General features: G+C 63.0%; 43 protein-coding genes and 1 tRNA gene (2 of these 44 cut by a window edge). 14 read left to right on the top strand and 30 right to left on the bottom strand.

The genetic code is table 11. The features are described 5' to 3' along the window. Positions 1-112, bottom strand: the 5' portion of a protein-coding gene (locus HPY64_04570; protein NPV66402.1) for a helix-turn-helix domain-containing protein. Its footprint begins 110 nt before the window's first position; 112 of the gene's 222 nt are visible here — the first part of the coding sequence; its start codon is at positions 110-112; its stop codon lies beyond the left edge, outside the window. Between the two features lie 368 nt (positions 113-480). On the opposite strand from HPY64_04570, the gene HPY64_04575 reads away from it, so the two are divergent. Next, positions 481-4,593, top strand: a complete 4,113-nt coding sequence (locus tag HPY64_04575; protein ID NPV66403.1) for a GAF domain-containing protein — start codon at positions 481-483, stop codon at positions 4,591-4,593. Positions 4,594-4,736: 143 nt separating this feature from the next. Here the strand turns inward: HPY64_04575 and HPY64_04580 are convergent, their stop codons facing one another. The 4 genes from HPY64_04580 to pdhA form a co-directional block, all read right to left on the bottom strand. Beyond that, entirely contained in the window at positions 4,737-6,119 is a 1,383-nt protein-coding gene (locus HPY64_04580) for a TrpB-like pyridoxal phosphate-dependent enzyme (GenBank protein NPV66404.1), read from the bottom strand. A gap of 552 nt (positions 6,120-6,671) precedes the next feature. Beyond that, the gene (locus HPY64_04585; GenBank protein NPV66405.1) at positions 6,672-8,000 is read right to left on the bottom strand and encodes a 2-oxo acid dehydrogenase subunit E2; all 1,329 of its coding nucleotides are present in this window, start codon (positions 7,998-8,000) and stop codon (positions 6,672-6,674) included. Continuing rightward, a complete protein-coding gene (locus HPY64_04590; protein NPV66406.1) occupies positions 8,000-8,983 on the bottom strand; it encodes an alpha-ketoacid dehydrogenase subunit beta in 984 nt (327 codons plus the stop codon). The genes HPY64_04585 and HPY64_04590 overlap by 1 nt, the downstream gene beginning before the upstream one ends. Positions 8,984-8,998: 15 nt before the next feature. Continuing rightward, positions 8,999-9,961 (bottom strand): pyruvate dehydrogenase (acetyl-transferring) E1 component subunit alpha, encoded by a 963-nt coding sequence (gene pdhA / locus HPY64_04595; protein NPV66407.1) that lies wholly within the window; start codon positions 9,959-9,961, stop codon positions 8,999-9,001. Positions 9,962-10,283: 322 nt separating this feature from the next. On the opposite strand from pdhA, the gene HPY64_04600 reads away from it, so the two are divergent. Next, positions 10,284-10,751 carry a hypothetical protein gene (locus HPY64_04600; GenBank protein NPV66408.1) on the top strand — a complete coding sequence of 156 codons (468 nt, stop codon included), beginning with the start codon at positions 10,284-10,286 and terminating at the stop codon, positions 10,749-10,751. A 3-nt stretch (positions 10,752-10,754) separates the two neighbouring features. On the opposite strand, the gene HPY64_04605 is transcribed toward HPY64_04600, so the two are convergent. After that, complete coding sequence (locus HPY64_04605; GenBank protein NPV66409.1) at positions 10,755-11,780, bottom strand: MerR family transcriptional regulator; 1,026 nt, start codon at positions 11,778-11,780, stop codon at positions 10,755-10,757. A 294-nt stretch (positions 11,781-12,074) separates the two neighbouring features. On the opposite strand from HPY64_04605, the gene HPY64_04610 reads away from it, so the two are divergent. The 5 genes from HPY64_04610 to HPY64_04630 are packed head-to-tail and all read left to right on the top strand — an operon-like array spanning position 12,075 to position 17,497. Continuing rightward, on the top strand, positions 12,075-13,001 hold the full coding sequence (locus tag HPY64_04610) for a TIGR01777 family protein (GenBank protein ID NPV66410.1): 927 nt from the start codon (positions 12,075-12,077) through the stop codon (positions 12,999-13,001). Then, positions 12,998-13,444, top strand: a complete 447-nt coding sequence (locus HPY64_04615; protein NPV66411.1) for a hypothetical protein — start codon at positions 12,998-13,000, stop codon at positions 13,442-13,444. The genes HPY64_04610 and HPY64_04615 overlap by 4 nt, the downstream gene beginning before the upstream one ends. A gap of 43 nt (positions 13,445-13,487) precedes the next feature. Further along, positions 13,488-15,026 carry an FAD-dependent oxidoreductase gene (locus HPY64_04620; protein NPV66412.1) on the top strand — a complete coding sequence of 513 codons (1,539 nt, stop codon included), beginning with the start codon at positions 13,488-13,490 and terminating at the stop codon, positions 15,024-15,026. Positions 15,027-15,053: 27 nt separating this feature from the next. Beyond that, positions 15,054-16,046: an L-lactate dehydrogenase gene (locus HPY64_04625; GenBank protein NPV66413.1), complete on the top strand. Its 993-nt coding sequence runs from the start codon at positions 15,054-15,056 to the stop codon at positions 16,044-16,046. A 29-nt stretch (positions 16,047-16,075) separates the two neighbouring features. Then, positions 16,076-17,497: a deoxyribodipyrimidine photo-lyase gene (locus HPY64_04630; GenBank protein ID NPV66414.1), complete on the top strand. Its 1,422-nt coding sequence runs from the start codon at positions 16,076-16,078 to the stop codon at positions 17,495-17,497. A 38-nt stretch (positions 17,498-17,535) separates the two neighbouring features. On the opposite strand, the gene HPY64_04635 is transcribed toward HPY64_04630, so the two are convergent. Further along, the gene (locus HPY64_04635) at positions 17,536-18,495 is read right to left on the bottom strand and encodes an alpha/beta hydrolase (GenBank protein NPV66415.1); all 960 of its coding nucleotides are present in this window, start codon (positions 18,493-18,495) and stop codon (positions 17,536-17,538) included. A 330-nt stretch (positions 18,496-18,825) separates the two neighbouring features. Between HPY64_04635 and HPY64_04640 the strand changes: the two genes are divergently transcribed. From HPY64_04640 to HPY64_04655, 4 genes are all read left to right on the top strand, one after another. Further along, positions 18,826-19,038 (top strand): cold shock domain-containing protein, encoded by a 213-nt coding sequence (locus HPY64_04640; GenBank protein NPV66416.1) that lies wholly within the window; start codon positions 18,826-18,828, stop codon positions 19,036-19,038. Positions 19,039-19,368: 330 nt separating this feature from the next. Continuing rightward, entirely contained in the window at positions 19,369-20,730 is a 1,362-nt protein-coding gene (locus HPY64_04645) for a sugar ABC transporter substrate-binding protein (protein ID NPV66417.1), read from the top strand. 85 nt (positions 20,731-20,815) lie between these two features. Continuing rightward, on the top strand, positions 20,816-21,739 hold the full coding sequence (locus HPY64_04650; protein NPV66418.1) for a sugar ABC transporter permease: 924 nt from the start codon (positions 20,816-20,818) through the stop codon (positions 21,737-21,739). Between the two features lies 1 nt (position 21,740). Next, positions 21,741-23,693 (top strand): ABC transporter permease subunit, encoded by a 1,953-nt coding sequence (locus HPY64_04655; protein NPV66419.1) that lies wholly within the window; start codon positions 21,741-21,743, stop codon positions 23,691-23,693. A 143-nt stretch (positions 23,694-23,836) separates the two neighbouring features. Here HPY64_04655 and HPY64_04660 read toward each other — a convergent pair. The 6 genes from HPY64_04660 to HPY64_04685 all read right to left on the bottom strand — a co-directional run bounded on the left by HPY64_04660 (position 23,837) and on the right by HPY64_04685 (position 29,744). Then, a tRNA-Glu gene (locus HPY64_04660) sits at positions 23,837-23,909 on the bottom strand. Positions 23,910-24,025: 116 nt separating this feature from the next. Further along, complete coding sequence (locus HPY64_04665) at positions 24,026-24,400, bottom strand: response regulator (GenBank protein NPV66420.1); 375 nt, start codon at positions 24,398-24,400, stop codon at positions 24,026-24,028. Positions 24,401-24,525: 125 nt separating this feature from the next. Beyond that, a complete protein-coding gene (locus HPY64_04670; protein ID NPV66421.1) occupies positions 24,526-26,892 on the bottom strand; it encodes a response regulator in 2,367 nt (788 codons plus the stop codon). A gap of 30 nt (positions 26,893-26,922) precedes the next feature. Then, positions 26,923-28,686 (bottom strand): GAF domain-containing protein, encoded by a 1,764-nt coding sequence (locus HPY64_04675; protein ID NPV66422.1) that lies wholly within the window; start codon positions 28,684-28,686, stop codon positions 26,923-26,925. Positions 28,687-28,779: 93 nt separating this feature from the next. Beyond that, positions 28,780-29,328: an inorganic diphosphatase gene (locus HPY64_04680; GenBank protein ID NPV66423.1), complete on the bottom strand. Its 549-nt coding sequence runs from the start codon at positions 29,326-29,328 to the stop codon at positions 28,780-28,782. A 143-nt stretch (positions 29,329-29,471) separates the two neighbouring features. After that, entirely contained in the window at positions 29,472-29,744 is a 273-nt protein-coding gene (locus tag HPY64_04685; GenBank protein NPV66424.1) for a YgiT-type zinc finger protein, read from the bottom strand. 412 nt (positions 29,745-30,156) lie between these two features. Here HPY64_04685 and HPY64_04690 point away from each other — a divergent pair, with 412 nt between their 5' ends. Continuing rightward, complete coding sequence (locus HPY64_04690) at positions 30,157-31,737, top strand: response regulator (protein NPV66425.1); 1,581 nt, start codon at positions 30,157-30,159, stop codon at positions 31,735-31,737. Positions 31,738-31,750: 13 nt separating this feature from the next. Here the strand turns inward: HPY64_04690 and HPY64_04695 are convergent, their stop codons facing one another. The 15 genes from HPY64_04695 to HPY64_04765 all read right to left on the bottom strand — a co-directional run bounded on the left by HPY64_04695 (position 31,751) and on the right by HPY64_04765 (position 52,210). Beyond that, positions 31,751-33,346: a hypothetical protein gene (locus HPY64_04695; protein NPV66426.1), complete on the bottom strand. Its 1,596-nt coding sequence runs from the start codon at positions 33,344-33,346 to the stop codon at positions 31,751-31,753. A 99-nt stretch (positions 33,347-33,445) separates the two neighbouring features. Continuing rightward, positions 33,446-33,976 (bottom strand): ISAs1 family transposase, encoded by a 531-nt coding sequence (locus tag HPY64_04700; protein NPV66427.1) that lies wholly within the window; start codon positions 33,974-33,976, stop codon positions 33,446-33,448. A 24-nt stretch (positions 33,977-34,000) separates the two neighbouring features. Continuing rightward, positions 34,001-34,621: an ISAs1 family transposase gene (locus tag HPY64_04705; GenBank protein ID NPV66428.1), complete on the bottom strand. Its 621-nt coding sequence runs from the start codon at positions 34,619-34,621 to the stop codon at positions 34,001-34,003. A 38-nt stretch (positions 34,622-34,659) separates the two neighbouring features. Further along, positions 34,660-35,109, bottom strand: coding sequence for a hypothetical protein (locus HPY64_04710; protein ID NPV66429.1), 450 nt, complete (start codon positions 35,107-35,109; stop codon positions 34,660-34,662). Further along, positions 35,106-36,485, bottom strand: coding sequence for a ribosome biogenesis GTPase Der (der, locus tag HPY64_04715; GenBank protein NPV66430.1), 1,380 nt, complete (start codon positions 36,483-36,485; stop codon positions 35,106-35,108). Before der ends, HPY64_04710 begins: the two co-directional genes overlap by 4 nt. Positions 36,486-36,573: 88 nt before the next feature. Then, positions 36,574-37,881 (bottom strand): hypothetical protein, encoded by a 1,308-nt coding sequence (locus tag HPY64_04720; protein ID NPV66431.1) that lies wholly within the window; start codon positions 37,879-37,881, stop codon positions 36,574-36,576. Beyond that, positions 37,881-38,726: a TIGR00159 family protein gene (locus tag HPY64_04725; protein ID NPV66432.1), complete on the bottom strand. Its 846-nt coding sequence runs from the start codon at positions 38,724-38,726 to the stop codon at positions 37,881-37,883. Before HPY64_04725 ends, HPY64_04720 begins: the two co-directional genes overlap by 1 nt. Positions 38,727-38,741: 15 nt before the next feature. Further along, on the bottom strand, positions 38,742-40,982 hold the full coding sequence (locus tag HPY64_04730) for a tetratricopeptide repeat protein (protein NPV66433.1): 2,241 nt from the start codon (positions 40,980-40,982) through the stop codon (positions 38,742-38,744). Between the two features lie 58 nt (positions 40,983-41,040). Continuing rightward, the gene (gene argF / locus HPY64_04735; protein NPV66434.1) at positions 41,041-41,964 is read right to left on the bottom strand and encodes an ornithine carbamoyltransferase; all 924 of its coding nucleotides are present in this window, start codon (positions 41,962-41,964) and stop codon (positions 41,041-41,043) included. 144 nt (positions 41,965-42,108) lie between these two features. Continuing rightward, entirely contained in the window at positions 42,109-43,899 is a 1,791-nt protein-coding gene (locus HPY64_04740; GenBank protein ID NPV66435.1) for a peptide ABC transporter substrate-binding protein, read from the bottom strand. 364 nt (positions 43,900-44,263) lie between these two features. Next, on the bottom strand, positions 44,264-45,511 hold the full coding sequence (gene chrA, locus HPY64_04745; protein ID NPV66436.1) for a chromate efflux transporter: 1,248 nt from the start codon (positions 45,509-45,511) through the stop codon (positions 44,264-44,266). Then, the gene (gene polA, locus HPY64_04750; GenBank protein NPV66437.1) at positions 45,481-48,345 is read right to left on the bottom strand and encodes a DNA polymerase I; all 2,865 of its coding nucleotides are present in this window, start codon (positions 48,343-48,345) and stop codon (positions 45,481-45,483) included. Before polA ends, chrA begins: the two co-directional genes overlap by 31 nt. Positions 48,346-48,475: 130 nt before the next feature. Further along, on the bottom strand, positions 48,476-50,176 hold the full coding sequence (locus tag HPY64_04755) for a hypothetical protein (protein ID NPV66438.1): 1,701 nt from the start codon (positions 50,174-50,176) through the stop codon (positions 48,476-48,478). A gap of 67 nt (positions 50,177-50,243) precedes the next feature. Beyond that, a complete protein-coding gene (locus HPY64_04760) occupies positions 50,244-50,993 on the bottom strand; it encodes an SH3 domain-containing protein (protein ID NPV66439.1) in 750 nt (249 codons plus the stop codon). Beyond that, positions 50,990-52,210 (bottom strand): SH3 domain-containing protein, encoded by a 1,221-nt coding sequence (locus HPY64_04765; protein ID NPV66440.1) that lies wholly within the window; start codon positions 52,208-52,210, stop codon positions 50,990-50,992. Before HPY64_04765 ends, HPY64_04760 begins: the two co-directional genes overlap by 4 nt. A gap of 358 nt (positions 52,211-52,568) precedes the next feature. Between HPY64_04765 and HPY64_04770 the strand changes: the two genes are divergently transcribed. Next, entirely contained in the window at positions 52,569-53,486 is a 918-nt protein-coding gene (locus tag HPY64_04770) for a DUF4388 domain-containing protein (GenBank protein NPV66441.1), read from the top strand. Positions 53,487-53,546: 60 nt separating this feature from the next. Here the strand turns inward: HPY64_04770 and HPY64_04775 are convergent, their stop codons facing one another. Both HPY64_04775 and miaB read right to left on the bottom strand, forming a co-directional pair. After that, on the bottom strand, positions 53,547-55,040 hold the full coding sequence (locus HPY64_04775) for a serine/threonine protein kinase (protein ID NPV66442.1): 1,494 nt from the start codon (positions 55,038-55,040) through the stop codon (positions 53,547-53,549). Positions 55,041-55,162: 122 nt separating this feature from the next. Continuing rightward, positions 55,163-56,569 carry a tRNA (N6-isopentenyl adenosine(37)-C2)-methylthiotransferase MiaB gene (miaB, locus tag HPY64_04780; protein ID NPV66443.1) on the bottom strand — a complete coding sequence of 469 codons (1,407 nt, stop codon included), beginning with the start codon at positions 56,567-56,569 and terminating at the stop codon, positions 55,163-55,165. 171 nt (positions 56,570-56,740) lie between these two features. On the opposite strand from miaB, the gene mtnA reads away from it, so the two are divergent. Beyond that, positions 56,741-57,671: the 5' portion of an S-methyl-5-thioribose-1-phosphate isomerase gene (gene mtnA, locus HPY64_04785; GenBank protein NPV66444.1), read on the top strand. It continues 137 nt past the right edge of the window; only the first 931 of its 1,068 coding nucleotides appear in the window; its start codon is at positions 56,741-56,743; the stop codon falls past the right edge of the window.

Genomic DNA, 57,671 nt, shown 5'->3' on the forward strand with positions numbered 1-57,671 from the left:
GCCAGCGATAGATCGTCGCCCGATGCTTCCCCAGCTGCTCAGCAATCTCATCCACCCTGTGCCCGACTCTCTTCAATTCCCATGCCACTTGAATCTGTGTTATAGTGTCCATCGTGCGGCTCCTGTGATTGGGTTGTTTGTCTCGCAACCACAACAACTTTATCACGGAGTCGCATTTCTATTGAGAATACTGCGCCCGCAGTAGCGCGGCAATGCAGGCGGTGAGCGCAAGGCGCAGATAGCGGGGAAGAGGTCGTCCGCTGGTGGAGAGACGAGGGTGATACCCCTCAGCGGTTCCCCTGCCCTCTCCTATAGCGTTTGCCGCCTGGGTTGCTGACCGGCCTTGCCCGTACGTTAAGGCTGGTCCGATAGCCGGTCGCAGCGGGGCTGTGCTAAAATGAGGCCGGATTGACCGGTGGCCTGCCATCCGGAGCTGTGGTGCGCATGATTGATAGGGGTTGACGGAGCTTGTCCACACTGATGCAGACGACAGGAGCGATCACAGGACGACGAGTAAGAGTCACCGCCGGTCGTGCGCTGGCGCTGGTGATGCTGGCTGGCACGGCGGCGCTGTTGATCGTCTACGCTGTGCTGGCGGTGAACTGGCAGCGTAGCCCCTACCTGGGTGTGTTGCTGGCCCCGGACGGGACAGTCGCGCCGGCCTATTCGCTGGCCCAGGTGCCTGCGCCGGCGGAAGCGGCCAGCCTGCGAATCGGCGACCGGGTCATAGCCATAGCGGATCAGACCCTGCTGCCGGATCACCGCAGCGTTCGCGACTGCTTGAGCGCTGCGCTGGCCGGTCATCAGCCCGGCGACGCCATTCCGCTGGTCTTCGAACGCCCGGTTACCATGGATGAGCCGATCCCGGCGGGTTGCACCGGCAACAGCGGCGTTCTCCGCTGCACTGTGGCCGTGACGTTGACGGTGTACCCGGCGGTTGATTTCGTCGTCCAGTTCGGATTGAGCTGGCTGGTGGGGCTGGCGGCCCTGGGCACGGCTGCTGTAGTGGTGGCACGGGGATGGGGGCGTGAGGCGGCCCGTCTGGTGGCACTCATGCTCATGGTACTGGCGGTTGTTTCAGCCGGGGTCTTTGACCTGCAGACGGCGCGCCAGCTTAGCCCGCAGGTTACACCGCTGGTGCTGACCCTGCTTGGCGGAGTGCTGCTGGGGCTGGCGCTGAATTTTCCGGCCCGGCTGTCCATCGTGCGCCGCCGTCCAGCGGTGCAGATCATCCCGGTGCTGGCGACGCTGGTCGTGGCGCTGGTCCTGTTCGCTTTGCCGGAGGGCGATCTGGGCGGGCGACTGGCGACCGGCGCTGGCTGGGCGGTGGCTGGTGTAGTCGGCTTGGCGGGGACGCAATGGTGGCGGATGCGGCGGGCCATCTCCCCGACGCTGCGCAGCCAGAGCGCGCTGGTGTTGCTCAGCCTGTTGCTGGCTCTGGTTCCAGTCCTGGTATGGGCGCTCAGTGTCGGGCTGCGGTTGAGCTTCTTCAGGCAAAGCCTGGGTTTTCATATTGCGCTGGTGACGCCATTCCTGCTGCTTCCGCCTGCGGCGATGCTCTACGCGCTGGCCCAGGATGTTTCGGCACGCGGTGATCGCCTGATCAGCCAGAGCATCGTCTATGGTACGCTGGCGCTGCTGATCACGCTGGGCTACGGCCTGCTGGTGACCGGCGTGACCCTGCTGACCGGCTCTGTAGTGCAGGTCAACAATCCGCTGGTCGTTGCCGCGACGCTCTTTCTGGCGGCGGTGGCGTTCGGCCCGTTGCGCAACATGCTGGAGCGACAGGTGGAGCAAGCTTACTACCGCACCCGGCGCCGCTACCGGGAGCGCGTAGAGCAACTGGGACGGGACCTGACCCATGCAACGTCACTGGGCGAGATTGTGGCGGCGATCCGCGCCCAGATCGACTCCACGCTGGCGCCCACCCACAGCTTTCTGTTCTTCCCCCATGATTCGCTGGCCCAGCTGGTAGCTTATGGCGAACCTTCCCCGGAGACCGATATCCGCTTCGCCCTAGGCAGCCCGTTGTTGCGCTTTCTGGCAGCCCGCCAGGAAGCCCTGTACCTGGACACCGATGATGGTCTGCCGGCGGAGGCGGTCAGTGAGCGCTCGCGGCTGGCCGTGCTGGGTGCGCCGGTGCTGATCGCATTGCGGGGGCACGAGCGCCTGAGCGGTCTGCTGGCTGTAGGGCCGCGCCGGAGCGGGGAGCGCTACACCTTTGACGATCTGGCTTTCCTGCAGTCGCTGGCCGACCAGGCCGCGCTGGCAGTAGAACGTGTTCAGGTGGTGGCCAGCCTGGAACAGCGCATGCGGGAGATGAATGTGCTGGGGCAGGTGGCTCAGGCGGCCAACTATGCAACGGACTTTGACCAGCTGCTATGGCAGCTCTACAACCAGATTAACCTGCTGGTCAGGGCACCGCACTTTGTCATTGCCCTGCGTGATCCCAATACCGACGAGCTGTACTACGCGATCGTGGTGGAAGAGGGCCAGCGGCGGGCGGAATACGAAGGTATTCGCTGGCGGATGGGGCGCGATCTGCTCAGCGAGATTGTCCGTGGTGGGCAGCCAATCCGCCTGGAGGACTACGGGGCAGAACTGCAGCGGCGCGGACACAGCGCTCCATATGACAACACGGATCTGAAGGCCTGGATCGGCGTGCCGCTCAGCGGGCCAGCCGGGCCGCTGGGGGTGATGAGTGTGGGCAGTCGCGGCCCCGGCCTGACTTACAGTGATGAACAACTGCGTGTTCTGTGGCAGGTGGCCGATCAGGCCGCGGTCGCCATCGACAAGGCGCGGTTGTTCCGGGAAACGGAAACGCGTGCCCGGCAATTGACGGCGCTTAATGAGATCAGCCGGGAACTGGCAACAGTGTTTCATGATAGTGAACGCCTGCTGGAACTGATCACCGAGAGCGCAGTGGAGATTCTGGAGGCGGAGGCCGGCTCGCTGCTGATGGTTGTCCCCGACACCCAGGAGCTGGAATTCAAAGTGGTGATTGGCAGCCAGGCCCAGTCGCTGGTTGGGACGCGCCTGCCACCGGGGACAGGGCTGGTGGGCACAGTCGCCGACCGCGGCGAGCCGATCATCGTCAATGACGCTACCCGCGACCCGCGCTGGTTCTCCGGCGTGGATCGCAACCTGGATTTCCGCACCTCGACCGTGCTGGCTGCGCCGCTGATCGGCAACAGCGGCGTGATCGGTGTGCTGGAGGTGATCAACAAGCGGGATGGTGGCGTGTTTGTGGAAGACGATCGGCGGTTGCTGGTGGCGTTCGCCGGGCAGGCTTCGATCGCCATTGAGAACGCCCGCCTGTTCCAGATGACTGACGAGCAGCTGGCGGCCCGCGTGGACGAACTGGACACCATGCAGCGGATCGACCGCGAGTTGAACGAAACGCTCAAGCTGGAGCGTGTCATGGGCATCACCCTGGAATGGGCGATGCGGGAAAGCGCCGCCACCGCTGGCGCGCTGGGCATGCTGGTGACTGAGCCGTATGGCCTGCGGGTGATGGTGCACCAGGGTTACCCGCCGGAGACTTTTGCTGGAGACCGTCTGTGGCCGCTGGAGCGGGGCTGCCTGGAACGGGTGGCCCGCACCGGCCAGCCGGAGGTGGTTTCGGATGTCCTGCTGGATGCTGAGGGAACGGCGATTCTGCCGGGTGCGCGTTGCCAGATGGTGGTGCCGCTCTTCAGTGAGGGGCAGGTGAGCGGCCTGATCCTGCTGGAGAGCGTGGAGGAAAACGCCTTCAGCCTGCTGCACCTGGACTTCATCTCCCGTCTGGCCGAACACGCTAGCCCGGCCCTGGCCAACGCTATCCTGCTCTCGCAGCTTGAGCAGGCCAACGAAGCCCGCAGCGAATTCGTGGGCTTTGTGGCTCATGAACTGAAGACGCCCATGACCAGCATCCAGGGCTTTGCTGACCTGTTGCTGGGCGGCGTGGTAGGACCGCTGAACGAACAGCAGAAGCGCTTCCTGAGCACGATCCGCTCCAATATTGAGCGCATGAACACGCTGGTCAGCGACCTCAATGACGTGACCAAGCTGCAGACCAACCGGATGTCGATGGACAAAACGGCCATCGATTTCCGGGAAGTCGTGCTGGAAACGTTGCGACCCCTGCAGAACCAGATCGATGGTAAGCAACAGACCGTTCGCCTGGAACTGGCCAGCGCACTCCCTTTGATCTGGGCCGACCAGAACCGTATGATCCAGGTTCTGACCAACCTGATTACCAACGCCAACAAGTACACGCCCGCCGGTGGCGAGATTGTGATTCACGCCGCGCCATCCCGCAATCACTGGGATTCTACCGGCGCGCCGGAAGTGCTGCACATTTACGTCAAGGATAACGGGATCGGCATCAGCCAGGAAGATCAGGCCCGGCTCTTCACGCCGTACTTCCGTACCACCAACCCGCAGGCCATGGAACAGCCGGGCACCGGGCTGGGGCTGGTCATCGTGCGCGGCATTGTGGAGCAGCACGGCGGGCGTATCTGGGTGGAAAGCCAGCCGGGCCAGGGGTCTACCTTCCACCTGACCGTCCCGCTGGCTTCCGCCGTCCCGGAGGCGCAGGCCCGCGTCAGCTGACTCCGCTTACCCCGGCGGCCCGCTGCGCCGTGATTGGTCCAGCGGGCCGCTTTTGATTCGCCGTCTGGGGCGGATCATGGTGCAGGCCCCGCCGGGAATGGCAGGGCCTGCGGTGGGAGGGAGAAGCGTCGGCTGGACGGCTGTCAGCCGATGGTCGCTACCGGGATCTGCGGCAGGCTGGCCTGCGCCCGCTGGACTTCCTCAACCGGGTATTCATAGTCTTCCAGTTCGCCGTTGAGATAGGCCTGGTAGGACGACATGTCGAAGAAGCCATGCCCGCTCAGGTTGAAGAGAATCACGCGCTCCTTGCCCTCAGCCTTCGCTTCCAGCGCCTGATCGATGGCGGCGCGGACGGCATGAGCGCTCTCCGGGGCGGGCGTGATGCCCTCGGCGCGGGTGAAGGTCACCGCCGCCTCAAAGACCGGGTTCTGGTGGTAAGCGACGGCCTCGATGATGCCCTGTTCGTGCAACAGGCTGACCAGCGGGGCCATGCCGTGATAGCGCAGGCCACCAGCGTGGATGCCCGCCGGGACAAAGCCATGGCCAAGAGTGTACATCTTGACCAGTGGCGTCATCTGCACGGTGTCGCCGAAGTCGTAGGCGTAGACGCCCTTGGTCATGCTGGGGCAGGCCATCGGCTCAACAGCCAGGAAACGCGCCCGGCGGCCGTTGGTCAGATGCTCCCGGATGAACGGGAAGAGCAACCCGGCCATGTTGCTGCCGCCACCGGCGCAACCAATCACGATGTCCGGGTAATCGTCAGCCAGGGCCATCTGTAGCAGGGCCTCCTCGCCGACGACCGTCTGGTGCAGCAGCACATGATTGAGTACGCTGCCCAGACTGTACTTGGTGTCGGGGTTCTTGGCGGCGACTTCTACCGCCTCGCTGATGGCAATGCCCAGGCTGCCGGGGCTATCGGGGTCTTCCGCCAGGATCTTGCGCCCGGCATCGGTCAGGTTCGTGGGGCTGGCATGGACTTTCGCGCCGAAGGTTTCCATCAGACTGCGGCGGTAGGGCTTCTGATGGTAGCTGACCTTGACCATGAAAACCTCAACCTCGATCCCGAACATGGCCCCGGCCATCGCCAGCGATGATCCCCACTGGCCCGCGCCGGTTTCGGTAGCGATCTTGCGGATGCCTTCCTCACGGTTATAGAAGGCCTGGGCAATGGCCGTGTTGGGTTTGTGGCTGCCAACCGGGCTGGCGCCCTCGTACTTGTAGTAGATGCGGGCGGGGGTATCCAGCGCCTGTTCCAGCCGCCGGGCGCGGAACAGCGGCGATGGCCGCCACTGACGATAAATGTCCCGCACTGGCTCCGGGATTTCGATGTAACGCTCGGTGCTGACTTCTTGCAGGATCAGCGCCATCGGGAAGAGCGGGGCCAGGTCATCCGGGCCGACCGGCTGGCGGGTGGCAGGATGCAGGACAGGGGCGGGTGGTACGGGCAGGTCGGGGACAATGTTGTACCATGCCCGCGGGAGCTGGTCTTCGGTCAGGACGTATTTGACGTGCTTCTTGTCAGGCATGAGGTTCCTCCTCCGGTCCAGAAGCGGTGTGGCGAAAAACGCGCTAGGCGTGTGGGCCGCGCCGGAGACCTTGCACAGTAGCGGCACTCGCCCGGCATGGCGACCCATGACGAGGACGAGTGCCGTACAGACAGTGGCCCGGCCCCGTGCAACGCGTGACCGGAAACAAAAAGCCCATCCTCAGTAAAGAGGACGGGCCTGCCTGACGAACCCGCGGTGCCACCTCGCTTGGGATCAATCGCCCGATTGACCCCCACTCTTGGCCGTATAACGGCGGCTAACCCGGCGCGGGATTCTCCCCCGCGCGACTCCCCGGCCCATTCGGCGCTCGCTCGCACGCCGGCCCTTGCAGCCCATGGAGCCTGGCTCTCTGGGAGGAGCGTGGCGCTTACTCTTCCGGTTCACAGTCGCTGATCTATGCAGTTGAAAACATGATAGCCACCTGTGCGGGGTCTGTCAAGCAATTGGCGGGACAATTCGGATTGAAAAGGGAAAGAAAAGCGCCGGGGAAGGGGGGATTTCCCCGGCGCATAAACGGACTACGTCAATGCCTTAGATCAGCAGGCTCATCGGATTCTCGATCAGCTTCTTCATTTCTTGCAGGAAACGGGCCGCCTCTGCGCCGTCGCTGATGCGATGATCAACGCTAATGGTGACCTTCATGCGCCAGCTGACGCCAAGCGTTCCATCAGGCTGCACGACCGGCACCTGTTTGGCCGCACCAATGGCCAGGATGCCGGCCTCCGGCGGGTTAATGATGGCGATGAACTGGTCGACGTCATACGGCCCCAGATTGCTGATGGTGAAGGTGGCGCCTTCGATCTCTTCTGGTTTGACCTTGCCATCGCGGGCACGGGCGACCATGTCCTTGTTCTGGGCGGCCATGGTGCCCAGGGCGGTTCGGTCGGCGTCGCGGGCGACGACGTTGATCAGACCCTCCTCCAGCGCAACAGCAATACCGATATGGATGCGCTTGTGGCGGACGATCCGGTCGCCGTAGAAGTGGCTGTTGAGGTTGGGGAACTTGCGCAGCGTCAGGGCGGTCGCTTTGACGATCATGTCGTTGACGCTGATCTTGGCTGCGCCTTCCTCCAGACTGGCGTTAAGCTGCTGGCGCAGCTTGAGCAGCGCCTCGACGTCCATCTCTGTGGTGACATAGAAGTGTGGAACCTGCTGCTTGGCTTCGACCATGCGCCGTCCAATGCGACCGCGCAGTTTGCTGGTCGGGATGACCTCGATATCGGGGCCTTCCGGCAGGGGGCCGAAAGATGGCGGCGGTGTGACCGGGGCGGCGGAAGGCGCGGCTGCGGGCGCCACTGCGGGCGCCGTTACCGGTGCGGGAGCAGCCTTCGGCAGGGCAGCGGGAGCCTGCACGGGTGCGAACCCTTCAACATCACGCCGGACGATCCGTCCGCCGGGGCCGCTGCCCGGAATCTGGCTGAGGTCAAGACCTTTATCCCTGGCGATGCGGCGGGCCAGCGGGCTGGCCTTGACGCCGCCGGGCAGTTGGCCGTCGCCTGCTTTCACCTGCACCGCTACAGCGGGTTGAGTCGGGGCCGCGGCAGGAGCTTCCGCCGGGGCAGGTTCGGGCGCTACTTCAGGGGTTGGCCTGGCGGCAGGGGCGGCGCCTGCCGTCGCTTCGCCAGGCTCGCCGACCAGGGCGATATCCGTGCCGACCGGGACAACGTCACCTTCGTTGACCAGGTGCTTGAGGATGGTGCCGGAGGCGGTGGTTTCGATCTCGATGGTGGCTTTGTCCGTCTCGATCTCAGCGATGACATCACCCTTGTTGATCGGATCGCCGACCTTCTTCACCCAGCGCACCAGCGTACCTTCTGCCATGTCAAAGCCCAGCTTGGGCATCTGAATGGTTTCGGCCATTAGAGCACCTCTTTCACAGCTTTGACGACTTTCTGCGCGTCGGGCAGGGCCATCAGCTCGATGTTAGCGGCGTAGGGCAGCGGCTGATCCATGGCGCTGACGCGCCTGACCGGCGCATCCAGGTAGTCAAAGACCTGCTCCTGTAACTGGGCCGCTACTTCCGCGCCGACATTGAACATCGGCAGCGATTCTTCCACAATGACCGCCCGGTTGGTCTTTTTGACACTCTCAAAGACCGGCTCCAGGTCCAGGGGGCGCAACCAGCGCAGGTCGATGATCTCCGCTTCGATGCCTTCCTGGGCCAGCATCTCCGCCGCCTGCGTCGACCATTCCAAGCCCTTCTGGTAAGTCACGATGGTGACATCTTTGCCAGTGCGCTTGATGTCGCTCTTGCCGATCGGCAGAAGGAAATCCGGGTCGTCCACAGGGACAGGGCTGCGGCGCTGGAGCATGGTTGAATGCTCCACAAATAGTACCGGGTTGTCATCACGGATGGCGGCCTTGAGCATCCCTTTGGCGTCGTAGGCTGTGCCCGGCACAGCCACATACATGCCGGGGAAGTGAGCGAAGATCACCTCCGGCGCATGGGAGTGGGTGGCGGCGAGTTGCTTGCCGCCGCCGGTTGTCGTCCGGATAACTAGGGGGACAGTGAACTGGCCATTGAACATGTAACGCACCTTGGCCATGTGGTTGACGATGGCGTCCATGGCGACAAAGGCGAAGTTGATGGTCATGATCTCGGCGACCGGGCGCAGACCAGCCATCGCCGCGCCAACAGCAGCCCCGGCGATGACCATCTCGGAGATGGGTGTATCGCGCACGCGGCGGGCGCCAAACTCGTCCAGGAAGCCGCGGGTCACCGCATAAGTGCCGCCCCAGACGCCGACTTCCTCGCCCATGATAAAGACACGCTCGTCACGCAGCATCTCTTCCCGTAGGGCGCTGCTGAGCGCCTCACGGATGGTGATGATTTTCTCGGTCATTCCGCTCACTCACCTTTATGCGTACACAAAGCTGACCAGGTCTTCGTAGGTCGGCTCGGGGCTGTTCTCAGCAAATTCTACCGCTTCGGCGATCGTGGCCTGGACTTCGCGCTCGATCTCGTCCAGCTCAGGGAGCACGTTCTTGAACTTGCCGTCCAGGTAAGTGCGGAAGTGCCCGATGGGATCGCCTTCAGCGTAGCGGGCAACCTCATCCTTGCTACGATAGCGCTGCGGATCGCCCATGCTGTGGCCCTCAAAGCGGTAGGTCAGCGATTCCATCAGGATCGGGCCATGTTTGGCAGCGTAGGCGATGGCCTCGCTGACGGCCTCATGGACGGCCAGCACATCCATGCCGTCGACGCGCGGTCCTTCCCGCATGCCGTAGGCGATGGCCCGCTTGACCAGCTCCGGTTGGCCGGAGGCGCGTTCAACAGCGGTGCCCATGCCATAGCCGTTGTTCTCGATCAGCCAGACGACGGGCAGGTCCCACACCGCGCTCAGGTTGAGCGATTCGTGGAAGTAACCGATGTTGGTTGCGCCGTCGCCCATCAGGGCGACCACGACCTCGTCCTGCTCCAGGTAGCGGGCCTTCAGGGCAATCCCGGCGGCCAGCGGCAGGTGCCCGCCGACGATGCCATGCCCACCCCAGAAGCGCTTCTCGCGGTCAGCCAGGTGCATGGAGCCGCCCTTGCCGCCGCTGGTGCCGGTGCGCTTGCCGAGCATCTCGGCCATCACGCGCCTTGGCTCCATGCCCTTGGCCAGGGCGATGCCATGATCGCGGTAAGCAGTAATGATATGGTCATGGTCGCGCAGGGCGCTGACGACGCCGACCCCGGTCGCTTCCTGGCCGATGTACAGGTGAAGGAAACCGCCGATCTTGCCCTGCTGATAGAGTTCAGCGCACTTCTCCTCGAACCGCCGGATCAGTACCATCTGGCGGTACCAGTCTATCAGGGTGTCCTTTTTTGGTGCTGCCATAATGCTCCTCAGTTCACACAAAAATGGCGTTGTGCCAAACGCCGGTAAAGAACCAGGCCAAACCCGGTTGGGGAGTGCTCATGAGTGGCCATGCCGCTGTGTCCGGGTCCTGGCGGGGTTTCCCCGGCCAGCCGTACCTGCGCCGGGTAGCGCCCGGAACCATGACTGAAGTTTACCGTAAGGCCGGACTGCTTGGCAACCAGACCGGTCGAATTTATCGATTTCTAAGCCGCCATGCCGTTGAAGCTTCCCATACCGTTGTTTACAATCGGGCGTGTTTGCCTGGAAGTGCATCTTTTTCTTCTTCCGAAGGAGCAGTTAGATGTATCTACTCCTGTTGTCCCTGCACTCAATTGTGCGCTGGGTTGTCCTGATTGCTGGCGTGGTGGCCTTTGCTGTGGCGTTACGGGGCTGGCTGGGAAAACGCCAGTGGACGCGGCTGGATGACCGGCTGGGACTGGTCTTCACCTCAGCGCTGGATACCCAGTTGCTGCTGGGACTGCTGCTGTATGTTGTCAGCCCGCTGATTCGGGCCATTTTTGCCGACTTCGGTGCAGCAATGGGCGTAACCGGACAGCGCTTCTTTGCCCTGGAGCATGCCCTGTTGATGGTGATCGCAGTTGTGCTGGCGCATGTAGGCCGCGCTCGAATCCGTCGCGCTCCGGACTCAGCGGCAAAGTATAAACAGGCGGCGCTGTTCTTCGGTCTGGCCCTTGTGCTGATCGTGCTAGCGATACCCTGGCCGTTTGCGCCTGCCGCGCGACCACTGTTCCGGCTTCAGATCGGGTAGGTCTCAAGCTGGCAGGTGGTACAGACCGCGCAGTAGGTGATCCAGGGTCTCGACGCCAGCTTCCAGCGTGTCGCCCAGATACATGCCGGGCATCCGCTGTTGCCAGGCCGGGTCCCGTTCAAAGATTGCTCCGGCAAAGCCGACGATCGGCTTGCCATGCGCCTGTGCCTCCGGAAGGTGGCGAGGCCAATCCAGCAAGCGGGCAGCGGTTTCCGCGGTCATGGCAACCAGGATGATGACATCGGGCCGGGTTTCGGCGACGAAGCTGGCCAGGTCTGGCAGCGGCAGCGCCTGGCCCAGATAGGCTACTGGCCAGCCGCGGCGGCGTAGCAGCACGCCGAACATCAGCAGCGAGCTTTCGTGCCATTCATCCGGCGCACAGGCCAGGACGACCGGCGGGATGCGCTGCGGCGCCGGGCCGCTGGTCATCCACTGTAACAACCGATTGCGCAGGAAGTTGGAGGCCAGGTGCTCGGTGGCGACGTTGATCTGGCCGTCGTGCCAGGCCTGTCCAATGGCGACCAGCGCTGGCCCAACCATCTCCAGCACGACTCGTTCCAGAGCGTAGAGGGCCAGCGCGTCGGCCAGGGCCAGGCTGGCTGCGTCCAGGTTGTGGGCCAGCAGAGCTTCGGTCAGCCGCGACCGGAACGATTCCAGCGAACCGCTGGCTGTGGCGCCAATCTCGGTCTGCAAGGCAGGGGCGGTAGCCGGCGCCGGGCGGCCAAGCGCACTGAAGGGCGGCTCCGGCAGACGATCCTGCTGCTCCAGGTGGCGCAGGGCGCCGATGGCGCGGCCGGTCTGCATCCCTTCGTCGATGCGCGCCTTGACCCAGCGCAGGCGCATGACCTCGCGTTCGGAATACAGGCGGTGACCGCCGGTAGTGCGCGAGGATTCCGGGAAGTTGTAGCGGCGCTCCCAGACGCGCAGGGTAGCAACGGGGATGGCGGTCATACGCGAGACCACGCCGATGTTGTAGAGCGGCTCGTCACTAGGCTGGGAGTACGGATGTCCTGGGGCTGGCTGGGTCATGTCCTGTTCCTTTGGCGGCGTTGGTAGGCCAGACTGAATTGTTTGTGTTCAGTGTAGCGAATATTAGACAACCTGTCAAGAATAATTGAACATCAGATTGCCAAAAACTTGACATTATCTGTACAAAATGTTATCCTGAATGTGGCGACCTGAAGGTAAGCCGGGTAGTTGCCGGACCAGCCGGGCTGTGGTCCCGGTTTCTGGCTGTTGATTCAGTGAGCCGGTCTGATTCTGCATACAATGGGCATAAGGCGGATTGCGCAGACGCAAGCTGTCAAAAGAGGAGGTGGGACTATGCGGGTGATTATCACGGGTGGGACGGGCCTGATTGGCCGCGCACTGGCCAGATCGTTGAGCGCCGATGGGCATGAGGTGATCCTGTTGAGCCGCAGTCCCGGTAATGCGATTAATTTGCCTCCGGGCGTGCGGGCAGTCTACTGGGATGGGCGCACCGCCGAAGGTTGGGGTGAGCTGGTTGAGGACGCGGGGGCGGTGATCAACCTGGCTGGCGAGACGATCGGCGGCAATGGCCTGCTGGATGTACGCTGGACGCCGGGCCGCAAGCGCCGCATCCTGGAGAGCAGGGTCAACGCCGGGCGGGCCGTGACCGAGGCGATCCGCGCCGCTGAGAACAAGCCCGGCGTGCTGATCCAGATGTCCGGTGTGGGCTACTATGGCACGCACGAGGACGAGCGCCAGATCACGGAGAGCGCGCCGGTTGGCAAGGATTTCCTGGCCAGTGTCTGCATCGCCTGGGAAGACTCTACCAAGGCGGTGGAACGGATGGGCGTTCGCCGGGTGATTACGCGCACTGCTCCTGCCCTCAGCCGGCGGGGCGGCCCCCTGCCACGCCAGATGATCCCCTTCCGTTTCTTCGTCGGCGGGCCGATCGGCAGCGGCAGACAATGGTTCCCCTGGATTCACCTCACTGATCTGGTGCGGGCAATCCGCTTTCTGATCGATACGGAAGAAGCGAAGGGCGTCTTTAATGTCTGTGCGCCTGAGCCGGTTACCAACGCGGAATTCAGCAGGGCGCTGGGCAAAGCGATGCACCGCCCGTTGTTCCTGCCGCTGCCTGCCTTCGCCTTCAAGCTGGCTTTCGGCGAGGCGGCGACAGTCCTGCTGGAAGGCCAGCGGGTGATCCCGGCCCGGCTGCAGGAGATGGGTTTCACCTTCAACTTCCCGACGGTGGAGAGCGCGCTGAAGGACCTGATCGGATGAGATACACCCACCGCTTTCGAGTCCGGGCTGATGTCCTGACGGTAGCTGAGTTTCACAGCCGGGCCGATGTCCTGCGTGCGATCACGCCGCCGCCGATCGTGATGCGCCTGCACAGTGCGCCCCCGCGCCTGGGCGAGGGCGATGAGATGGATTTCACCATGTGGGCCGGGCCGCTGCCCATCCGCTGGGTGGCACGGATCGAGCAGGTCACCGGGAACAGCTTTGTCGATCGCCAGGTGCGCGGGCCGTTCGGTAGCTGGGTGCACACCCATACATTTGTCCCGGTTGGTGATGGGTTGACGGAAGTGCGCGACGATATCGAGGCCACCTTCGGCAGGAGCCTCTACGGACGGCTGGTGTCGGTGGTGATGTGGCTGGGGTTGCCCCTCCTCTTTGCCTTTCGGGGCTGGAAGACACGGCGGTTACTGGGGAGACGCCGTTAACACCTGACGAGGGGCCGCGCTGGCATGGGCAGTAAGGTGAGCTATGCGCCGTATTGTGATCATTGGGGCGGGGGTTGGCGGTTTAACGGCTGCCGCTGTGCTGACCCGCGCCGGGCTGGATGTGACGGTACTGGAAGCGCACGTTGATCCGGGCGGGTGCGCCGCGACCTTCTTCCACAAAGGCTACCGCTTTGAGGCCGGCGCGACGCTGGCCGGAGGCTTTTACCCTGGCGGGCCGATGGATATGGTGGCCCAAGCAGCGGGGATTCCTGCCTGGCCGGCCCGCAGCTACAGCCCGGCGATGGTGGTTCACCTGCCGGATGGCGCTGCCGTGCCTCGCCCGACTGATGGCACACAGCGCGCGGCTTACCGGGAGGTTTTCGGCCCGGCAGGTGATGCCTTCTGGAATTGGCAGGAGCACACCGCTGACGCCCTGTGGGCGCTGGCTCTGCGCCTTCCCCCCTGGCCGCCCCAGATGCCCGTCGAGGCGTTTGATCTGATCGGGCACGGCCTGAGCTGGTTGGGTGCTGATCTGCGCGCCCACCTGCGCCCGGCGCTGCTGGCTGATGCGTTTCGGTCGGTGGCGGCCCATTTGCGCGACGCACCGGAACGGTTGCGGCTGTTTGTCGACGCCCAGTTGTTGATCTCCGCCCAGGCGACCAGCGCCACAGCAAACGCCCTCTATGGTGCGTCGGCCCTGGATTTGCCGCGCCGGGGAGTAGTGCATCTGGAAGGCGGCATCGGGCGCATTGCTGAGGAGCTGGCTGCCGCCGTCCGGCGCAACGGCGGACAGGTGCTCTACCGCCAAGAAGCGACCCGCATCGTCCGCGCAAAGGGCCGCCCGATCGCGGTGGAGACAAAGCGGGGCGAGTCCTTCCCGGCTGAGGTGGTGATCGCCAACCTGACGCCATGGAACATCAGGGCGCTACTGGCTGGTGAGGATGATAGCCATCTGCCTGATCGGCTGCGGCGCTTGCCGCCGCAACCGCGTGACGGCTGGGGCGCGTTTGTTGTCTACGCCGGGCTGGATGGTGCGGTGGTGCCTGTCGATCTGCCGCTCCACCATCAGGTGATCCTGCGTGAACCACTGGGCGAGGGCAACACGGCCTTTCTTTCGCTCAGCCCGGCCTGGGATGAAGGGCGCGCACCCGCGGGCCGCCGCGCTCTGACGATCAGCACCCACACACGCCTGGCCGACTGGTGGCGGCTGTACGAGACCGACCGGGAAGCCTACGAGGCCCGCAAGGAGGCGTATGTTGGGCGTCTGCTGGAAGCCGCTGGGCGTGTCCTTCCGGGAATCCGGGAGGCGGCAGACCTGGTCCTGCCGGGCACGCCGATGACTTTTGAGCGGTTCACCCGGCGTGCCTGGGGGTGGGTGGGCGGCTTCCCGCAGGTCAACTTATTCCGGGCGTGGGGGCCACGCCTGGCACCGGCGCTGTGGATGGTCGGCGATAGTATCTTTCCGGGGCAGTCGACGGCGGCGGTGGCGCTGGGTGGGCTGCGCGTGGCGCGGATGCTCCTGCGCGAAGGGGAGCGGGTGGTGGAGACCGATCGGCTGCCTGGGCCGGTGTCTTTCGGGTAAGCATTCTTGTCGAAGGAGGGGAGGGCGATGAAAGTCGGGATTGTTGGCAGTGGTTTTGTTGGGGCGACAGCGGCCTACGCCATGGTCGTGCAGGGCGTGGCCCGCGAGATTGTCCTGATCGATCTGAACACGGCTCGCGCCAAGGCGGAAGCGGATGATATCGCCCACGCTACGCCGTTCACTCATCCCACGCATGTCTACGCCGGGGACTATGCCGACCTGGCCGGGAGCCAGGTGGTGGTTATCTGCGCCGGGGTGAATCAAAAACCTGGCGAGACACGCCTGGAACTTCTGGAGCGCAACGCGGCGGTCTTCCGTTCGATCATCCCGCGCATCCTGACCCACGCACCGAATGCCGTCCTGCTGGTTACCACTAACCCGGTGGATGTGATGACTCATCTGGCGGCGCGCTACGCAGCGGCGCACGGCGTGCCCTCCAGCCGGGTGATCGGTTCCGGGACGGTGCTGGATACTGGGCGTTTCCAGGCTATGCTGGGGCGTTATCTGGACGTTGATCCGCACCATATTCACGGGTACGTACTGGGTGAACACGGCGATTCGGAAGTGATCGCCTGGTCGTCGGTGCGGGTAGGCAGCCTGGCACTGGATGACTTCAACCGCAAACGGGGCATCGTGCTGGACGCAGCTATCCGCAACGAGATCACTCATCGCGTGCGGGATGCTGCCTACAGCATCATCGAGGGCAAGGGGGCAACCTATTACGGGATCGGGGCGGCCCTGGCCGAGATTGTGGATGTCATCCTGGGAAATCGCCGTTCAATTATGACCGTGTGCAGCCCTGTGCCGGAGGTCGTCGGTGTCAGGGATGTGACGGTGTCCCTGCCGCATCTGGTAGGCGGGAGTGGGGTGATGGCGACTTTCCCACCGGTGTTGGATGAAGAGGAATGCGAGCTGCTTCGCCGGAGCGCCACGATCATCCGTGAGGCCATTGCTGAACTGGATCAGGCCACCAGCGACCGTCAGGCTGAAGGGGGCAAAGATGGCGCCCCTGCTGCCTGAAGCAGAGCGCCGGGCAGAAGGGAATCGTCATGACCGCCGCGATCTGGTGGATCCGGCGCGACCTGCGCCTGGAAGATAATACCGCGCTGACGCTGGCGCTGGCGCGGGGGCGGGCGGTGCTGCCGGTCTTTGTACTGGACCCCGCTCTGCTGGCTTCGCCGTATAGCGGGGAGAAACGGCTGGCCTTTCTGCTGGGCGGGCTGCGCGCTCTGGATGCCGATCTGCGGGCGCGGGGCAGCCGCCTGATCGTCCGCCGGGGACGTCCGGAGGCTATTCTGGCGGTGCTGGCGGAGGAAGCGGGCGCGGGAGAGATTGTCGCCGAGGCCGATTACTCGCCTTACGCGCTGGCACGGGATGCCCGTGTTGCCGCGGTCCTGCCGCTGACGCTGGTCGAGGGTCTGACCGTTCACCCACCCGGCGCGGTGCTCAAAAGTGATGGAAGGCCCTATACCGTATTCACCCCGTTCAGCCGGACCTGGAAAGCGATCGGCCTGCCCGGCCATTCTGATCTGCTGCCTGCACCCGCGCATATCCCGACACCGCCCGCTGTGATCGGTGAACCGTTACCCGATATGCCGGGGCAGCCCACCGGCGTGATATTCCCGCCGGGGGCGGACGAAGCCCGCCGACGGTTGGAGGCGTTCACTGGTGGAGAAGCTGCGCCGGTCTACTGCTACCGGGATGACCGCAACCGCCTTGATCTGGACGGTACTTCTGGCCTGTCGCCTTACCTGCGCTTTGGGATGCTTTCCGCGCGGCAGGCTGCTGTCCGCGCCGGGGAGGTGATCGCCGCTGCGCCGGATAGCGCCGCGCGGGAGAGTGCCGAAACCTGGCTGAATGAGCTGATCTGGCGGGAATTCTATGTGCACATTCTGGCGCAGTTCCCCTTTGTGCGGGAGATAAGCTTCCGGGAGTCTCTGAGGGCGATCGCGTGGCGGAATGAAGAGGCTGCCTTTGACGCCTGGCGGGAAGGACGGACGGGCTATCCGGTAGTAGACGCCGCTATGCGCCAGTTGCTGGCGACGGGCTGGATGCACAACCGGGCGCGGATGGTTGTGGCGTCCTTCCTGACCAAAGACCTGCTGATCGACTGGCGCTGGGGCGAACAGCACTTCATGGCTCACCTGATCGACGGCGATCCGGCGGCCAATAACGGCGGTTGGCAGTGGACGGCGGGGACAGGCACAGATGCCGCGCCGTACTTTCGCATCTTCAACCCGGTTAGCCAGGGCCAAAAGTTCGATCCGCAGGGGGAATACGTGCGGCGCTGGGTGCCGGAACTGGCGCGGGTCCCTGCCGCGGTTATCCATGAGCCGTGGCGGATGTCTGAAACTGAGCAACGGGCGGCTGGCTGCGTGATCGGGCGGGATTACCCGGCGCCGATTATCGATCATGGCCGCGCGCGGCAAAGGGCTTTGGCCGCTTATGGCGGGGCCGGGGCGCTACGTTGAGGGAGCGCTGGCTGGAAGCCCCGCCAAACTCGCTGGCCCTAGCGTGGCAGGTTCTCCAGAAAAGCGATCACATCGCGGTTGAAGGCTTCAGGAGCCTCTTCCATTGGCAGGTGGCCAACGCCGGGATAGGCGATCCACGCCGCGCCGGGGATCAGGTCCCGCAGCGTTTCGCCATCGCTGACTGGTACCCATGTATCGGCCTCCCCCCAGACGATCAGCGTCGGCGTGCTGATTCTCGCTACCGCATTGAGGTCGAGTTGGTTGCGTCCGGCGTCGCGCACCAGGCCGACAAATCCATTTTGCCATCCTTCCGTTTGCAGGACCCGCCCGTAACCGGCACTGATCTCCTCGGTCACAGTGAAAGCGGGGCCGTAGGCAGAAGCCAGCAAGCCGTTGAAGCGCTCCGGCGTGACCACCGCCGGGGCCAGCACCTGAATCCAGCGTGTCAGCGGGGGAAAGTGGATCAGGGCGCTGAGAAAAGCCGGGCCACCCGTCCCGCCGACGATCGCGCCATCGACGATGACCAGCCCGCTAACCCGCGCTGGATGGCGGATGGCCATGTGGGCGATCACATTGCCGCCGGCGCTGTGACCGATCAGGACGGCTCGCTCAATGCCCAGCACATCCATCAGCGCAATGGCAAAATCGGCCTGAGCGGGTTGGGCGTAGTCCAGGTCAAGAGGTTTGTCAGAAAGGCCAAAGCCGGGCCGATCGAAGGCGATGACGCGATAGCCCGCTGCCGCCAGCGCCACGATGTTTTCCCGCCAGGAGAACGTCGAGCCGCCCAGTCCATGTAGCAGGAGGACGGCAGGCCCATCGGCGGGGCCATCCTGCAGGATGTAGACGCGCACACCGTTGACAGTCACAAAACTGCCCCCGGGATCAGCCAGGGCAACCGGGTCTGTTCCGCCGGGCAGGGGGATCAGGTACGGGGCGATCAGGAGGATAGCCAGGATGGCCAAAGCCAGGATGACGGGGATTTTGCCCAGGTTTCTCATAGTGCTTATTCACAGTTGTTGTTACTGCCCATAAAGTGTCTCAATTGTATCATATTGTAAAGGTTATGTCCAGTATATATCAACATCCTTGAAGATATATATGAGAGCTGGATGAGGAAAGGGGGCAAAAAGCGCTTTTAGAAAAGTCGCCCTTGACACGGTTATAGAACAGGAGTAGAGTAAGGCCCTGTAGGACACAGGCAGAAGTTGATTGCAGAAACGCAAGACCGAACGCCTCGTACCGGGGCGTTTTTTGTTGGGCGGGACAGTCATTTTGCGTGTTGGCCTATCAAATCTATCCGGTCATGAATCCAAGTGAGGAACATCAAAATGACTGAACGTGTACAGGGTACAGTGAAGTGGTTCAACGGCACCAAGGGCTTCGGCTTCATCGAGCAGGCGAACAGCGGCCCGGACGTCTTCGTCCACTACTCGGCGATTGTCGGGCAGGGCTTCCGCAACCTCGAAGAGGGCGACCGCGTTGAATTCACCATCACGCAAGGCCCCAAGGGCCTCCAGGCCTCCCAGGTGACCCGCCTGTAATACGGCTGAACACCGCAGCGCCGCCATCCGCACCGGGTGGCGGCGTTTTTGATTCCACCGGCCCTGCTTCTGATCCCATCGGCCATCGGGGCGCCGCGGCGCTTCCTTGACAGTCTCCCCTCATTTCACTTACGCTAAAAGCATAGATTCTTTTCTCCGTCTTTGTACGTAAAGCCCGTTTGTTGGCTCCATGTCGTGTTCATGGCTCGTATGCCCGATCGTGACCACAGTCTGGTCCAATTAAGGAGGTGACAAGCCCAACGAACTGTTTGCTGCATCGGGTTCGACATGGTGTTTGAGAAGGTTCATTTAAGGGAGAGGAGAAGCAGAATGTCCCGCAAAATGCTACTTATTATGCTGGCCCTCGTTCTGGCGCTGCCTGGCTTTTCTGCAGGAGCGCAGGGGGGATGCGAGGAAGTCGTGACCATCCGCGTGGATGACTGGTCATCCGGTGACCGCGTGGAATACATGCACCAGGTGGTGGACGCTTTTGAGGAAGAGTATCCCTGCATCAAGGTTGAACTGGTGCCCAACATCGGCGATGACCAGAACACGCGCCGCCTGACCTGGCTGGCCACCGGCGACGCCCCCGATCTGATGGCCATCCCGCCGGAATGGGGAGCGCTGTATGTGCTTTCCTCGGAGGACGGCGCGTACATCGATCTGCTGCCCTACATTGAGGGCGAGAACGGCCTGAATGTGGAAGAGGAGTTCTTCCCTGCAGTCTATGAGCAGGGCTTCTATGGCGACAAGTTGCTGGGCCTGCCCAAGGACTACAGCATCAGCGCCTTCTACATCAACACCGCCCTGTTCGATGCAGCGGGCATTCCTTACCCGCAGGCAGGCTGGACATGGGATGACGTGCTGGACATCGCGCTGGAGCTGACCCTGGATGCCAACGGCAACAACGCTGCCAGCCCGGACTTTGACCCGAACAACGTTGTCCAGTGGGGCATTGACATCGTCAATGATGGCTGGTGGCGCGCTTTCCAGAGCTATATGCTGGCCTGGGGCACCCACACGATCAGTGAGGACGGCACCACGACCGTTGGCTACCTGAACAGCGAGGCCGCGGTTGATGCGTTGTCGTTCTACCGCGATCTGGTTTTTGTCCATCATGTCGCTCCTTCAGGCACGGTCATTGGCGCCACTGAGGGCGGACGGCTGCAGATGTTCCAGGACGGCAAGATCGCCATTGGTCTGACCTTCCATGGGCCGTGGTGGCAGGATGTGCTCAATGCAACACCCAATCTGGAATGGGCGGTTGTGCCGCTGCCAGCCGGTCCAGCGGGACGCGGCAGCGCTGTGATGTGGCTGGGCTGGGGTATCACCGCCCAGTCGGAACATCCGGATGAGGCCTGGGAAGTTCTTAAGTGGCTGACGACGGAGCCGGGCCAGCGGGTGTTTGCTCTCAAGGCTCTTAGCGCCAGTCCTGCCGTTTCTGAAGAGATGCAGCGGATCGATGACCCGTACTGGGGAGTCTTCATCGAGGAAGCTCAGCATCTCAAGCCACTCGATGATCAGCGCAATGCTTTCTATGGCCCCTGCGTAGCGACCCCGGCGGGCGATCTGATGAAGCGCCTGCTGGCCGATGGTGGCGATGCGCTGGATATTCAGGCTGAGCTGGATGCCCTGGCGGCAGCTGCGGATGCCTGCCTGATTGAGTCACTGGAAGAGGCCGGCCAGTCGTAAGTTATTGACTGCCCGGACATGTAAGGTAGGGGGCAGGCAGGAACCTGCCCCCTTGTTCTGGCGTGGGTTGTGGCCCTGGGAGGGGATGATGGTCAGTCAACGGCGCAAGCGTTTTGATCTGGGATCGCCGATGGCCCGGCGGGAAGCGCTGACCTTCTACATCCTGGTATTGCCCTGGTTGTTGGGCTTCGTGATTTTCCTGGCTTATCCGATGCTACGCTCACTGTATCTGTCATTTACCAGCTACGACCTGCTCTCGCCGCCTGTCTGGACCGGCATACGCAATCTGGAGCGACTGGTCAACGATCCTGATTTCTGGCAGTCGCTGCGCGTCACCTTCACTTATGCCTTGTTCAGTGTACCAACCGGGAACCTGATCGCGCTGGGTGTGGCCATGCTACTGTCCCAGAATCTGCGCGCGATCAACATCTGGCGGACGATCTTCTTCGTGCCCTCGGTGCTGAGCAGCATTGCGGTTGCTATTCTGTGGTTGTATGTTTTTCGGCCCGATGGCGGCATCCTCAACAGTTTCCTAGCATTCTTCGGGATTCAAGGCCCCAACTGGTTGCTGAGCGAGCAATGGGCGCTCCCGGCGCTGATCATCATGAGCTGGTGGACTATCGGTGGTCAGGTGGTGATCTACCTGGCTGGCCTGAAGGGCATTCCAAGGGTGCTTTATGAAGCGGTAGAAATTGACGGCGGCGGGGCATGGGCGCGTTTCCGTTATGTGACGCTGCCGATGCTCAGCCCAACGGTGTTCTTCAATGTGGTGCTGGCCATCATCGGCGCGTTGCAGGTCTTTGATGTGGGCTGGGTGATGACGCAGGGTGGCCCCAATAAAGCAACCTACTTCTACATGATCAATCTCTACGAGCGCGCTTTCAAGTTCATCCAGATGGGCTATGCTTCCGCGCTGGCATGGGTGCTGTTCATCATCATCATGGGAATTACATTGCTGGTGGTGCGCTCGTCAGCAATCTGGGTGTTCTACGAAACGGAGGTGAAGTAGGATGGGGGGCTACACGTGGGCTACTCGCCTGCTTCCGGTAAGTGTGCGGCACCTGGCGCGCCAGATCGCCTGGCGGCTGAATCCGCGTCACCTGGTCAGCTATCTCCTGCTGACGCTTGGCTCACTTTTCATGGTTGTGCCTCTGCTGTGGATGATTACGGCCAGCTTCAAACCAGCGTGGCAGATCTTTGCCAACCCGATTATCTGGATACCTCAGCACTGGGAGGAGGTTCGCGCCGGGACCACCAACCGGATGCTGCCATTGTGGACGGTTGAAGTCGAAGGTGGAACGCGGAAGGTCATCCAGGTGGGGGTGCGCCGTTACACGACGGTCATTGACGCATCGAAACTGCACGGTCTGCAGGAAGTCCCTGCGGCCCAGTTGAGCGAAGCTGCTACTGCGCCGCTGAGCAACGGGATTACAGCCAACATTCGCCAGTGGACGACTGATGGGGAAGTGCGGGATGTTGTGGCGGTGGCGCGTGGTAGTGGCGAGAGCATGATGGTGGTTGAGGTGGATGATCTGGTGCCAGCGGTGACGCGCTTGCCGCTGGACGAAGTCAACGCCGGCCGCCGGGCGACCATTACCGTGGAGGGTGTGGACTTCCGTGGGCGCGAGGTGACCCTGGAGGACGGCACCACGCTGCAACTTATCCCGATTGGGCCAGAGTCGGAGTTGAGTGTGGTGGCGGATCCGGAGGTCGCGAAAGATGCGATTCTGGTGCCCGCGGAAGCGCTGCAAAGCGCCGGTTACGCCGACGTTGGCGCGACAGAAATTGCGCTCTCCCGGCTGAGGGATGATCCCACCGATTATGTGGTGATCGTCAGCGAGCAATGGCAGCCGGTTATCAATGAGGAGGAGCTGGATGCCTATGCTTTCATTGCTGAGCGCGACCAACTGGGCGAGCGCACGCTGGAGCCAGTGAACGGTGTGATCATGCAGGTTGCACCGTACAGCGGCGAAGATGGTACCAGTGGGCGCGTTGTGATCCTGGTCAGCGGGACAGCCCGCAGCCTGGTGATACCGGTGGAGCGAGCGACCACGCTTCGCCTGGCCCAGGCTGGCGGACTGACTACCGCCCGTGGCGATACCTACGGACGTATCCCTTACCGTGTTCAGGATGGCTTTGAAGAGGGAGAGGAGATTTCATCAGTAGCACTGGTAGGCGACCCTCGTCAGATGTCGCTGGTGGTGCCCCGGGCATCGATCGCTGAGGCATTTGATGCCCCCCCGGAAAAGATGCAGCGCACCATGTATCCCAGTCTGCGTCTGAAGGCCTATGAGGAGGTTCTGGAGACCAAGATTGGTGAGACGTACTTCGCCAACTTCTTCCTCAACTCATTCATCCTGGTAGTGTTGAATGTCGCCGGTCATGTGCTTTCGTGCGTGGTTGTGGCCTATGCCTTTGCGCGGCTTCGTGCGCCGGGCAAGAACATCCTGTTCTTGGTGTTGCTGGGCACGATGATGCTGCCATTCCCGGTAACCCTGATCCCGGTCTATGAGATTTTCCGCTGGCTGGGGATGATTGACTCGTGGTGGCCGCTGTTTGTCCGTAGTTTCTTTGGCAATGCCTTCCTGATCTTCATGCTGCGCCAGTTCTTCACGACGATCCCGCGCGAACTGGAAGAGGCAGCGGTCATTGATGGGGCGAGTGTGGCTCAGGTTATCCTGCGCGTGGTGGTGCCGCTGAGCAAGCCGGCGATCGCAACGGTCGTGATCTTCACCTTCTGGTGGACCTGGAACAGCTTCCTGGAGCCGTTTATCTTCCTCAGCACGCCGAGTCTATTTCCGGTCTCGGTGGGCCTTAACTTCTTTAAGGACGAGTACGGGGCGGTTTACTATGACCGGCTGATTGCGGCCTCAGTGCTGAGTATGACACCGATGCTGGTGATCTTCTTCCTGGCGCAGCGTTATTTCATTGAGGGTATCCAGCTTACTGGGTTGAAGGGGTAAGAAGAGGGAGCTTAAGCCCCGGCAGTTCCCGCTGAAAGGGCTGGAGGATGATCCTTCAGGAATGGCCTAGCATTGCGTCAGGGTGTGCAACAGCCGGACAACAAAAAACCATGCCCGCGAACTGCACGGGCATGGTTGCTCTGTGCCCCCAAGGAGATTCGAACTCCTGTCTTAGCCTTGAAAGGGCCACGTCCTGGGCCTCTAGACGATGGGGGCGTTGACGGGCGTTAGTGTACCATGCCGGTCAGGCCCGGTCAAGGTTGATTTCCGGCGCCCTGCGCTAACAACTACCGGGTAGCAGCCACCCATGTTACAGCGCCAGCGACCGGGTTTCAGGGCTGGCCAAGATACTTGGCCAGTTTTTGCTGTAGTTCACGCAGGTCGATGGGCTTGGAGATGTAATCATCACATCCGGCGGCCAGGGCCTTCTCCCGGTCCCCGACCATGGCGTGGGCAGTCAGCGCGATGATCGGGATGTGCCGCAGACGTTCATCCGCTTTGATGTGGCTGGTCGCCGTCCAGCCATCCATTTGCGGCAGAGAGAGGTCCATCAGGATCAGGTCTGGCTTCTCGCTGGCAGCGATGGCGAGGCCCTGAGCGCCGTCCCTGGCAGCCAGGACGGTGCAATCCAGCGTGGAGAGAATATCGGTGAGCAGGGTGCGGCTATCGGAATTGTCCTCAACGATCAGGACACGGCGACTGCCCATACAGGCTCGCTCCTTGACCGAATCACGGTCATCTTACGCCCGGTCGGGTTGTAATCCCCGCAACCAACCATTACCTCAACACCATTATTGTACGGCGGGCAGCCCGCAAGCTGCACCGTGTACTGTTATTGTATCGTGCCCGCTGGCCTGTCGTCAGATGCTCCGCCGAGCGTCTGCTCGATCAGGGCCAGCAGATCGCTGCGCTGCAGCCCTTGCTTGCGAACCAGCGTTGCCAGGTGTTGCTGCAGGAAGATTCGTTCCTGGGCGGACAGAGTCTTGGCGGTGACCACGAGCACCGGCAGGTCAGCCAGGTATTCCTGCTGGCGAATGTGCTCCAACACCTGGAAGCCGTTGATATCCGGCATCAGCAGGTCGAGCACAACTGCACTGGCCCGGTTGTGGGCCAGCCAGTCCATGGCCGCCTGGCCGCTGTCAACCGCTACGCTGGCGTGACCGGCTGAACTGAGTACATCGGCGACCAGTTGCCGGGCCGAAGGATCATCGTCCACGATCAGGATGGGCCGGTCACCCGGCTGGCCGGTCAACATGCGGGCGATCGCTTCCAGCAGCGCCTCGCGCTGGATAGGCTTGCTGATGTGGGCGTCGACGGCCGGCCACAGACCCAGCGGCTGGCTGTCGACGATACTGACCGTGACAATCGGGATGGTCGCGGTGACCGGATCAGACTTGAGTTGTTCGATTAATTCCCAGCCGGTGATGCCGGGCATCATCAGGTCGGTGGTGATCACGTCCGGCTGCAACTGCCGGGCCAGTTCCAGCCCTGTCGCGCCATCACCGGCCTGAGTGACGCGGTAACCGGCTTCGGTGAGGAAAGCGGTCAGGATGTCCAGTGCCTCCTGGTTGTCGTCGATGACCAGGATGTGTGGTTGTTCTCGTGATAGACCGGCCTCAGGTTGCGGTCTGGTCTCGCTGATGGCGCGGCTACTGGCGGGCAAAGCTACGTAGAAGGTGCTGCCCTGGCCTGGCGCACTGGTCAGCCAGATCGCGCCGCTGTGGAGAGCAACAAGCTTCTTGGTGATGGCCAGGCCCAGCCCTGTGCCCCCGAATTCACGGGTGGCGGAGCTGTCCAGCTGGCGGAATTCGTCGAAGATGCGGTCATGATCTTCCGGGGCGATGCCGATACCAGTATCGGTAACCCGGATGATTACCCAGTTGCCGTCTTTGAGCCAGCCCGGTGCGGGCAGCGTCAGCGCCCGACTGTAGCCGTTCTTGACCTGAGCGTTGAAAACTTCCAGGCGGACGCTGCCCTGCGGGGTGAATTTGACCGCGTTGCTGAGCAGGTTATGGAGGATCTGCTGGATGCGCTGGGCGTCCCCGTAAACGGCATACAGATCAGGCGCCACGTGGATCTCCAGCTGCAGACCTTTTGCTGCGGCGGCAGAGGTGAACTCAGGAGCCACACTTTCTACCGTGTCGGAAAGCGCCACCTGCTGAAAGGTGAAATCCATCCGGCCGGCTTCGATCTTGCTCAGATCAAGGATGTTGTTGATCAGCGCCAGCAACGCCTGTCCATTGCGCAGGATCTTTTCCAGCCGGTCGCTCTGGCGCTCGTTGAGATCTCCGTAGAGACCCTGCAGCAATAGTTCGCTGTAGCCGACGATGGAGTTCAATGGCGTGCGCAGTTCGTGGCTCATCGTGGCCAGGAATTCCGACTTATACTGGCTGACTGTGCGCAATTCCGCGTTGAGGGCGTCAGCCCGTTCTTTCTCGGCGGCCAGGTCTTTGATCAGGGAGCGCAGTTCCTGATTCGCGTCGGTAAGCTGGCGGTTCATCGTGGTCAGCGAGTCAAAGACCTGTACGCGGATCAGGACGTAGCCGATCAAGCCGGCAGCCAGCGTGGTCAGGATGGCGTCAAAGGGTGTGCGGCTGAGCGGACCGACCAGATTACCCAGGCTGCCGATGCTCAGCAGCAATGCCGGGATGCGCAGCAGGCGACTCCGCTCTCCCCGGCGTCGCCAGATCAGGGCCAGAGCCAGCAGCAGATAGCCTGCGCTCAGCACAATCGCCACAGTCCCAACTGGCGTGATGTGCACCGAATCCACGAGTGCGCTGAACGCGATCGAATCGGCGCTGGGGGTGACTTCCAGGATAAACAGGCGATCGTTCCACAGCAGGATCAGGAACACCACCAGGAGCACAGGCGTAAGCAGGGCGATCGCCCGCGTGAGCAGTGTCCTGATCCCGCAGAAGGCCACGGCAGCGAAATAGAAGGTGACTGGGATCAGGCCCAGACCCACCAGATAGAGATAGAAGATGGTGGTGAGGTCCAGCTGGTGAGCAAGACCGGGCAACGTCAGCAGCAATGCGGCGCCACCCCACAGCGCCAGGCTGCTCAGAAAGAGGGCGAACCAGCCATTGGCAGATTCCCGGTGTGGCTGGAGCACCATGCCAAGCATCAGGCCGATGGCGACGCTCAGACTCAGGATGCTGGCGGTGATAGTGATGAAGTCCTCAAGGATGACCTGGTTCATAGGCCCCTCTTGCTCTGGATGCTGCAGGACTCAGACGGCCCCCGACCGGGCAACTGGCAGCCAGAAGGTGAAGGTGCTGCCCTGGCCAAGGTTGCTTTCCACCGCAATGCGACCGTTCATCAGGCTTAACAGTCTTTTGGTGATCGCCAATCCCAGCCCGGTGCCCTCATACTGGCGGGTCGAGGTGCCGTCAACCTGGCGGAATTCGTCGAAGATAATCATCTGATTCTCCGGCGCTATCCCGATTCCTGTGTCGGTCACGCTGCACCAGACTCTGGCCGGGGCAGCGCCCTCTTCGACCCCGGCGCGGATAGTGATCCCGCCGTAATGGGTGAATTTGATGGCGTTGTCCAGCAGGTTGTTCAGTACCTGGCGCAGGCGGATTGGGTCCGCTTCGACAGAGGGTAGGTCAGCGGGCACACTGACTTCGATGCTCAACCCCTTGCTGGCAAGTTGCGTTTCTACTGCCTCCACAGCCAGCCTGATCGTTTCCCCCAGCGCCAGCGGCTCAGGCGCCAGTTGCAGCTTGCCGGTGTCGATCCTGGACAGATCCAGCAGGTCGTCGATGAGGGCCAGCAACCCGCGCCCGTTGCGCAGAATCCGCTCCACCCGGTCGGCAGCCGTAGCGTTCAATTCCCCGTAAAGTCCGCTCAGTAATGCCTCGGAGAAGCCAATGATAGCGTTCATCGGGGTACGTAGCTCATGGCTGATATTGGCCAGGAACTCGCTCTTGAGGCGGTTGGCTTCGCTCAACTCGGCGGCGTGCCGCTCAAGGGTTTCAATCAGGGTGACGTTCTCCGCGGCGATGCCCGCCTGCTGAGCCAGGCCTTCGAGCAGGGAAAGGTCCTGCTGGTCGGGCGTATAGGCGGGATCGTCAAAGACAAGTTCGATAATCCCGATGACGATCCGGCGCTGGAAGATGGGCACCAGCAGATGGCTGCCGGCGAGATCCGGTAACAGGCGCTGCATATCCTCGGCCAGCGCCTCCGGGATACGCCCCGGCTGCAGGATCAGCGGCTCCGCACGGCGCAGCCAGGCCGCCAGCGCTGGATAGTCTTCGGGATGACTCAGGCGCGTCACAGCGCAGGGTATCCCCTCCTCCGCTGGTGGATGGACCGCCTGCAGGAAGCGGCCATCCTGGTGGCGCAACGTGACGGCGGTCAGGCGCGGTGCGAGGGCCTGGCTGACCGCCTGTGTGATCCGGCGGAGGAGATCGTCAATAGCCATAGCGCGGCTGAAGTCCATCGTCGCTTCGCGCAGGGTGCGTTGATCGGCGGCCTGCCGCCGCGCCTGGCGGAACAGCCGGGCGTTTTCCAGAGCAATAGTTACCTGGACGGCCAGTGTCTGCATCACCAGTTCATCGGTGGGCGTGAAACGGTTGGCCTGTGTGCTGACCAGTACCACAGCGCCGAGGATGCTTTCCCCGCCACGTAGCGGAACAGCCAGACAGGACACCGCGTCAGGCGGGGGGACGAAATCGCTGCTTTCCTGCACATCAGGCGCCAACTGTATCTCGCCGGTCCGGATGGCCCGCCCGGCTATGCTACGGGCGACGGACAAGGTGTACGGCTCGACGTACAGGGTGGGATTGTCTGTGGCCTGTGCTGCCAGACGCGCCTGCTCCCCGCTGGGGTCGCTCAGCAGCAGGGCGACGCATTCGTAGCCCAGCAGGGTATGAATCGCGTGGACGATCTTTTCCAGCAAGATGTCCGGTTCCAGGGTGACGCTCAATTCCTGGCTGACGCGATTGACCAGAGCCAGCAGGTCAGGAGGGAGCAGTTGAGGCGTTGTCATGCACCTGTTCACATGGGGCTGGCTGTCCAAACCAAAGAAGCGCAGGGAACGTCATTCGCATCCCCACGCTTATAAGCATAGTGACAACGACCACTAGACGCCAGCCAGTGGATACTTCTCTTCGTACAGCCTGATGGCCTGCAGGATATGCTCTTTGGCCTCGGCAGCGCCGATCCAGCCAATCGGCTGGATGTTGCCGTCAGTTTCAAGCTGTTTGTACGTGGCAAAGAAGTGGGCGACTTCCGCCAGAAAATGGCGGGGGACGTCGGCAAGATCGTGATAATCGTCGAAGATGGGATCAGTCGCCGGGACGGCCAGGATTTTGTCGTCAGGCATGTTGCGGTCGATCATCTGAAACATGCCGATAGGCCGAGCCTCGATCACACAGCCGGGGTAGGTGGGTTCGTTGATCATGACCATGATGTCCAGCGGATCGCCATCCGGGTAGAAGGTGCGCGGGATCAGGCCGTAATCGCTGGGGTAATGCAGCGGGCTATAGAGCACGCGGTCCAGCTTGATCACACCGGCTGTCTTGCTGTATTCGTACTTATTGCGGCTGCCTTTGGGGATTTCCACGATGCAATACACGATATCGGGGACTTTGGGGCCGGGCGGCAGGCCGTGCCAGAGATTAACGGTCATGGTGCAGTCTCATCAGACTTATGTTGCGGCGATGTGGAGTGTCATGGCTTCGGTGATGGCGTTCCTCCGGCCCGACCAGCATGGCCGCTTTTCACCGCTGCCAGCCGGGCCGGGATCAGGTGAGCGCGCCGGGTAGCTGCAGCTCAGGAGTCAGTGGGGTAGAGGCGTGTTCTGGCCCGTTCCGCCGACCGCCGATCGGCCCGCCGATGCGGCGGCCCGGCGTGTTCCATGAGCGCCTCGATCCGTTGTACCGACTGGCGATCGTACTCGACCGTGTGGCACACGTCACAGACCCAGGCTGGCGTGTTAGGTACGCTGACCAGCAGGCCATAGTAGACCTGGGCATAGGTGACCGAATGCAGACGCAAGCGGCCTACGTGGCAGACCGGACACAGGACATTCTCGTTATGGGGCATCAGGTTCTCCAGGGGCGCCCTCAGCGCAGCGGGACGCCAATCGCTGTTGGAGTCAGGTGGCGTAAGCCAACACATCAACCGCCGGGCTGGTGTTACCAGCGGCGCTTTTCGTTACACTGCTCTTGATTATAGAGGTGCGGCAGGGAGAGGGCAATTCTCAATTTACCGATTTACTCCGATTCTTACGTGGCGGGGGCGCTGCTGAGGGTGTATGTGAACGCCCTGGCTACTGTGTTGCCTTGGATACAGGGATGCTGTGCCTGGCAGCCTGCCGGGCCTGGCGTTTGCTTGCCACTTTGCCAGCTAAATCGCTGAAAGTCTTGCCTGCGCGCATTTCTGCATGCCTATGGTGAGTGACGCTGTTGTGGGCTATACTGACCCCGCATGATTACAGCGAGTAGAGAGGGATCGCGTGGCCGGTGAGCATGTCCTGGTCGTGGATGATGGCCGGGAGAACCGTGAATTCGTCGTGGATTATGTGCTGAAGCCTAACGGCTACCGGGTCAGCGTGGCCCGTGATGGCCGCGAGGGACTGAGCAAAGCCCTGAACGAACGCCCGGACCTGATCCTGCTCGACCTGCAAATGCCTTATATGGATGGTGTGGCCGTCCTCAAAGCGCTGGCGGAAGCCCAGGCCAACATCCCCGTGATCCTGATGACCTTCCACGGCTCAGAGGAGATCGCCGTTGAGGTCTTCCGGCTGGGCGTCAAGGATTATGTCAAGAAGCCTTATACAGTTGACGAGATGCTGGCGGCCATCGAACGCAGCCTGACCGAAACCCGTCTGCGCCAGGAGAAAGAGGCCCTGATGCAGCGCGTACTGGCGGCTAACCGGGAACTGCAGCAGCGCGTGCGCGAACTGAACGTGCTCTACCGGATGGGTAAGAATGTGGCCGCCCAGCTTGAACTGGAACAGCTGGCCCCGCGGGTGGTGGACGCTGCCGTGACCGTGACCGGAGCAGAGGAAGGGGCACTCTTTCTACGGGAAGGGGATGGGCTGGTATGCCGGGCGGCGCGCCGGGCTGGCGAGGAGCAGGCTCAGCCTATGTGTGTGGTTGGTGTTGACCCGCTGGTGCAGCGGGTGATGGAGATGGAACGTCCGCTGGCGCTGGCGCCTGAGGAACAGGATCGGTTGCGGGTAAGGCGACTGGCCTTCCCCTGTGTGGCGCTGGCGGTCCCGCTGATCATCAAAGATCGGGTACTGGGCGCGCTGGGAGTTAACAGTATTAGCGAGCGCGGACGGGTCTTCACCTCACATGATCAGGGGTTGCTCAGCGCCCTGGCTGACTACGCCGCGATCGCCATCGAGAATGCCAGTAACTTCAGCCAGCTGCAGGCGGCAAAAGAACGCGAAAAGCGGCAAATCCGCCAGATGTTCGAGCGGTATGTCGCGCCCTCGGTGGTGGATCGCGTGCTGGAGCGCCCGGAAGCATTGCAGCTGGGTGGCCAGCGCCAGCCGATCTCGATTATGTTTGCCGATATTCGCGGTTACACCGCCTTCAGCGAGCGTGCCCAGCCGGAGCAGGTGGTCGAACTGCTGAACACCTATTTCCAGATCGCGACGGATGTTATCATGGCCCGCGAAGGGACGCTGGACAAGTTCCTGGGCGATGGTGTGATGGCCTTTTTCAACGCCCCGCAGCCGCAGGCGGATCATGTCCGGCGGGCGCTGGATGCGGCGGTTGCCCTGCGCGATGCCGTGACCGCCTGGAATAGCCGCCAGGGACGGGTTGGCCTGACGTTTGGCATTGGTGTGCATACCGGGGAAGCCGTGGTCGGCAACATTGGCGCCGCCCGCGCCATGAATTACACTGCCATCGGCGACGCGGTCAACGTAGCCAAGCGCCTGCAGGAGAACGCCGCGCCGGGCCAGATTCTGATCACTGACCGCGTGCTGACCGCTCTGGGAGATACCATCCGGGCGCGTTCGCTGGGGGTGATGCAGGTCAAAGGGCGTCAGCAGCCGGTGACCGTGTACGAGGTGCTCTCCTAGCGATGCCAGGCCATCAGCGGCGGCGGTACACCAGGTAATTGCCGTCAGTGATGGTGAAATTCGTCGGCGGCGCAAAGTGTATGTTGTCGGCTGCAGGGCAGCGGGGATGGTCTTCCCGGCAGATCACGATATCGATTCCCAGCAACTCAAGCGCTTCCTGTGAATTCACCTGGTAGATGCGCATAGCTGCGTTCAGGCCGTGCCAGCCGATGAAGCGACGGCCAGGGTGCAGGGTGAACCAGAACTTATCCTCCCCCAGGATGGTCACGCCTTCCGGAATCTGCCAGGTGAGTAGATCGGCTTCGGCCAGAGTTTGAACGTTGTAGCGGGCCAGACGTTCGGCGTTCAGATCATGAATGGGCGCGGACACCTGGGCAGCCAGCAGTACAAACACGCCGATCATCACCGCCCGCTCTGTTCGGCAGAGCCGTCCTACTGCATAGGCAAAGAAGGGGGCCAGCAGGGCCAGGTAGCCATAGCTGCCGCTCCATGGGAAGACCAGTGTTACCAGACCGGCCACGATAATCGCACCGATCCAGCGCTCATGGCCTGTGCCGTGCCGAAACAGCGCTCCGACCGCTGGCACGACCAGCAACCATTCCGCGGGCGAAAGCTTGTGGCTAAAGCTGAAGAAATAGCCAACCAGGGCAGCTAGCGGGTTGGAGGCCAGCCGACCGGCGTTTTCAGCAGCATAGCTGGCGGCAAAGGTTCTCAGGCCCTGCCATTGCGCGGCAGGGTCCGGCAGGAAATGCAGGGCGGCAAAGGCAACGCAGGCCAGCGCGCAGCCAGCCGCATACAGGGCAGGTTGCTGCCAGCGTGTCCGGCGCAGCGGCCGGCGGATCGCGGCGGCAAGCAGGAGCAGGCCCAGGGCGACGGCGAAGCTCAGGGCATAGGTGGGGATGCTTTCCAGTCCGATTAACAGTCCCAGCCCGGCCAGCAGGAGCCAGCGCCCCGATTGCCCTTTATCCTGCTGATGCTGCACGACGCTCAATAACACCAGCGCCCCGTAGAGCGCCAGGCCGATATCGGGACGCAGGTTGTGCGAGGCGCGCACCACCGGCGTCAGGCTCGTGAAGGTGACGACTCCGGCCAGCCGCCCCAGCCGGGAAAGTCCCGGTGTGTGCCACAGCGCCAGCGCAACCAGCGCCAGCGCCGCCGCGCCAACCAGCAGCGGGAAGGCCCGCAGCGCGACCAGATCGGTGCGGCCCAGGACGCGCAACCAGAGTCCCATCAGCAGGTAGTAGCGGCCTGCCGAGGGATCGGGGCTGCCGTAGATCGCGCCATCATAGGCGGTGCTGAAGTCGCCGGTCAGGGCGTAGTTCGTGGCGATGCTGCCCAGAATTGGCTCATCTGGCAGGTCCAGGCGCATGAAGTGGCCGACCGATAGCGCGTGCAAAACGGCCAGCGCTGCGCCCCCAACCGCCAGAGTCAGCGCCGCATAGCGGCTGAGCCGGCGACCGGGCGGAGCGTGCGGGTTGAGCGTGACCAGCAAGACGGCCAGCGTCGCCTGCACGATCAGCCCGGTGCTGATCCAGGCCAGACTGGAGGGAAAGCGAAACAGCCGGTAGGCCTGGTCGGGCACGACCAGGCGTGCGGCCAGAAAACTCACACCACCGGCCACGGCGACGATCAGCGCTGTAGCCCGGCCATCGCTCAGTTCGGCACGAATAACCGGTTCACGGGCGAACCCACGGCTGTTGCAAAGTTGTCAGGGAGGAGCCAGAAGCAGGTCAAGCGCCAGGTCGAGCCGAGCATTGAAGAAGCGGCGTGCTTGGGGAATGAAGTCGAACTTCAACAACCGGATGAGCCCCAGGGTCAGATTGTTGAGGATCGCCATGACATGAGCGGCGCAGCCCGTCTTTAAGCGACAGCGGTCTTCCTTGAAGGTCACATCACGGGAGTAATGAGCCTCGTTTTCGATTCCCCAATGACGACGGACCAGGTGAAGGAGGCGGTTCGGCGAGGCCTGGGCGCGAGAGAGACTGGTTACGCCGTAGACGACTTCATAGGTGAGGTGGCCACTGCGGAGGGTGAGGGTTTGCCGTTCAAGCTGGAACACCTGAGCCAGATGGGGCCACTGGCTGTAGCCCTGGAGCAGGCTGCTGGCCGTCAGAGTACGCCGTTCCAGCCGCCCATGCGCTTTGTCCAGGGTGCTGGCACGGGCGAAATCGACGGGCAGCGGGCCATGGCCTGGCAAGCAGCTTTCGGGGGCAAACAGGCGCTCGAGGTCCGCCAGCAAATGCGGCTGGTTGTCCTTGACGATCTACAGATAGTTTCCCCCTGCCGCCACTATCTGGCTCGATAAGCTCCGCTGAGCCAACAGGGCATCCCCACTCACCACGGCATCGTGCAAGTCCAGACTGGCCAACAGCGCAGGGGCAACCACAATTTCGTTTTCCTTGCTGGCCACTGCACTTTGTCCCACCACGACCCCCACCGCTGGCAGATAGGCAGCCAGCAGATGCACCCCTTGGGTGTGTCCTGGCTCGATCGTCCCCCGCATGGCTTTGCCGTCCAGCGCAATGTGAGCCTCGGCCGGCTGGTGGCGGCTGAAGTATTCCCGTACCACCGCCTCGAACTGCTCCACCTCCACCGCCTGCCCTATAATCCGACTGTAGGTCGTGTGATGGGGCATGCTCTCCCGTTTGAGCCCCAGCGCCTTCGCCAAGAGCTTGGCCCGCCACTTCGCCCACTCCGCTATCCCCCGCGCTTCATCTTCTCCCGAAAGCTTGGCTAACACCATGATCATCAGCACCGCCGCCAACGGATAGCGTACCCCGCGCCGGTCCCGCCGATCCTTTAACTCCTTCAGTCGCTCATAGAGCCCGCCTACCTCCCCGCAAAGTGCCTCTATCTGTCCGCTTCCGGCTATGGTATAGTCCATGTTGACCTTTCCTGGTGCAGGGTTCGTGGCGCACAACACTACCTTAACCAGGAAAGGCCTTTTTGTCTTGGAACTTTGGGTACTGTATCCTTTTCGGTTGAAATTCGTGGAATGGTTTTCATGTTCCTGCAAAGAATGAAGTCGCGTGTCATTTTGAGAGAAAATACACATGCGATTTGGTGCTTAGATGGGCAACCTTCAACCGGCATCTGAATTTCAACCGCGAAAGATACACTACCGGACTTTGCAACAGCCGTGCGGGCGAACCACAGGGCGCTGGCCAGCGCCAGGCCGCCAAACAATAACTGGGTGTCGCTGACGCGGATTCCGTAGTCACGTTCCAGAATCTGGCGGTCGGTTTCCGGCTGCAGCGTGATGGCCAGCAGCACCATCAGGGAAACGAGCAGGGCGGCCAGACCGGTTCGCCGCAGCCGTAGCCAATCCAGCCATGCTCCGCGATCGGGTGGGAGCAGGCCCGTGCTGCTCATTTCAAGCGGCCCTCGCGCGGTCGGAAGGATAGACGCACCGGCGTGCCGGTGAACGGGTATTCCTGGCGAATCTGGTTTTCCAGGTAGCGCTCGTAGCTGAAGTGTACCAGCCGCGTGTCGTTGACATGAAACAGGAAAGTGGGCGGGTCGGTGCGCACCTGCTGGGCCAGGTAGATCTTGAGCCGCTTGCCCGCTTTGGAGGGCGGGGCGTGGCGCTCCACGGCGTCGCGAACGATCCGGTTCAGTTCACTGGTCGGGATGCGCACCAGTCGCTCCTCCTGCATCTGTGCTGCCAGCGGGATGATCTGGCCGATCCGCTGGCCGGTCTTGGCGCTGATGAACAGAATCGGCACATAGGGCAGGAAGTTGAGTTGCTCCCGGATCTTCTCCGTGAAGACATTCATCGTGTAGGTGTCTTTGGTGACAGCATCCCACTTGTTGACGATGACCGCCACGCTTTTCATTTCGTCGATGATCATGCCAGCGATGTGTGTATCCTGGGCGGTGATGCCTTCTGTGGCGTCCAGCAGCAGGAGCACAATGTCAGCGCGTTTGATGGCCTTCATGGCCCGCAGGACGCTGTATTTTTCCACGCCAGGGGCGATTTTGCCGCGCCGCCGGATGCCCGCCGTGTCGATCAGGATGACGGGCATGCCTTCCCAGACCAGCCGGGTATCGATGGCGTCACGGGTTGTGCCTGCCAGCGGGCTGACGATGGCCCGTTCTTCACCCAGCAGGCGATTGACCAGACTGCTTTTACCGACATTAGGCCGCCCCACGATGGCGATCTTGAGCGCCTCGTCATCCCGGTCTGTCTCGTAGTCTGGCGCAGGCGCGTGCCGTAGCGCGTTGACCACCGCGTCCAGCAGGTCGCCGGTGCCGGTGCCATGCAGGGCACTGATGGGGAAGACCTCGCCCAGGCTCAGGCTGTAGAATTCCATCGCTGCCTCGCGGCGCTCGGCATTGTCGGCTTTGTTGGCGGCGATGAACACCGGCTTGTTGGTGCGGCGCAGAATCTCGGCGATGTGCTCGTCAGCGGCGGTCAGGCCCTGGATGGCGTCGACCAGCATGATGATCACTTCCGCCTCTTCAACGGCGATCAGGGCCTGAGCGCGAATCTGGGGGACAAAGTCGATGCTACCTTCGGCCAGCGGGGAAACATCGCGTGAGCCTTTGGGCTGGTAGACCTCGATGCCACCGGTATCGACCACGGTGAAGGCGACGCCATTCCATTCCGTATCGGCCTGCAGGCGGTCACGGGTCGTGCCCGGCATCTCGTGGACTACCGCCAGTTGCGAGCCGGCCAGGCGGTTAAACAGGGTGGACTTGCCAACATTGGGGCGCCCGACCAGCGCCACCATCGGTTTCGGTTTCATGGTTTGCCGTACGTTTCATTGTCTGGATACCGGGCGATTGTAGCATCGTCGCCGGGGTAATCAAGCCCGGTCTCGCGCTGCCCGGTCGTTATGGCGCCGCAGTGGGGGTTGCCGGCATGACCTCAGGCGCCGGAGTCTCCGCGGTGGGTTTTTGCGCCGTAATTTGCACATCGAGCACCGGCGGCAGGACGGAGATGTTCGCCGATTGTAGCCCGTCGCGGCTGACAATGGCCTGTAACGGGACCTGGTGGCCGCCGGGCGCCAGGCCGGTCAGGTCGGCCACAATGGTGATGTCCGCCGGGGTCAGGGTATCAAGGATAGGCTGAGGACCGGTGATCAGCATGGTGACTTCGGTCGGCATGATCAGAGCCTCCAGGTTGGCATTCGGGTCCAGGCCCTGCACCTGCACCGGCAGGTGCTCGAAGCGGCGGCTGGCGGGCAGGGTGTCAATGACGACGCTGACGGTCACGTTCTGCTCGATAGGCAGGAAGACACCCGCTGGCAATTCCAGCGGCACTGTCCGGCTGAAGCTGGCAGTCTGGCCGGTCAGGTCGATGGGCGCAGTCTGAATCGTGCCGGTGATCTGCTCCAAGGCGCCGGGCCGGCCGCTGATCAGGACGGTCTGCGGCTCGTAGGTAATGGCAAAGACCACATAGCCGCTGGCCGGTTCGCCGATGATATTGGGTGTGACAAATACCTCGCGGAAGTTTTCCTGCGGCTGGATGTCGATCGTGACATCGGTGTTGTCCGGGATGAGCGTCACGCCGGGGACGGTCTGCCCCTGTGCGTCCATGGCGTACAGGCGATAATTGCGGGTGAAGGGGTTGCGCTCGTCGGCCAGGTTCAGCCGGACATCGGCGCTGACGACCCGCTCCACCTGGGAGGCAGGGCCGGTCACCCGCGCCTCCTGGGCGCCAAAGGTGATGGCAGTGATCTCAAACCCGGTTTGTGGCCCGCTGCGGATGTCAGCGTTGATCGGGACCAGGATTTCGGCGGCCCGGTCGATTGAGACAGTTACCTGGCGTGGCAGCCAATCCTCCAGCACAATACGGCTGAAAGTAGTAAAGGTGATGTTCAAATCGACCGTATAGGTGCCGGGCGGCTTGCCCCGCAAGTCGGCGGTCACCACGATGTCCTGTGCTTCCAGCACAGCCCAGACATCGGCCTGAGCGCGCAGGACAACCTGTGCGCTGGTGATCGGATTGTTGGTGACGATCATGCCTTCGTCGGTCAGAATCTGAATGGGCAGCCGTTCCGGGAAGCGCCGCGCTTCCACCGGATTCTGCTGGATGGTAGCGGCGATCCAGACGAACATGGCCAGCAGCAGCGATGCTGCCAGCCAGCTCAGGTTGGCGCTCAGGAAGCGGAGCCAGGCGGGTGGGCGCATGATCGACATCAATCCGGTTGGCTGCGGGTCAGCCGATCCCGCAGATCACGTAGCCAGGCGAACCAGTTGCGCGGTGTGGCATGCCGGTCATCTTCGTAGAAGGCGCTGAGGATCGTCCGCAGGCGGTTACCATCCAGGCGGCGGATCATGCGTCCGCTGTTGGCGACAGAGATCTGGCCGGTTTCCTCGGAGACAACCACGCAGATCGCGTCGCTGACCTCACTGATGCCCAGCGCAGCGCGGTGGCGGGTGCCCAGTTTGCGCTCGGTGATGCGATGGCCGGATGAAAGGGGCAACACGCACGCCGCCGCGGCGATCCGCGTGCCGGAAAGAATCGCCGCGCCATCATGCAGCTCGGTCTTGGGCCAGAAGATGGTCAGCAGCAGCTGCGGCGTGACCTCGCTGTTAAGCGCCACCCCGGTCTTAATGTACTCCTCCAGGCTGGTGCTACGCTCCAGGACAATCAGGGCGCCGTGCCGGCGTTCCGCCAGGCGTTCGGCGGCGGCACAGACCTGTTCGATGATATGCTGCGCCTGGGACCTGCCTCGCTGCCGCCCGAAGATCGCGGTTTCGCCCAGCTGGCTGAGGGCGCGGCGCAATTCCTGCTGGAAGATCACGGGGATGGCGATGGCCGCGCCGGTGACGATATGGCTCAATAGCCAGCGCAGGGCGACCAGTTGCACCACGCTGGTGAACAGGCCAATCAGGATTAGCACGAACAGGGTGCCGCGCAGGAGGGCCGTCGCCTGCGTGCCACGGATCAACAGGCTGGCAGCGAAGAACAACCCCGCCACCAGCAGGATGTCCAGCAGCGAGATCAGGTTGAAGTTGTCGAAGGCCCACAGAATTTCCATCGCGGCAGCTGGGGATCATCCCCCCAGGGTGCTCAGCAGCTTACGGTATTCATCCACACTGGGCGGATTAAGGCTAATGATCTGGCGGATGGTCTCGGCGGCAGCGCTGCGCATATTTGCCTCCAGCTGCAATTCGCCCAGGGCGTCCAGCTGCTCAACCGCCTGTTCGGTGCGCCCCAGCCGCCGGTAGACGGTGGCCAGCCGGGAGCGGAGCGCCATCTCTTTAGGGTACAGCGCGACCTGTTCCTCCAGTATTCGGACGATCTGATCGGATCGCCGTTGCCGGGCGTACAACTGCAAGAGCTCATCCAGTTCGCGGATGGCCTCAACGCGGTTGTTCAGGCGGTAGTAAAGCTCCATCAGCGCGTGACGGGCGCGTTCATCCTCCGGCGCGATGTTCTTGATCTGCTCGTAGGTGCGCAGGGACTGCCGCAGATCAAGCCGGGTGATGTCGATGTCGGCGATGCGGTGCAACAGGTGGACGATCGTCTGCGGGTCAGCGTTGAGCCGCTGGGCAAGCTGGTTAGCCTGCTCGTAGGTCTTGCGGGCGGCGTCAAAGTCGGCCAGCTGGTAGTAGGCGTCGGCCATGTCGATATACTGCTCCAGCACTTCTGGCCAGCGCTCTTCCTTTTCCAGCAGTTCGATCAACGTAGCCCGGATGCTCAGGTCAACCGGGGCGACGCGCAGGACTTCGTTGAGAATCTGGGCAGCGCGGTCCGTCTGGTCACGGATCATGTAAGTTTCCGCCACCACCCGGTATTTTTCGACGGCGTTTTCGATGTTGTTGTCCGCCAGCAGGATCTGGGCCATACGGATGTGAGCGGGCAGATAAGTTGGCGCCAGTTCAATGGCGTGGTAGACCTCGTCCATTGCCAGCGTGAGCTGGCTGTTGCGCAGATAGCGATCCACACGAGCGATGGACTCGGTCAGTTCTTCGCCCCCTTCGGCGAGTTGTTCCACCATGCCGGTGGCGCCTTCCGCATGGGCGGTATCCTCAAGCTGGCGGCGCGTTTCGGCCACCCGCTGCTTCCAGTCCGGCCCGGTTAGCAGGCTGAAGAAGCGCTGATTCATGGCCGTGAGCTGTTTGTCGTCGCTCTGGGGGATCGTTGCCTGCAGATCGTTGTAGATCGCGTTGAGCTGGGCGCGCTCCGATTCGTCAATGGCCAGGTTGAGGTCAACCAGGCGCAATGTTTCGACCAGGTGGCTGGCCGCTTTCTTTGGCTCCTTGAGCTTCATGTAAGCCTGGCCCAGACCATGATTGGCCCCGGCTGCCAGGGCCGAGTTGCTGGTGATTTGGCTGAACTGCTCGATGGCCGCCTGTGGTTGATCCTGTTCCAACAGGAGCAGGCCCAGGCACAGGTGCAGACTGGGGTGGCTGAAGCGGGCGTTGAGGGCCTGGCGGTAGGCCTGGATGGCCGGGCCGATCTCCCGCTGGCGATGCAGTTCGATGGCCTGCAGGACATAAGCGCCACCGCCGCCCAGTTCGCCGGAGTCGAAGAGGTAGGTAGCCAGGCCGCTCAGCGCGATTTCCTCCGCCTCGCCCAGCGGGCCGCGGGCATCCGCTTCGCCGACTGTCCGGTCAGCCTGGCGGATTGGCAGGTCGAAGGAATCCTGGCGTTTCATGGCTTCAGGGGGCTCATCCTCGACCGGCGGGCGGGGGATCAGCGTGCCGGATTGCAGCGCTTGCAGGGTGTTAAGCGCCTGGGGGTTGTCCCGTTCCAGCCGCAGGGCGCGCTGCACGGCCTGGATCGCTTTTTCGGTATCGTTCAGCCGCTGGAAGTTGAAGGCCAGCGTCAGGTATTCGCGGATAGCCTTTTTGTTGGTGCCGGTGCGCTCGTAGGCAGTGGCCAGCTTGGCATGGATCGGGATCAGGCCGGGGGTGAGGTAGGTGGCCCGTTCCCAGTTGGCGATCGCTTTGTCCAGGTCACGCTGAGCGATGTACACGTCGGCGACCTGGATGTATAGCTGCGCGGCTTCCCGCAGGCGGCCCATGCGCTCCAGGATGTCAGCGCTCTTTTCCAGCGGGATGGGATCGTCGGGGGCGAGTTGATGAGCGCGGGTATAGACCTTGAGCGCCTCCTCAAGGCGCTGGGCCTGGAACAGGGCCAGGCCCAGGCTGCGGTGCGCGTCAGGGTCTTCCGGGAATTCCTGGACGGCCCGCCCGTAGGCAGCGATGGCGCGATCCCACTGTTGATCCCAGGCCGCGCTGTGCCCGGCGTTCATTGCCTTTTCGTAAATCGTGCGATCTCCGGCCATAGGTGCTTCCGCTGCCTGTGCTCACATGCCCGGCTGACGAACGCTGTTGCGGACGGCGCTAGGCCATCAGGGTGACGAGCAGCGCTTTTTGCGCGTGCATCCGGTTTTCTGCCTGTGGGAAGAGCAGCGACTGCGGGCCATCAGCCACGCTGTCGGTGATCTCTTCGCCGCGATGGGCTGGCAGGCAATGCATCACCACCGCGCCGCGGCCAGCCCGGCTGAGCAATTCGTCATTGACCTGGTAACGCTGGAACTTCTGGCGGCGTACGGCGGCCTCGGCTTCCTGGCCCATGCTGGTCCAGGTGTCCGTGTAGATGATGTCGGCATCAACCACCGCCGCAACCGGGTCTTCGTGCGTCTCAACCGTGATCTGGCTGGCTTTGGCCAGTGGTGCGGCCTTGGCCAGGGTTTCCTGCGCCAGTTCGTAACCGGGCGGGGAAGCGATGCTGTAGTTGAGGCCGAGCAGGGCACTGGCCATCAGCAACGAGGTAGCCACATTGTTGCCATCCCCGATGAAGGCCAGCTTAAGCCCCTTCAGGCGGCCAAAGTGCTCGTAGATGGTCAGCATATCGGCCAGCGCCTGGCAGGGGTGGTTATAGTCGCTCAGGCCATTGATGACCGGCACGCTCGACCAGCGGGCCAGTTCGACCACATGCTCGTGAGCGAAGACGCGGGCCATGATGCCCTGGACGTATCCGGCCATGACGCGGGCCACATCGGCGATGCTTTCGCGCTGGCCCAGGCCAATCTCCGCCGGGCTGAGGTAGAGCGCGTCGCCGCCAAGGTGCTTCATACCAACCTCGAAAGAGACGCGGGTGCGCAGGGAAGGCTTTTGGAAGATCATGCCCAGCACCTTGCCCTTGAGCACCGGACGGTTGCCGCCGCTCTTCCATTCCTTCTTGAGGAAGACGGCCAGATCGAGCATTTCCAGCAGGTCCTGCGGAGACCAATCGGTCAGATCGATGAAGTGATTGGGTTTCATAGGGGTAGTGGGTTGATTCTCCGGATGAAAGGGTGTAAGAGACACGGGCGAGTATAGCATGAACGGCGGCCACACGAAAGCGAAAACGCCCGGCGATTCGGGCGAACCGCCGGGCGCTGATCTGCTGCTGCAACCGGGCGTGGCTTAGCCGCCGCGACCCGCTGCCTGCAGCTCAGGATCGATGCTGATCCAGTCGTAATGGTTGCCGCCGAAGAGGCCGTCGGTCTCGATCGGCTTGTCCAGCCAGGGGGCAAGCTGATAGAAGGAGGCAGGCATGAACAGCGGCATGATCGGGTGCAGACCGTCGTAACCGAAGAAGTCCTCTTCGATCTCACGGTAGAGGGCCGCGCGAACTTCTGGATCGCTTTCGGTCTGGGCCTGGATGATCTTGTCATCGACCTCATCGCATGGGCGCATGAAGTCGTTGCTGGATTCGCAGTGCAGGCCAGCATCGAAGAACCAGTTGTTGGCGTCCGCGTAGTCCGGCGCCCAGCCCAGCGACCACAGATTCGGGCGCTCTTCGGTGGGCGTTTCAGCACGGGTGGTCTGCAGCAGCACGGAGAATTCCTGCTGCTCGATCGTGAACAGGCTTGGGTCGCAACCCAGGACGTTCTCGATCTCAGCCTGCAGGAACTCGGCGTAGGGCGCCCAGCCCTGGTAGGTCACCACGCTCAACTCCGGGAAGCCCTGGCAGTTGGGATAGCCGGCGGCTTCTATCTCCGCCTGAGCGTAGGCCGGATCGTAGCCGATGCCTTCCCCGTTGATGCCGACTTCGTTGACGTTGACCGCACCAAACATGCCGGGCGGGACAAAGTGCATCATTGGCACGCCGCGACCGCCGCGAATCTCCGAGACCAGCAGTTCGCGATTGATCGAAGCGCTGAAGGCGCGACGGGCATGCACGTTATCAAACGGCGGTTTGTCGTGGGCGAAGCCGAAGTAGAAGACGGACAGGCTGAGCACCTGCACAACCTGCTTGGACAGTTCCGGATCGGCCAGGACATTCTGCAGCTCGGCTGAGGGGACGCCGGAGAAGTCGATCTGGCCGTCCTGGAAGAGAGCGTAGATCGTGCCCGCATCTTCCACATTGATGTCCACGAAGCGCTCAATGTTGCCAGGCCCCTGCAGGTCAGCAGGCAGGAGCGGGTTGCGGATGAGCACCTGGCGGACGCCACTTTCCCACTCATCCAGGACGAACGGGCCATTGGTGACGATGTTACCGGGCTGCGTCCACGTGCTGCCGCCCACCGGCTCGCCAAACTGCTCAATGACCTCGCCAGGGACCGCGCGCAGCACCCACATCCCGCTCATCGAGAAGAAGTAGCCGATGGGGCCGGAGAGGGTGATCTTCAGCGTGGTGTCATCGGGCGCTTCGACGCCGATCGCCTCGAAGCTTTCCGGCGTGACGCTGGCCGGGTCCATCTTGTAGACCTCCAGGCAGCCAGCAATGGTGGAGCCAACGACCTCAGCGTATAGCGAGGGGTTGTTGGGGTCGCAGGCGCGACGGATGCCGGTCACAAAGTCGCCAGCAACGACCTTGCGCAGTTCGGTGGCGGTGTCAGTCGCCGGGTCCCACTTTACCCAGGGCACATCATCGCGGAGGGTGAAAGTCCAGGTGTAAGTAGCTTCATCATAGGACCAGGACGTTGCCAGTTCCGGCTCAATCTGCCCGGTGAGGGGATTGTTGTTGGTGAGGCCCAGGAACAGATTCTCGATGTAGTCAATCGAGACACTGTCGGTCGCCACCTGAGGGTCGAGAGAGGAAATCAGGGAGCCGCTGTGTTCCGCGGTGTAATGGGTGATGTACTCTTTTTCCTGCTGCAGCAGGCCGGTAAAGGTGATCTCGGCGTCAGAAGCAAAAGTGGGCAGCGCGCCCACGATCATCGTCACGATGATCACCATTGCGGGTAGAACCCGGAGGCTTCTCTTGAACATGTATTGCTCCTCCCAGAGACTTTATGTACGGAACAAAGGCAAAACAACCCGTTGCCGGCCAGCCTGCGCCCCGGCAAGCATGGGTGAGGGGGTGATCTCGGCGGTAGCGCTCTCCTTTCCGTGCCCGCAGAACATGCTTAACACTCTTTGGAGAGAACATCTATCTGGCGGCCACAGGTTCGCCCGTGCGCGCGACACGGCCTGTGACGCTTACTCTCCGCCAGCCGAAAGCGGATAGGCTTATTATAGACAGAAACGGGCTACAAAAACAAACGTCGATGCACGAAAACCCCGCCCTTTTCTTCAGGCAATTTCACAACATCCTTTCCCTCTTACCGCCGGTCAGGCTCATGCGGTGCCCGCTTCAGCCAACCAGCCAGCGCAGCAACCCCATGATTGCACCGGTGATGATCAGCCAGGTTGCGTTGATTCGGAGTCGGATCAACAGGACGGCTGCTACCAGGGCGATGATCACCGTAAGCCCATCGACCAGTGCGCTGTGGACCAATTCGACGGTGACAGCGGCCATCAGTCCCAGCGCCGCGACATTCACCCCGTCCAGCAGCCCACTCAGCCAGGGGGACCGGCGCAAACGGGGGATGAACGGGTTGGACAGCCAGACGAAAACGAACGAGGGCAGGAACATGCCCAGGGTAGCCAGCACCGCGCCCGGCGTGCCAGCGACGAGAAAGCCGATGAAGGTGGCCGTGGTGAATAGCGGGCCTGGCGTGAACTGGCCTACCGCTACCGCATCAAGCAGCTGCTGGCTGGTCAGCCAGCCCAGCCGCTCTACAAAGTCATTCTGCAGGAAAGCCAGCAGGACATAACCGCTGCCATACATCACCGCACCAATCTTGAAGAAGGTCAGGAACAGGGTGGCGAGCGAGACCGGCACGGCTGAAGTCGCCGCCGGGACCAGCAGCGACCACGGCAGGCCCAGCGCCGAGAGGATGTAGCCCTGTCCGGGCCAGCGCCGCAGCCGCGCAGCGTTCCGGGCCAGCATGACCAGCAGTCCGCCGCCGAATAGCAGCACAATCTCGTTCAGCCCAGCGAGATAGAGCAGGAACACAGCCACACCGATTCCGGCCAGCAGGCCATCCCTGACCGCGGCCCTGAGTAATCCCCACAGGGCGCGCACAATCACGGCGATGATCACGGGCTTGATGCCGTAAAGCAACCAGGTGGCTGTCGGGGTTGATCCGTAGTGCACGTAAAGCACGGCCAGCGCCAGAACGATGGCTGCCGCTGGCAGCACGAAACCCGCACCTGCCGCAACTGATCCCCGCCAGCCGGCCTGCACATAGCCGATGTGGATTGCCATCTCAGTGGAATTGGGTCCCGGAATGAGGTTGGTCGCGCCCAGTAGATCGAGGAAATGCGCGTCGCTGAGCCAGCGGCGGCGGACTACGACTTCCTCTCGGAACAGGGCAATGTGCGCGGCTGGCCCGCCGAACGCGGTGAAGCCCAGCTTGAGGAAGAGCCGGGCGACCTCACCCACGCCCCCGTGCTGTGAGGAGGCAAATTCACTGCCCCCGTTGGGATGGTCTGTCAGTCTGACCTCCTGTGTAGGTGACCGCCCAGCTACGCCGTGAAGTCCTGCATGTCCAGCCAGTTGGGGCCGTAACGAGCATCGGCGCGGAGCGGTGCATCCAGGGCAAAGGCCCCTTCCATGGTCTCGATCACCAGCCGGGCTACCGGCTCCAGCGCCTCTTCAACTACCTCCAGCACCAGTTCGTCATGCACCTGCAGGAGCATCCGGGCCGGATACCCGCCGGCCTTCAGACGCTTTTGGACCTGGATCATGGCCAGCTTCATGATGTCCGCCGCCGTGCCCTGGATAGGCATATTGATCGCCTGGCGCTCGGCCCGCTGGCGGGCGATGGCACTGGCCCGGCTGCTGGCAGAAGCCTGTAATTCCGGGAAGTAGCGGCGGCGGCCCAGCAGCGTTTCTAGGTAGCCCTGTGACGCCGCCAGGCGCTTGGTCTCATCCAGGTAGGCGCGGACACGCGGGAAGCGCTCAAAATAGGCCTGGATGAACGCTTCTGCCTGGGCCAGCGTCAGGTTGCTATCCCGGGCCAGCCGGAAGGCGCCCATGCCGTATAGCAGGCCAAAGTTGACGCTCTTGGCGAAGCGGCGCTGGTCGTAAGTTACCGCTTCAAAGGGGATGCCGTAGACGGTTGCAGCAGTCGTCCGGTGGATGTCCTGGCCCTGGCGGAAGGCTTCCAGCAGGGTTGGGTCCTGGCTAATATGCGCCAGGACGCGCAATTCGACCTGGCTGTAATCGACCGATAGCAAATAGTGCCCTTCCGGGGCGACAAAAGCCCGCCGGATCTGGCGGCCCTGCTCCGTCCGCACGGGGATGTTCTGCAGGTTAGGGTTGTCGCTGCTGATCCGCCCGGTGACTGTGCCGGTCTGGTTGAAGCTGGTGTGTAGCCGCCCGGTGTGCGGGTTGACCAGTTCCGGCAGCGCATCGACGTAGGTGCCCTTGAGTTTGGTCAGTTCGCGGTGTTCCAGGATCAGGCCAATGATAGGGTGCAGATCGCGCAGGTCTTCCAGCACGTCGGCGGAAGTGGAAAGGCCGTGCGTGGTCTTGCGGACGCCTTCCGCCGGAAGCTGGAGCTTGCCGAACAGCACATCGTTGAGTTGCTTGGGGCTGTTGATATTGAACGGCCCGTAGCCGCCTGACTGATCGTAGATTTCCTGTTCCAGCGCGGCCAGACGCGCAGCCAGTTCGGCGCTGATCTGGGCCAGGTAAGCTGTGTCCAGGCGGATACCGGCCATCTCCATATCAGCCAGGACGGGCAGAAGAGGTATCTCCAGATCGTCGTACAGCTTAAGGACGCGCTTTTCCTCCAGTTCAGCGCGCAGTGGCGCTACCAGGCGGAAGGTCACAGCGGCGTCAGCAGCGGCGTAGGAAGCCGCCGCAGGGATGGGTACGCGATCCATGGTGATCTGGTTCTTGCCGCTGCCGATCAGATCGGTGATCGGCGTCATTTCCAGTCCCAGCCGGATCCAGGCCAGATTCTTGAGGCCTTTGTTGCGGCTGTCCGGGTCGCACAGCCACTCCGCCACCATTGTGTCGAAGCGGATCGGCGTCACGTCCAGCCCGTAGCGGCGCAGGACAATCAGGTCATATTTGGCATTGTGCCCGTACTTGGGGATGCGCGGATCCGCCAGCGGGTCGCGTAGCGCTGCGATCACCTGTTCCAGTGGCAACTGGCGCAACGCTGCTTCCTCCAGCAGCGGCTCCTGCCTGGCGCCGGGCGGCGGGGTATGGCCGACCGGGATGTAGTAGCCGGTCTCCCCGTCCGTAGAGAGCGAGATGCCCACCAGCTCGGCCTGCATCTGGTCGGTGCTGGTCGTCTCCGTGTCAAAGCTAATGGCGGAGGCGGCCTTCAGCTTGCTGACCAGTTCGGTCAGTGCCTCCTCGTCCTGGACGATGACGGTGGTGGCAATGGCAGCACCTACCCCGCCATGGGGGGCTGGCGGCGCGGCTTCCTCAGCGGCGGTGAACATGCTGAGCTGCCTGGTAACGCCAGGGGCTGCATGCGCTTCGCCCGCTGGAGCCAGTCGACCGATCAGGCTGCGGAACTGCAGGGTGCGGAACAACTCGGCGACGCGATCGCGGTCGTAATCCTGGGCGATGCAGGCAGGCAGGTTGAGCGTCACCGGCGCGTCGTGGCGGATGCGGGCCAGTTCGCGGCTGAGGAAGGCCATTTCGCGGCCTTCTTCCAGTTTCTGGCGCTGCCCGGCTGGCAATTCAGCCAGATGCGCGTAGATGCCTTCCAGCGAGCCGTATGCCTTGAGCAGCTTAATGCCGCCTTTCTCACCGATGCCTTTGACGCCAGGGATGTTGTCGGAAGGATCGCCCATCAGAGCCTTCAGGTCGACCAGTTGCGGCGGTTCAAGGCCTTCATAGGTCTCGCGGAAAGCTACCGGGTCGAAGACCTGATCGCCATTCCCGGTGCGGCGGGCAGCGGGCAGGCGGACATGGATGCGTTCGGTGACGAGCTGGAGCAGGTCGCGGTCGCCGGTGACGATCAACACATCGAGGTCCTGGGCAACGGCCTGATCGCTCAGCGTGCCAAGCAGGTCGTCGGCTTCGTAGCCGTCGATGCTCAGCAGGGGGATATTGAACGCTTCCACCAGTTCGTGGATGCGTTGCATCTGGATGCGCAATTCGTCAGGCATTTTGTCGCGGGTGGCTTTGTAGTCAGGATAAAGCTGATTACGCCCGCTCAGCCCGCGATCGAAGGTGGCCAGCAGGTAATCAGGACGATCTTTTTCCAGGATATCCAGCAGGGTACGGGCGAAGCCGAAGGTGGCGTTGGTCGGCTCGCCGCCGTGTGTGCTGAAGGATTCCAGGGGCAGGGCGAAGAACTGGCGGTAAGCCAGGGCGTGCCCGTCAATCATGATCAGGGTTGGGCGTTTGGCTGCACTTGGCATGAGCAATCACTCTCCGGGTCTGGCGCTTCCGGGCGGCGCGGGCGCAGTCAGGTGCGTGGACGCCGCGTTACCTTTTGCTCCAGTATAGAACAGGTGTTCCGGTCACGCAAACGTCTGGAGGGCACGGTGGTCAGGTCTGGCGCTGGTAGCTGATGAACTGGGTGACTTCCTGGGCGGTCAGGGGGCGGCCCGGCGTGACCATATAATAGGCGTCGGCCCAGATATCCGCCGCTGATCCCAGTTCCGGGCGTAATGCCGCCACGCAGCGGGCAGTTTCGCCCATCAGCGTCTGGATGACGCGGGAAAGCGCCTCCTCCGCCGGGATGCTGAGCACGATGCTCACGTAATCCGGCTGGACTTCAACCTGCTCGGAAGTCCAGCTACGTCCAGCCAGGACGCCATTCAAAGTGGTTGCCAGCGCCCGTATCGTGTCCGGGTCAAGTTCGCCGGCCGGGTCGCGCAGGATCCAGGCGCAGGCATAGGTTTCCTGTTTACTGGTTTCCGCCGGTCGGCGTGCATCCGCCACAGTGCGTGCTGGCCGGGGGGCGTTCTCCCCGGGGGCAGGGGGCGATTCCGGCGCGGCAGAGGGAGGCACAGGCGCAGGAGATTGTGCAGGGGGCGCTTCTGGCATGGGCGCGGCGATTTCCGGTTCAGCAGCCCCACTGGCGGACGGTGTCTGTTCTTCCGGTGGGATGTGAGCTGTGCGTGACAGGGCCTCTACAATAGCCCGCGTCTGCTGACGGATGGTACGCAGGTGCATATTTTCCGGGTAGACCGTCATCAGCACCATGTCCTCGACCGTCGGGGCCGCTACAACCATGTAGTTGGCTCGCGATTCCGGCAGCGTGGCAAACTTGATCTTGGTAGTACCTTCCGCCAGCACCGTCTGCCAGTCAATAACCTCGACCAGCCGGCGCACCTCTTCGGGGGGGAGTTGGCCAGCTACCGCGATAACCTGGCCCTGCTGGATCAGCACGCTGGCCTGTGCCGCTGATTCGAGGGTATGCTGGGTCAGTTCCAGGGCCAGGGCAGCGGCCCGGATATCCGCGCTGGTCGGTTCGGCGCCCGGTCGGACAGGGCGTGTCCTGGCGGCAGGCAGATGCGGAAGCGGTGCAGGGCCGGCGCGATCGGGGGAGGCAGTGCTGGCGACGAGTTCGGCGGTATCGGCCAGGGCGGTGGAAGGCGTTTCTTCAATCATCTCTTCGGGGATGTCAATCACACCGGCATGATCCTGTGGTGTTGCAGCGCTGGCAACGGCGATCAGATCGCTGATTGTGCCGCTGTCTTCCAGGCCCGGCAAGGGCGGCTCTTCCGCCGCCAGGCGGAGGAAGCTATCGTCCGCTAGGGGTGGCTCCTCAACCGGGGTGACTGGCTGGCCTCCGGGCGGCCCGGCCAGCGACTCGCTTCGCTTCAGCAGTGACGGCTTTTCCCCTGGCGTGCGCAAAGAGTCCACCCGGGTTGCCAGAGACTGCCCTTCGGTCAGGGCGTATTCCAGCAGCGGGAGCACCTCACGGGCGGCATAGTTACCGCGCACGACTCCCTGCGGGCTGAGCAGGCGCATAGTCTCGGTGTCTGGCTCGGTAGCCGCACGCAGCACAATGGGCAGGCCGGGGCGGATTTCCCGGAGGCGCATAGCCAGCGCCACTGGCGGCATATCGCCCAGATTGAGCGCGATGACCGCCAGATCGGGTGGATGGAGCGCTGCGTGTTCCAGGGCGGCCTGACCGGTGACAAAGGCATCTGCTTCGTACAGGCCAGTGCGCTCAATAGCCCGCGTGATACGGGCCAGGGCTGCGGCTTCGCTGTCAACGAAAAGTATCCGGCTGAACATGTGCTCCCTCGTCCCTGTGCCGAACCCATTGTAGTCCTGCGCCAAGGCAGCGTCAACGCACCCCCGCTCAGTCGACGATCGGCGCTGCCGCGCAACTGGTCAGAGCTGTGCTATAGGCTGGATCAGCCGAGACCCAGGCAACCTGGCCGCCCCGATTGATACGGTACCAGGTGCGGGCGGCATTCTGACCGGTGACGGCCAGCACCTCGCCCAGTTCCAACAGACCGAGAACCGTGTAGGTGGTGCCCGGCCCACTGCGGTAGCGCAGGTTACCGATGTTGACGCGCACCTGGCAGGCTGTCCCCGCTTCCGCCGGGGCCGCTGCTGGTTGTACGCCGAAGGGGACAGGCGTGGCCAGCACATCAGCGCGGCGCTGCCGGATGATCAGTGTCAGGGGAACTGGCTCGCTGGCGACGTCGCGCCGGTAGGCGATCACTTCCAGATCATGCTGTCCGGCGCGTGTGGGTGTCCAGGAGAGGATGGCGTCCATGATCGGCTGGCCGTTGCGCTCCGGTGAGGGCACGCTGCTGAGCATGGCCGTGGCCGAGCGCAATTCCAGCCGGGTGATCCCGACGCTGTCGGTGGCGTTGACGCGCACGGTCACCTCGTTGCGGACGACGAATTCGCTGCCGCTGGGCGGCCACAGCACCACAACCTGCGGGCGGCCTTGCGGAACAGCGGTCGGGGGGTGGGCAGGTGTTCCGGCAGGGCCGCCACCGACCAGATTGCAGGCCAGCCCGGCCAGCAGGATCAGCGACGCCAGTATGATCCCCACCCGCCGGTCACAGCGACGGTTGCCTGGGGCGGCGCAGGTCATGGTCCCACCGGCGTCAGGGCCAGCCCGCCGCCCGGCAGGGTGATCAACAGGCCGGGCAGCGTGGTGACGACCACGTTTAATGTGCGGATGTTGTTGCCTTCGTCGGATTCTGCCACCTGCGCGCCGCTGTCCACAAAGGCCTCCAGACGGTAGGTGTTAGAGGCGGTGAACAGCACATCCACGCCCAGGTCGGCGTACTGCGCCGGGGCCAGGTTGACAACAATCGGCAACTGGATGACCGAGCCATCTGGCTGGCGGAAGCTGGTGGTGAACTGCCCGCTGCTGCCTGTGCCCTGGTTATAGACGCGGACGGTATAACGCGCTCCGACAGTGCCTGTGGCATTCAACTGGAGCACCTCCGGGCCGGTAATGGTGCTCACGACCAGGTCGGGGATGCTGGGCGTGGGCGAGGAGGTCGGTGTGGGTGAGCCGGGAATCGGGCTGGGCGTGAAGGTTGCCGTGGGTGTGGCGGTAGCCGGGCGTGGGGTGGGGCTGGGCGGCGGCACAGCCACCGGAATCAGGCTACAATCGCCCGATTCGCTGGTGTAGGTGGCGCTCAGCCAGCCGATTTCCAGGCCGCTGCGTACCTGCCACCAGCTATTGTCCCCCAACCGGCCAATGATATCCACCAGTGTGCCAGCTTCCAGCACACGCAGGATGGGGTAGTTGGTGCCAGGGCCGGTACGGAAGTTCAGGCCGGAGACTTCCACACGGGCGCGGCAGGTGCGATCCTCAGGCGGAGGCAGGGTGACACCGCTCGGCGGCGGCAGCGTGGCGGTGATCTGGGCCGCGTTCTGCCGCACGAGCAACGTGATCCGCGCCGGTGCGCTGGCGATCAGACCGCGGTAAGCGATGACCTCCAGATTCGCCACCCCGGCTTCGTTCGGAATCCAGGACTGAATGACGGAGAACAACCGCTCGCCGTTGCTCGACTGGGCGCTGACCGTATTGACGATGAAGCTGTTGACACGCAACTCAACGCGGGTGACTCCGATGCTATCCTGGGCGGTTGATTGCACCAGCACTTCCTGGCCGATCACCACTTCGCTGCCATTCGGTGGGCTGTTGATCACCACATTGGGCACGCTGAGGGGCGAGGTTGGCGTGACCACGCCTCCTGCGCCTGGCAGCAGAGCCGTCAGGTTGCAGCCCAGCGCCCCGAATGCCAGCGCCGCGAGTATCATCAGCATACGCCGCCACCGCTGCAGTTGGTTCACGGAATGCTCCTCATTCGCTGCCTGATCAGCTATCCTCGGCGATGAAGCTGCCGGGAGAGCGGTTGATGTTTGCTGGTCTGATTCTATCATGGCGCAGCGGCGCGGGGCGAGTCTTCCGGGCGCGGGCTTGACCTGTGTGCTAATATAGAAGTAGCGTGGTGGCACAGGCAAGGCTGATCTTTACTCTTTTCTTTCTGCACCACGGCGGTTTTTGTGTATAGTACGGTTAGAAGTTTGCAGGGGGCAACGGCTTTGCACATTATTGGCCAGCCGGCGCTCCAGGCGCCCGCCATTATGGCGGGTAAACGCTATTCATCAATCTTATGCGAAGACGATGTGATTATCGGAGGTGGCTCGCGTGACACTCCAGGGCAATCTTAAAGACTTCAGCACCAGCCAGATCCTCAACCTGATTAACCTGGCCCAGAAATCCGGCACGTTGACCATTTTTGCCAATGTGCCGGATAATCCTGAAGAGCTTGGCCAGCCGACCTCGGTCACCACCAGTACCTCACTCAAACGGGCGCGGATAGTCTTCCAGCAGGGGAAGCCCGTGCTCAGCATGGTGGAGGTGCGCGATCTGGTGGCCCTGCTGCGGCGGACGGGCAAGCTCAGTCCCATGCAGGCGCACTGGATTCAAAACCGGCTCAAGGACGTGAACGAGAAGGCCCAGGCCCTGCTGCTGATCGAGGGCGATTTTGTGACCAAAGCGGACATCGTGGAAGCCTTCACCGAGCAACTCAAAGAAGACATCCATACTGTGCTGATGTGGACGGATGGCTCCTTCCTGTTTGAGGAGCAGACACCTGCGCTGGACGATCACATCACCGTCTCGGTCGATCTGGGCGATGTGCTGGTGGAACACGGCTCGCATGTTCGGGAAGTGCTGCGCATGACCCAGGAATTGCCCAACCTGAGTGCGACGCTGCGCTTTACGCCGGATGTCGACGAGCGGCTGCAGCACACCCGGCTTAGCGCGCGAGCCTGGCGCGTGATCTCGTCAATCAAGCCGGGAGTCAGCATCCGCCAGATCGCCCGGCAGAACCAGATGGACGCAATGGAAGTCCGCCGGGTGGTGATCAGTCTGCTGCAGGCCGGGGTGGTAGAGCTGGGCGATCCGGTCAAGGGAGAGGAAGTAGAAGTGCCGCCCCCCGGCGATTTTGCCCTGGAAAGCACTGATCCCTCGATCTTCGACACGCTGATCGAAGGCATCCAGAGCGCCGCTGAACGGCTGATCGATACCGATTCGCTGCAGGATGATGGCCAGTCTGCCTGAGCGCAACAGCGGGAGTTGTGGCCGGATAGCCGGGAACCAGCCCGGCTGTTTTTGATCCGCTCACGGATCAGGCGGGCTGACCATCGCCAAGCGAAAATACCCAGTTACCGGGGGAGCGCCCACTACCGCCGTCGCGATGCCCTGCGCTAACAGCAGCGAGTCTGGTATGAGGCTGACCAGTCGCCCGGCGTTGATCGTCCGGATAGTCAGGACAAAGACGATCAGGGCGATAATCGCGGCCAGGGCCAGTAACCAGATCACCAGGGCAACCCGGTTGAGGGTTGTGGCGGGTCGGCGCCGGGGACGGGGTGGCGTGTTGCCGAGGACCTGACGCGCTGCCTGCTTGCGGGGTGGTGCTGCGGCGGCGGGCGTTACAGCGGGTGCACCAGCGGGTGTAGCAGGCCGGGCATGGCTGTCAGCGGGCTGACGCGCCGGGGCGGCCTGCGGCGACGCAGCCATCGCCCGCGACCATTCCGGCAGGGAAGGGGGTTCCGCCTGACCCGGCACGGCGGCCAGCGAGTCTTCCGGCAGGGGAGGGACATCGGCGGCCATGGTCACACCGCCGGGTGCGGCCAGCGGTACCGCCTGAGCCATGGATGCGGCAGGGGCAGCGACGGCGTCGGCAGGAGGAGTCGGTTGCAGGGCCAGGGCGCTGGCCGGCAGGGAAAAGGTGAAGAAACCTGTCGGTTCGCCGAGGCTCGCGCCTGCGGCAGTGCGAAAGGTTGTGGCAAAATCCCCGATTGCCGGGTACCGCTCCGCCGGGAGCTTGGCCAGTGCCCGCTCCACGGCTGGCGAGAGCGCCTCCGGCAGGTCGGAGCGCAGGGTATGTATTGACGGCGGTGGTTCGTTGAGATGCTTGTGCATCAGGATGTGGGCGGTGGTGGCTTCAAAGGGCAGGTGGCCGGTCAGGGTGTTGAAGATCAGGATGCCCAGCGCATACTGATCGACGGCCGGGGTCAGCGGCTCGTCGCGCCATTGCTCGGGGGCCATATAATTGGGCGTGCCGATGGTCGTCCCGGCGGCGGTCAGGCTGAGGTCGGCATTCATGATCCGGGCGATGCCGAAGTCCACCAGGTGCGGCGTGCCCTGGTGATCAAAGACGACGTTGCTCGGCTTGATGTCGCGGTGGATGATCCCACGCCCGTGAGCGTAAGCCAGCGCGTCCGCCAGGGCGTCCAGCAGATCGGCAACTTCACCGACGGAAGGCAGCGGGTGGCCGCCCTCCTGGCTGTAGCGCAGACGCTGGGCCAGCGAACCGCCCGTGAGCAGCCGCATGACCACATACAGCAGGCCATCCTGAGTGCCGTAGTCGTAGATAGGGACGATGTGGGGGTGTTCCAGCGCGGCGGCGGTGCGGGCTTCCAGGGCGAAGCGCTGCTGGTAGTCGGAATCGGTGGCCAGTTGGGTGGCCAGGACCTTGATGGCGACCTCGCGGGCCAGGGCGGGCTGGTAAGCGCGGTAGACGGCGCTCATGCCGCCCAGGCCGATCAGCTCCTCAAGGATGTATTGGCCGAGCCGTCGGCTGGCCAGCCGGCGGATATCGACAGCGGTCATCGCGGTGCCCTCCAGCGTGCCGGTCATAGATATGGATCGGCGGCGGTGATGCGCCCATTATAGCCCAAAAAGCAACGGCGGCCGGGTGTAGGCCGCCGCGATGATCGCCGGGCAGGGGGCAATCAGCGAGTGATCGCCAGCGCGATCGTGTCCCCTGACGTGGCAGCAGGTACATCGTTTAGCAGGCGGCCCTGCATGCTCCAGGGGCCGGTCCAGGTGATCTGGACGTCTTCCACCCGACCATGCAGGTCACGGTCGCTTTCCACAAAGACGAGCTTGTTCTGCGGGGTGCGACCACGCCACTTGTCGCGGTGGCGATCTTCAAAGAGCACGGGCACGGTTGCGCCCAGGCTGCGGGCGTTGATCTCGGCCACGATCTGGCTCTGCAGATCATCCAGGGCCTTGCGGCGGCGTTCCTTTTCCTCCGGCGGCACATCATCGACCATACGGCGGGCGCTGACTGTACCGGGGCGCGGGCTGTACTTGGCGATGTGAGCCTTGTCCAGCCGTAACTCAGCCAGCAAGTCATAGGTGCGCTGGAACTGCGTCTCGGTTTCGCCGGGGAAGCCGACGATGATGTCGGTGTGGATGGCTACGCCGGGGATGCGCTCGCGGATGCGGGCGATCAGGCGGCGGTAGTCCTCGGCGGTGTAGCCGCGTTTCATCCGGGCCAGTATCTCGTCATCGCCTGCCTGGTTGGGTACTTCGATATGCGGCATGACCCGCGGCAGCTCGGCCACCGTGTCCAGCAGGCGATCGGTCATCCAGTTGGGATGGCTGGTCAGGAAGCGGATGCGGGCTACGCCCTCTTCCTCAGCGACCTTATGGACGATGTGCAGAAGGTCGGAGAGGTCGGGGCCGTCGGAAATATCCTTGCCATAGCGGTCGACGATCTGGCCGAGCAGCGTGATCTCGCGCACGCCCTGACGGGCCAGACTGCGCACGTGGGCCACGATCTCGCCCACGGGGCGGCTACGCTCCACGCCGCGGCGGAAGGGGATGATACAGTATGTGCAGGCAAACGAACAGCCGTAGACAACCGGTACGTGGGCGCTGACCAGGCTGTTGCGCTCATGTAGGGGCAGCACCAGGTCGCCGCTGGCGATATCGTCCTCATCCTGCAGGGCATCGCGATGAGCACGGGCGACGGCGTCCGCTGCCAGCGCCTCGGCTTCAACGCCTCGATCGGCGAGGAAGGCAAGCAATGGGCGCGGGTCTGAAGGCGGCATGAAGACATCGACGAAAGGCAGCTTCTGGCGCAGCCGCAGAGGATCGCGCACGCCGACCAGGCAGCCCATCAAACCGATGATGCGCGAGGGATCGCGCTGTTTGAGGGCGTGTAGCTGGTACAGCCGCCCATAGGCTTTATCTTCCGCCGACTGGCGCACCACGCAGGTGTTGATCACCCAGATATCAGCCGCTTCCCAGTTTTCGGTGGCGTGGTGGCCATGCTTCTCCAGCTCGGAGGCCAGGAGCTGGGAGTCGGCAGTGTTCATTTGGCAGCCCAGTGTCCAGATGTAGTAGTGCATGGTGTGCCGCCTTAATCCCGTCCAAATATGAGTTAATCGGCCTTGTATTGTAACGACGGGGAGAGGGGGCGTCAATGGTGGTGCGGGTGCGTTACAATAGCGGCGATTTGTGTTTGACCAGCTGGCGCTCCGGTTGCGCCGGCGCCTGACAAGAGGAAAGGAACCCTGACGATGACTGAAGAAACCCGCACCGTGTTCTGGCAGGATGGCTGTGTCTGCCTGATCGACCAGCGCCGCATTCCTTTTGAGTTTGAGGTGGCGCGCTATGACACGGTTGAGGGCGTCGCCGACGCGATCCGGACGATGGTGGTGCGCGGGGCACCAGCGATCGGCGCTGCCGCTGCCTTTGGGCTGGCGGTCGCTGCCCGCCAGAGCCGGGCCGGGACGGTCGAAGGGTTACTGGTCGATTTGCGCTCAGCGCGGGAGGTGCTGGCCCGTTCCCGCCCAACGGCGGTTAACTTGTTCTGGGCACTGGATCGGATGATGCGCCTGGCTGAAGGCAACGCCTGGGAATCAGCAGGGGCGCTGCGGGCGGCCCTGCTGGCAGAGGCCCAGCGCATAGCCGACGAAGACATCGCCATCAACCGGCGTATCGGCCAGCACGGGGCGGAACTGGTCCCGGATGGAGCGACGATCATCCATCACTGCAACACCGGCAGCCTGGCCACCGTTGGCTGGGGCACGGCGCTGGGCATCATCCGCACGGCGGCGCTCCTTCAGGGCAAGCGGGTGCATGTGCTGGTGGACGAGACGCGACCCCGGCTGCAGGGCGCGCGCCTGACGGCCTGGGAGCTGTTGCAGGCGGGCATCCCGCACACAATCATCGCCGATGGCGCATCCGGCCATTACATGCGACGGCACGGCGTAGACCTGTGCCTGGTCGGCGCGGATCGCATCGCCGCTAACGGCGATACAGCCAACAAGATCGGGACGTATAACCTGGCGGTGGTGGCCCGGGAGAACGGCGTGCCATTCTACGTAGTGGCGCCATACTCGACGATTGACATGACCATCCTGCACGGTGACCTGATCGAGATCGAGGAGCGCGACGCGGATGAGATCAAGGTCATCCAGGGGCAGCCGATCGCGCCCGCTGGATCGC

The organism is Anaerolineae bacterium, from assembly GCA_013178165.1.
In the GTDB taxonomy this organism is placed as follows: domain Bacteria; phylum Chloroflexota; class Anaerolineae; order Aggregatilineales; family Ch27; genus Ch27.

Bases quoted from the DNA above. Each gene is read 5' to 3' on its own strand.
- der (NPV66430.1), bottom strand. From the start codon at position 36,485: ATGAAACCGAAACCGATGGTGGCGCTGGTCGGGCGCCCCAATGTTGGC.
- HPY64_04740 (NPV66435.1), bottom strand. From the start codon at position 43,899: ATGTTCAAGAGAAGCCTCCGGGTTCTACCCGCAATGGTGATCATCGTG.
- HPY64_04590 (NPV66406.1), bottom strand. From the start codon at position 8,983: ATGACCGAGAAAATCATCACCATCCGTGAGGCGCTCAGCAGCGCCCTA.
- HPY64_04670 (NPV66421.1), bottom strand. From the start codon at position 26,892: ATGAACCAGGTCATCCTTGAGGACTTCATCACTATCACCGCCAGCATC.
- HPY64_04580 (NPV66404.1), bottom strand. From the start codon at position 6,119: ATGCCTGACAAGAAGCACGTCAAATACGTCCTGACCGAAGACCAGCTC.
- HPY64_04705 (NPV66428.1), bottom strand. From the start codon at position 34,621: ATGGACTATACCATAGCCGGAAGCGGACAGATAGAGGCACTTTGCGGG.
- HPY64_04680 (NPV66423.1), bottom strand. From the start codon at position 29,328: ATGACCGTTAATCTCTGGCACGGCCTGCCGCCCGGCCCCAAAGTCCCC.
- HPY64_04775 (NPV66442.1), bottom strand. From the start codon at position 55,040: ATGACCGCTGTCGATATCCGCCGGCTGGCCAGCCGACGGCTCGGCCAA.
- HPY64_04685 (NPV66424.1), bottom strand. From the start codon at position 29,744: ATGCCCCATAACGAGAATGTCCTGTGTCCGGTCTGCCACGTAGGCCGC.
- HPY64_04760 (NPV66439.1), bottom strand. From the start codon at position 50,993: ATGACCTGCGCCGCCCCAGGCAACCGTCGCTGTGACCGGCGGGTGGGG.
- HPY64_04720 (NPV66431.1), bottom strand. From the start codon at position 37,881: ATGTCGATCATGCGCCCACCCGCCTGGCTCCGCTTCCTGAGCGCCAAC.
- HPY64_04655 (NPV66419.1), top strand. From the start codon at position 21,741: ATGGGGGGCTACACGTGGGCTACTCGCCTGCTTCCGGTAAGTGTGCGG.
- HPY64_04620 (NPV66412.1), top strand. From the start codon at position 13,488: ATGCGCCGTATTGTGATCATTGGGGCGGGGGTTGGCGGTTTAACGGCT.
- polA (NPV66437.1), bottom strand. From the start codon at position 48,345: ATGCCAAGTGCAGCCAAACGCCCAACCCTGATCATGATTGACGGGCAC.
- HPY64_04600 (NPV66408.1), top strand. From the start codon at position 10,284: ATGTATCTACTCCTGTTGTCCCTGCACTCAATTGTGCGCTGGGTTGTC.
- miaB (NPV66443.1), bottom strand. From the start codon at position 56,569: ATGCACTACTACATCTGGACACTGGGCTGCCAAATGAACACTGCCGAC.
- HPY64_04610 (NPV66410.1), top strand. From the start codon at position 12,075: ATGCGGGTGATTATCACGGGTGGGACGGGCCTGATTGGCCGCGCACTG.
- HPY64_04575 (NPV66403.1), top strand. From the start codon at position 481: ATGCAGACGACAGGAGCGATCACAGGACGACGAGTAAGAGTCACCGCC.
- HPY64_04625 (NPV66413.1), top strand. From the start codon at position 15,054: ATGAAAGTCGGGATTGTTGGCAGTGGTTTTGTTGGGGCGACAGCGGCC.
- HPY64_04675 (NPV66422.1), bottom strand. From the start codon at position 28,686: ATGACAACGCCTCAACTGCTCCCTCCTGACCTGCTGGCTCTGGTCAAT.
- HPY64_04650 (NPV66418.1), top strand. From the start codon at position 20,816: ATGATGGTCAGTCAACGGCGCAAGCGTTTTGATCTGGGATCGCCGATG.
- HPY64_04615 (NPV66411.1), top strand. From the start codon at position 12,998: ATGAGATACACCCACCGCTTTCGAGTCCGGGCTGATGTCCTGACGGTA.
- pdhA (NPV66407.1), bottom strand. From the start codon at position 9,961: ATGGCAGCACCAAAAAAGGACACCCTGATAGACTGGTACCGCCAGATG.
- HPY64_04710 (NPV66429.1), bottom strand. From the start codon at position 35,109: ATGAGCAGCACGGGCCTGCTCCCACCCGATCGCGGAGCATGGCTGGAT.
- HPY64_04730 (NPV66433.1), bottom strand. From the start codon at position 40,982: ATGGCCGGAGATCGCACGATTTACGAAAAGGCAATGAACGCCGGGCAC.
- HPY64_04725 (NPV66432.1), bottom strand. From the start codon at position 38,726: ATGGAAATTCTGTGGGCCTTCGACAACTTCAACCTGATCTCGCTGCTG.
- argF (NPV66434.1), bottom strand. From the start codon at position 41,964: ATGAAACCCAATCACTTCATCGATCTGACCGATTGGTCTCCGCAGGAC.
- HPY64_04645 (NPV66417.1), top strand. From the start codon at position 19,369: ATGTCCCGCAAAATGCTACTTATTATGCTGGCCCTCGTTCTGGCGCTG.
- HPY64_04665 (NPV66420.1), bottom strand. From the start codon at position 24,400: ATGGGCAGTCGCCGTGTCCTGATCGTTGAGGACAATTCCGATAGCCGC.
- HPY64_04755 (NPV66438.1), bottom strand. From the start codon at position 50,176: ATGTTCAGCCGGATACTTTTCGTTGACAGCGAAGCCGCAGCCCTGGCC.
- HPY64_04585 (NPV66405.1), bottom strand. From the start codon at position 8,000: ATGGCCGAAACCATTCAGATGCCCAAGCTGGGCTTTGACATGGCAGAA.
- HPY64_04630 (NPV66414.1), top strand. From the start codon at position 16,076: ATGACCGCCGCGATCTGGTGGATCCGGCGCGACCTGCGCCTGGAAGAT.
- HPY64_04640 (NPV66416.1), top strand. From the start codon at position 18,826: ATGACTGAACGTGTACAGGGTACAGTGAAGTGGTTCAACGGCACCAAG.
- HPY64_04605 (NPV66409.1), bottom strand. From the start codon at position 11,780: ATGACCCAGCCAGCCCCAGGACATCCGTACTCCCAGCCTAGTGACGAG.
- HPY64_04635 (NPV66415.1), bottom strand. From the start codon at position 18,495: ATGAGAAACCTGGGCAAAATCCCCGTCATCCTGGCTTTGGCCATCCTG.